This window comes from Ruegeria sp. AF8 (genome assembly GCF_056541825.1).
On record NZ_JBQFYW010000009.1, the window covers coordinates 1 to 55,983 of the forward strand.

The following is a 55,983-nucleotide window of genomic DNA, read 5'->3' on the forward strand; positions in this document are numbered from 1 at the left end:
AATAAACCAAACCTATACACCAAACAGAGAAAAACAAATGGGATACAGCCAACTCAAAGCATTCCACAACGTCGCCAACCTCAAAAGCTTTTCCCGGGCGGCTGAAGCGATGCTCCTGACCCAGCCGGCCGTATCGGAACAAGTCAGAAAACTGGAACAGCACCATGACGTTCTTCTGTTCCACCGCGAAAAGAAAAAGGTCTGGCTGACCGATGCCGGGGAAAAACTTTATCGCATGACCAAGCAGTTTTTCGAGATCGAGCGGGAGATCGAAGATTTCCTGTCTGAATCCAGTCAGGCCGTGACAGGAGAATTGCGCATTATCGCGGATTCGGCACACCACGTCACCGCGATCCTGGGCCGATTTCAGAAGCGCCATCCGGACATCACGATCTCGCTTCGGGTCGGAAATTCCGAAGAGATATTGGAAGAACTACGCAGCTATGACGCAGAGATCGGCATTATCGGCAATCCGTCCCCGGGACGGGACGTCAAAAGCCTGAAGCTTTCGACGACAGAGATCGTCGCCTTTGCGGCCTGCAGCCTGTTGCCAGATGAGAAAACCACTCTGACAATCGAAGAGCTTGCCGAATTCCCCCTGATCTATCGAGAGCAAGGTTCAAAGACGCGTCAGAAGCTGGAAGAAGCAGCTGTCGCACGGGGCGTGATCCTGCACCCCTCGATCGTCGCCGAGGGCCGCGAGGCGGTGCGCGAGGTTGTCGCCTCGGGAGCGGGCATCGGGTTTGTATCGCTTGCCGAGTTCGGGAACGACGAACGGGTTCGCCCTTTGCGCCTGGAAGGGGCCGACATCGAGATGAGTGAATCTCTGGTCTGCCTCAAACAGCGGCAGGACGTCAAAATCATCCGGGCCTTCATGGCCGTCGCCCATGAAGTCATAAAAGAAATGGAGCCCCCCACCAAAGCCTGACCTCGGCACCGGGCACACAGATCTATCGGCTACGCCAAGCCTGAGTTCGCCGCAATACACCTTTGGATGCAACAAGGTGGAGAATCCGGGCCATGGCATTGGTATAAAAGATCATCATTCCCATTGCGGCGGCAGGTGCGATGTCGCCCGCATCATCCATGTTCAGCACGGCAATCGACGCGAGCGAGGTTTTCGGCGAGTAGAGAAATACAACCGCCGACACCGTCGTCATCGCATTGACGAAAAGATAGATCGAGATATCCAGCACCGCCGGCAGGCAGACCGGAACGGTCACCCGCGCAAAAAGCTTCATCGTTGGCTGTTTCAGCGATGCGGAAACGGATTCGAACTCGCGGTCCATCTGCTTCAGGGCGGTAACGGCGGTCAGGTGCGAAACGGTGTAAAAGTGCGTCACCGAGCAAATCACCAGGATCGCCATCGTCCCGTAGATCGCATTCAGAGGATTCGAAGGATTGTTGAAAAAGAAGATATAGGACAGACCCAGAACCATGCCCGGGATCGCCATGGGCAGCATGGCGAACATCTGGAACAAAGACCGCCCCACTCTGAAACCGTTCGACTTTTCAACCAGATAGGCACCGAAAAACACGATTACCGTACCAAAGAATGCGGTCAGCAGCGCCATTTTGATGGAATTGAAATAGGACGCCCAACCGCCACCATCCATCCTGTCGAACTGATAGTTGTTCAGGCTCAGGCTCAGATCGTAAGGCCAGAACTTGATCAGCGCAGCAAACTGGCACACCGCCAGCAAGCCCACGATGAACAGTCCGACCAGGCTGCAATAGACCAGCAGGAGACGATCCGTTTTGCGATTTGGCGAAGGTTGAAACGGCACCGATCTGGCCGAAAGCAGTGCAACCTGTTTGGATTGCACCATCCGGTCGATCGCAAAGGCCAGAATGGCCGGAATCACAAGGACAACCGATACCACGGCACCCATCTCAAAGTTCTGCTGTCCGATCACCTGTTTATAGATATCGACCGCCAGAACATTGAACTGACCGCCGATGACTTTGGGCAGGCCGAAATCGGTAATCACCAGATTGAAAACCACGAACGTCGCCGAAATCAGCCCATAACGCGCACCTGGAATGGTAACGGTCCAGAAGGTGCGCCACGGGCTCGCCCGCAGGCTGACCGCCGCTTCGTAAAGGCGCGCATCCGAGATGGCCAGTGCTGTGGAAATTATGAGAAACGCGTGCGGAAAGGTGAAGAACACCGATCCGATAACGATACCGATCGGCCCATAGATACTGGCACCGAACAGCAACTCCTTGATCATACCCTGATTACCGAAAAGGTAAACCAGCGCGATCCCCGGCAACAGGGAGGGAACGAGGATCGGCGCCATCGCAATCAGGCGGAATACACCTTTGAACGGCATGCAGCTGCGGTTCAGTGCATAGGCGAACCAAAAGGCCAGCGACACGGTCACGACCGTGCTGACGACGGAAATCCACAAGGAATTCTTAATCGAGTTGAACAATGCCGGCGTTGAGAAATAGTTGACGAAGTTGTCCAGACCCGTCGATTTGACAGGGCGGAGCTGAACCCGCCGGAACGTGTTGGAATCGAGCGTGATCCAGTCCGTGCCGTCCTGTAGCGTCGATCCGACAAGGAATCGTCCGGTATCGGATGTATTTCGGACCTGATACATGACCGGGCTTCGGAAACTGAAGTCGGGAAAGAACTTTGTCACGCCCAGACGCCCATCCGACCCTGTAGTCAGATCGGCATCCTGATAGACGCCAAGTTGGGCGTTCAGATCGGCGGCGTTCAAAATCGTTCCGTCAAATGTACCGTCTTCATCGCTGACCTGAAATTCGTACTGCGACAGGTCGAACCGATAGGTCGAGAATGACTTGGACAGCATCGCGTACAGTGGAAATGCCAATGTCACGACAAGATAAAGTGCGATGACCATCATGCTGGCACGCATGATGATGTCGTCCCGGCTGAGCTTTCCTTTTACACGGGGCCCGGACGGCAATGCCTGTGGCTCGGGTGTCGAAAGGGCCATCAATCAGCCTCCGAAACATCAAAGGCCATCAACCGGCTTTCCGGCAATTCGATCACCATGGACTTCCCCTCGCCCAATTCGAGGCGGCGCACGGCGTTGATCGAAAAATCTGCGATGAGTTCGGCGTCGCCGAGCCGCTCATTGTTGACACGGCAGCGCCAGAAGGACCCCAGAAACTCCATCTCGGTCAGTGTCACGTCGATACAATTCCTGTTGGCGCCGGTCTCCAGATACCCGGCTTCGCGCGGAATGATGTCTTCTGGGCGGACCGCGGCGATCGCTGCGGTACCATCCGCGAAGCTGTGCGTTACGCAGGCAAAAGTCTTTTCACCGATGCTGAGCCGGCCGCCATCACTGACAGAAGACCGGATCTGGTTCATTTCCCCGATAAAATCGGCCACGAACAAATTGGCCGGTTCTCGATAAACCTCAGTCGGAGAACCGACCTGTTCAATAACACCATGGTTCATGACGACGATACGATCCGCCATGGCCAATGCCTCTTCCTGATCGTGAGTCACCATGACGGTGGTCACACCAAGTTTGCGCTGCAACTCTTTGATTTCATGTCGTAAATGAACCCTGACCTTTGCATCCAAAGCCGACAGAGGCTCGTCCAGTAGCAACAGGCCCGGATTGGTGGCGATCGCCCGTGCCAGAGCGATACGCTGCTGCTGGCCGCCTGACAGCTGCGCCGGGTATTTTTTCCCTTGGTCCGGCAGACCGACCAGTAAAAGCAGTTCTTTGACTCTGACGGCAATTTCAGACTTGCTGCGCCCGGTATTTTCCAATCCGAAGGCGATATTTTTCTCGATGGTCAGGTTTGGAAACAGTGCGTAGGATTGAAACACTATGCCGAAATCCCGCTCGGATGGCGGCAAGTTGGAAATGTCCTGCCCTGCCTGCGTGACTGTCCCCTTGGTCTGCAGATCCAGCCCGGCAATCGCGCGCAGCAACGTGGTTTTTCCGCATCCCGAAGGGCCGAGGAAACAGATGAATTCGCCCTCGTGAATTTCCAGCGAGATGTCCTTGAGCGCAAGAAACTCTCCGAAGGCTTTCCACAGATTTAGGATACTCAGATACGACTGGCGTGAAGGGGCAGAAGATTGGTCCTTGGGCACGTAATTGATCCTTGCAGCATGGAACCGAGTGCCAGAAAACCCAAACGGGCGGCACGGGTCACAGTCGTCACGTTTTGGCGGATGTGATGGAACGGAGGGACGGCAGCGCCCCTCCGTACAAGCGCATCATTTCGGCTCGGACTTACCGTCATAGCGGGCTTGCCATTCTTTCAGAATTGCAGCCCTGTTGTTTGCGGCAAACTCGAAATCGTTTTGGATCATCGCATCCAGCAGACCTTCCGGGAAGAACTCGACCGGCTTTGCGACACCCGGATAGGCCACCACGGCATAACCCGTGTTGTACATGACGTTGGCATCCTTGGTGACCGAGAAATCCACAAGCTTCTGCGCGGCTTCCAGATCGTCGGTTCCCGCCACGATAGCGGTGGCTTCCATATCCCAGCCGACACCTTCGGACGGCACGATGATTTCCAAGGGCGCACCGGCCGCCTTGGATTTGGCGCCGCGGAAGGCAAAGGAAATCCCGATCGGAATCTCGCCGGCCGCCGCCAGTTTGCACGGTTTGGAACCGGAATGCGTATAGCGTGCGATATTTTCGTGCAGCGCATCCATATACTCCCACCCGCCTTCTTCACCGAAGATCTGCAGCCAGCTGGAAACGTCAAGGAACCCCGTGCCTGATGAGTTCGGGTTGGGCATGATCACCTGCCCCTTGTATTTCGGATCGGTCAGATCCTTCCACGATGTCGGAGGTGTAAGACCCGCCTTTTCGGCCTCGACAGTATTGTAGCAGATCGACGCAACCCAGGCGTCCATACCCACCCAGGCCGGAGGATTGTCGCCGTCGACAAATTTCGTGTCCAGATTTTCAACGCCCGCAGGAGCGTAAGGCTCCAGCATCCCTTCGGATTTCAGCAATAGCAGCGAAGTGGCCGCCAGCCCCCAAATCACATCCGCCTGCGGATTGTCGCGCTCGGCAAGCAGTTTGGCCGTGATAATTCCTGTCGAGTCGCGCACCCAATTGACCTTGATGTCGGGATAGACCTTGTTGAACTCCTCGGCGTACCGGGCAAGGTCTTCGGCCTCGACCGCAGTGTAAACGGTCAGTTCCGTTTCCGCCATTGCGGCAGTCGCAGCCACCATAGTGGCGGCTAATGCGGCAAACGCTTGCGATTTCAATTCCATTTTTTTCTCCTCCGTTGGTCAATTTTTTTCACCCGTTGGTTTTTCGCCTTCTGCGAGGCCGGGCTTTTTTTGAATTATTCACAGTTTCGCGAGTTTTCTCCCCAAGAACAATTGATAATTTCTTCTACATCATAATTTCATCTTATGAATTGTGAGTCATGTTGCTTGGGTTCGAATTTGCAATTAGTAGCCTGCAAAGATCTTTGGCGCTTTGATGCGGCCAGATCGTTCGGTCTCTTTGACCACGGCTTTCAATTGACCTCCGGCTGCAAGGTTTGAGGGCACTCTTGTGTTTGCGCCTAGCCTACCCTGCCAACGTGTGCGCCAATAATTCTCTGGTGCCTGGCATTGTATGGCTATCTGCATAGACTAGACCCGAAAAACGGACACCCGGTGTTCTTTGATGAAATTGGCGGCGACGAATTCAAAATGCGGGAAATCTTGCCGAGGCATTCGAGGCAGGCTTTTAATGGCGTTGAGCGCAGGTTAATATTCGGCAGCAGCGGCAATGACGCCTATGGGCAACGACCGGAAAACCGGCAAACAGGACGCAAAAGCGACCGAAGATCAGGCAAGGGACGACAGGATGAATCGAGCAACAGCGAGACAAAAAACGTCATTTCGGCTGGTAATGCTGGCCTTGGTATTTGGCGCGCTGGCCGGATGCGAAGAAGGCGCGAGTTTTGCCCCGTTCAAGCCGAACGACGGGGCCGGCTCCGAAACGGAACAGACCGGTCGCAAGGGCGAGGTCATAGAACGAGACGTCGAGGCGCCGGAGATTTTTCAGTCCGTGGAAAAAGGGCTCTGGGATGGCCGTCCATCCTTGGGTGGGATCTGGGTCGCGCATCCCAATGTCGAAAAAGCGCAAAGGGTACGCATCACGAATGGCGACAACAACAAGACGGTCGAAGGCGCCTTGTTCCGGCGCGAGCGTGAATTGCCAGGGCCGCGCCTGCAGGTGTCGTCCGACGCCGCCACCGAGCTCGGTATGCTTGCGGGCTCACCTGTCGAATTGAGCGTGGTGGCTCTCAAGCGCGAAGTGATCGAACCCGAGCCTGAACCCGAGATTGTCGAAGCCGCAGAGACCGACGAAAACGTCGACACGGGCTCGGAGATCACGTCAGCCAAGCTTGATCCGATTGCCGGCGCTGCGGCCGCTATTGAAGCTGCGGACGCCGCCGTAGATACGGCTGAGCCAGAAGACGCCAAACCTGAACCCGCTTCTCCGCCGTTGTCGCGCCCCTTTATTCAGATCGGGATTTTCACCGTTGAAGTTAACGCCCAGAAATCTGCCGAAGAGCTGCGCAAGGCGGGTCTGAATGCGGAAATCAAGGAAGGGTCGAAGGACGACAAACCCTTTTGGCGCGTCCTTGCTGGCCCTGCGGCAACAAAGGCCGAACGCAAGGATTTGATGAAACAGGTTCGCGACCTGGGTTATTCCGACGCCTATATCGTGAAGAAATAAGGAGATAGCCGGATGCTGACGTTTCTTCGCCCGACCGTTCTGTCGCTTGGATTTGCCATTCTGGCGCTTCCTGCGATGGCTTTTGATACATCGGCAAAGGCGGCCTATGTTCTGGATCAAACGACCGGCACAGTGCTGTTGTCGAAGGAGGCGAACCAACCCTTGCCGCCCGCTTCGATGTCGAAACTGATGACCCTCTATGTTTCGTTTGAGGCGCTCAGGGACGGGCGTCTGACGTTGGATGAGAAACTGCCGGTTTCGGAACATGCCATGAGTTATGGCGGTTCGACCATGTTCCTCAACACACAGGATCGCGTCCGGGTCGAGGACCTGCTGCGCGGGATCATCGTGTTGTCCGGTAACGACGCGTGTGTTGTGCTCGCCGAAGCGCTGAGCCCGGATGGAACCGAGGCAGGTTTCGCGCGTTATATGACTCAGCGCGCCAAGCAGTTGGGGATGGACAACTCGACCTTCGCAAACTCGAATGGCTGGCCTGCCGCCGGACACATGATGTCGGTGAAGGATCTGGCCGTTCTGTCCGATCGTCTGATTTCGGACTTTCCGGAATATTACCCGTTGTTTTCCGAAGAGGTTTTTGAGTTCGATGGGCGCGCACCTTCGAATATACGTAACCGCAACCCGTTGCTCAAACTCGATATCGGCGCGGATGGCCTCAAAACCGGGCATACCTCCGAGGCCGGGTATGGATTGGTCGGATCAGCCAAGCAGGGTGATCGGCGGGTAATATTCGTTTTGACGGGTCTCGACAGCCAGGCCCGCCGCGCCGAAGAGGCGGAGGCCATCGTAAACTGGTCCTTTCGTCACTTTGTCGAAAAAACCGTCGCCAACGCCGATACTCCGATCGCAGAAGCGAAAATCTGGATGGGAGCGAAACGATCGGTAGGTTTGGTGCCGCAAGGGGATCTGAACCTGCTGCTGCCAATTCTCGGTGACAAGAACGTTGAAGCCGAGGTGGTGTACCAAGGCCCGGTCAATGCCCCGGTAGCGCAGGGTCAGCAGCTGGCCGAACTCGTGATCAAACCCGAAGGATTGCCGGAAATCCGACGCCCGCTGGTGGCGGCCGAAGCCGTCCCGCAGGGCGGGTTCGTTGTTCGAATAAAAACCGTGGCAGGCATCCTGATGAAGGAATTCGTCAATGGTCCCATGGAGGCCATGTGACGGATCGGGGTCTGTTTCTGACCTTCGAGGGTATCGACGGATCAGGCAAATCAACGCAGGCGCGAATGCTTGCTGAATTCTTGCGCACTCAGGGGCGCGAGGTTGTTTTGACGCGTGAACCCGGTGGGTCTGCGGGTGCCGAGGAAATTCGGCGTCTGGTTCTCGAAGGTGATCCCGACCGCTGGTCGGCGGAAACCGAGATTTTGCTGTTCACCGCCGCCCGCCGGGATCATCTGGAACGCACGATCTGTCCGGCCCTGGATGAAGGCAAATTCGTGATATGTGACCGCTTCGCCGACAGTACCCGCATGTATCAGGGACTGTCGCGAGGTGATTTGCGGGGGCTGGTGGATACCTTGCACGACCTCATGATCCGGCGCGAACCCGATCTGACCGTGCTGATCGACATGGACCCGGACACCGGCCTGTCCCGTGCCAAAGGCCGGCAAGGCACCGAGGAACGGTTCGAGGATTTCGGCCCCGAACTGCAGCGACGGATGCGTGCCGGATTTCTGTCATTGGCCAACGAGTTTCCAGAACGTTTCCGCATTATTGACGGCGACCGGGACATGGACACGGTTGCCGCCGATGTGTCAGACGTCGTGATGCAGGCATTGCGATAGGCACGTATGACCGACGAAACGCCCATCCCCGATCAGGCGCCCGGCGCCCCTCACCCACGTGAAACAGCGCGGCTGATCGGGCAATCCGAAGCTGAGCGGGCCTTTCTGAGCGCGTTCAATTCCGACAGGATGCATCACGGCTGGCTGCTGACCGGCCCGCGCGGGATCGGCAAGGCCACATTGGCCTGGCGGATCGCGCGTTTCTTGCTGGCGACGCCGGCCTCGGATGACGGCCTGTTTGGGGCACCCCCGCCCCCGGAATCGCTCGAAATCGACCCCGACCATCCGGTGTGCCACCGAATTCACGCCGGGGCAGAGCCAGGATTGGTGTCAGTTACCCGTTCGCTGAACGATCAGGGTAAGCTGCGAAACGAAATCGTCGTCGATGACATTCGAAAGCTGGGGCGGTTCTTTGGCCTGTCCTCGACGGATGGCGGGCGGCGGGTCGTGATCGTGGACAGCGCCGATGAGATGAACGTCAATGCGGCAAACGCGTTGTTGAAGATGCTCGAAGAACCGCCGGCACGAACGACGCTGTTGCTTGTATCGCACCAGCCTTCGCGCCTGCTGCCGACCATCCGGTCTCGCTGCCGGACATTGCGGCTGTCCCCGTTGGACACCGACGACATGCAGGCTGCGCTTGCGCAATGTGGCGCCGAACTCCCTTCGTTGCCGGAAAACCTCGCTGCGCTGTCTTGTGGCTCCGTCGGTGAAGCGGTCCGATTGCTTAACCTGGGCGGGCTGGAGATCTATGCCGAATTGGTTGCGATCCTGAACACACTTCCCCGCCTCGACCGTCAGCGCGCTCTGGCTTTGGCCGAGGCATCGGCCCAACGCGGCGCGGCGGAGCGGTTTGACCTGCTGCTGTCCCTCATCGACATGGCAATGGCTCGATTGTCGCGAACCGGAGCGACCGGTCAGCCACCACTGCCCGAAGCGGCCCCCGGAGAGGCCGGCCTGTTGCAACGCCTGGCGGCATCACCGCAATTGGGGCGGTTGTGGGCCGAGACGGCGGCCACGATCACGGCGCGAACCCGACATGGTCGGGCGGTGAACCTTGACCCCGCCGCTCTGGTCCTAGATACGATGTTCAAAATACAGGAAACCGCCGGTCAGAGCAGATGAGCGACAGCATGCCCCCCCCTGTCATCACCGACAGTCATTGCCATTTGGACTTTCCCGACTTTGAAGGGCAATTGGACCAAATCATCGACCGCGCCGCCGAAGCCGGCGTGACCCGGATGGTGACCATTTGCACCCGCCTGCGCAATGAGCCCGCGGTGCGTGCAATCGCCGAGGCGCATGCGCCGGTATTCTATGCCGCCGGAACCCACCCGATGAGCGCCGCCCAGGAACCGATGGTTACAGTGGACGAATTGGTAAACCTGTCTGCGCATCCGAAATTCGTGGGCATCGGTGAAACCGGGCTGGATTACCACTACACCGGCGAAAGCGCGCAGGTTCAGAAGGACTCGCTGCGCATCCATATCGAAGCCGCTCAACGCACGGGTCTGCCGCTGATCATTCATGCCCGCGCAGCAGATGAGGACATGGCCCGAATTCTGACAGACGAATACCACAACGCAGCCTATAGCTGTGTCATGCACTGCTTTTCCTCTTCGGCGGAACTGGCACGCGCCGCGTTGAAACTGGGCTTCTATCTGTCCATGTCCGGAATTGCGGCCTTTCCCAAAAGCCAGGAAGTGCGCGACATCTTTGCCGCGGCGCCGGTCGACCGTATTCTTGTTGAAACAGACGCCCCCTATCTCGCTCCACCGCCCCATCGCGGTAAACGCAACGAACCGGCCTATACCGCGCATACTGCCCGTAAGGGGGCCGAGATTTTCGGCATGGACTACCCTGATTTCGCAAAACAGACGCAGGACAATTTCGATCGCCTCTTCGCCAAGGCCGCGACATTCAAGGCCGCCGCATGAAAGACGAGTTGCGCTTTACCATTCTCGGCTGCGGCTCGTCCGGCGGGGTGCCGCGTCTGGGCGGGCATTGGGGCGATTGCGATCCGACCAACCCCAGGAATGTGCGCCGCCGTTGTTCCCTGCTGGTTGAACGTGTCGGCCCCGAAGGAACCACGACCGTGCTGATCGACACGCCTCCGGACATGCGCAGCCAGCTTTTGGATGCCGGAACCGGACGGTTGGATGCCGTGATCTATACGCATTCTCACGCCGATCACGTGCACGGCATCGATGACCTGCGCATGATCGTCTACAACATGCGCGCGCGCGTGCCGGTCTGGGCCGACGGCGATACACAAAATGCCCTGCTCGGTCGGTTCGGATATGCCTTCATCCAGCCCGAGGGCTCGCCTTACCCTCCTATCCTGGACCTAAAGACCATCAGCGGAACATTTGAAATTGATGGTCCCGGCGGGCCGATCCCTTTCAAACCTTTCACCGTGGGACATGGCGCCATCGACTCGCTGGGCTTTCGCATTGGCGGGGTCGCTTATCTGCCCGATGTCGCGGAAATCTATGACGAAGCCTGGAACGCACTGAAAGATCTCGATTGCTGGATCCTGGATGCGTTGCGCCGCAATCCACACCCGACACACGCGCATCTGGAGCGGTCGCTGGAGTGGATCGAATTGGCAAAGCCCAAACGGGCGATCCTGACCAACATGCATATCGATCTTGATTATGAGACCGTGGATGCGGAAACTCCGGACTATGTAACCCCTGCCTATGACGGCATGGTGATCCGGTATCCTTTTTAGGCGGTTTCGCTGAACCTCTGGCGCCGAACGCCAGAAGGGGACAGCCACGGCCAACCAGACAAGAGCTTGGCCATGTTTCAAAGCCTGATTGACGTCATCCTGCCTGTTTTTCTGGTGATCGGTGCGGGATATGCCGCCACTCGGACAGGCTATTTCAGGTCCGAACACGTCGATGGCCTGATGAAATTCACGCAAGGCTTTGCAATTCCGTGCCTGCTGTTCAAGGCCGTTGCGACGCTGGACCTGCAGGCCAGTTTCGATCCGCGGTTGCTGGCTAGTTTCTTCAGCGGCGCCGGATTGTGTTTCGTCGTTGGCATGGTTGGCGCACACTACATCTTCAAACGCGACTGGGAGGACAGCGTCGCAATCGGGTTCTGCTGCCTGTTCTCGAATTCGGTACTGCTTGGCCTGCCCATCACCGAACGCGCCTATGGGCCGGACAACCTGACCGGAAACTACGCGATCATCGCTTTCCACTCACCCTTTTGCTACGGTGTCGGCATCACCGTGATGGAAATCGTGCGCAATCGTGGCGGCGGTGGCCGCCGGATGATGGGTTCAGTCCTCAACGCCATGTTCCGCAATGTTTTGATCCTGGGAATTGCGCTTGGTTTTGTCGTGAACCTGACCGGGTTACCAATTCCCGCGGTCGCCAACAACGCTTTGGATCTGATCACCCTCGCCGCCCTGCCGGGCGGCCTCTTTGCGCTTGGCGGCATTCTGGTTCAATACCGGCCCGAAGGGGATCTGCGCACCATCTTTTTCGTGTGTTGCGTTTCGCTGATGCTGCACCCGTCCCTTGTGTGGCTGTTCGGCAAAACGCTTTCCCTGCCGCAGGATTTGTTCCGTTCCGCTGTGCTGAACGCTTCGATGGCACCGGGCTTCAACGCGTATATCTTTGCGAACATGTATGGGCGTGCCAAAAGGGTCGCGGCGTCCTCGGTGCTGATCGCGACGGGGGCTTCGATTCTGACGGTCTGGGTCTGGCTGACCGTGCTGGGATAAACGCAGACATGGCACGATTGACATTTCACGATTTGGCTACAATTTTTCCGGAACGACGAAGGAGCCGAAATTGCCGCATGCCCTGATTGTCGCCCATGGCCAACCATCCAACCCGGTGCCGGCAGAAGATGCCTTGCGCGGATTTGCCGATCGTGTTCAGGAGACGGTTCCCGACATTGTCGTTCATTCTGCCACTCTGGCCGCCCCCGGCCAGTTTGAAACGGTGATCGCGGAATTGCCGGACAATACCGTGATCTATCCGCTGTTCATGGCTCGAGGCTGGTTTGTAGACAAAGTCTTGCCCAAACGACTGGGGAAAAGATCGCTACAAATTCTAGGCCCGCTAGGAACCGATCCCGACTTGCCCAAAGTGGCGGCAATGGCCCTGTCCGAAGAGTTGGCAAAATTGGGTTGGCAATCTGAAAATACCGACCTGATACTGGCCGCCCACGGCTCGGGTCGCAGCCAAAATCCGGCGCGCGTAGCGGCAAGATTTGCCAAAGACCTTTCAAGAAACGTGAACTTCAGATCCACCCGCATCGGTTTCGTTGAAGAAACGCCCAGCATTACCGAGGCAGCGCTTGGGGCTTCGGCGCAATCAGTGTGCCTGCCCTTCTTCGCCTGTGCCGGTGGACATGCGCTTGAAGACGTACCGCAAGCCCTGAAAGAGGCAGGGTTCAGGGGGGCTAAGCTGCCAGTGCTGGGGGAACTGCCGTCGATCCCTGCACATATCGGGCATCGGCTAACCGCGCATTTCCATGAATGAAAAGTTGCGCTGAAAATGCGCAAGGCAGGGCAAACCGGCCCCGCCTTGGCGCTTCAGTTTCGCAAATCAATCGCTCGTCGTAGTCGAAAAGATCGGCAAGGTCGAAGATGTCGCACCACCGCCGCCAGTTGCCTCAGAAAGAACCGCCAAACGCTGTGGGGTTTGTCCAAGGACCGGAGAACCGGACTCCGCCGCACTCAGCGCCATTTGCATCCATTCCTGTGGCTGGGCCCCGGTCGCCTTGGCAACACCGATCCCCTCGCGCAGCTGATGGCTGACGATTTCAGCATAGCCCTTTTGCCCTGCGGCAACGAGCAGCACCGCCGACGACAATGCCATTTCAGCGTCATCTGTACGATAGCCGACGCCCAAACAGACTTTGCCGCCGGAGACGAGCTGATCGATAGAGTTCCCCGATTGTGTCAGCACCGCCGAGGTGTTTGCAACCACCTGATCAGGCGTCTGGGTGTCGATACCAGTGATTTTTGGGGCAATCGCATCGGTCAATTGCTGACACTGCGCCTCAATTTGCGGCGCGGTCATGTTGGGAATGTTCTCTTCCAGTTTTGATGCATCGGCTATGGCATTAATACGCGCCTGGCAGAATTGTTCATTTAGGGCAAGATCCACATTGCTGACCCCGCCGGGCTGGGTTGCACCACCATTTGAAGCCGTCAGAAGGCTGGTATCATTGCACAACTCGTTTGCGGATTTCCCCGCAGGCGCAAAGCCGAATGACGGTAGTTGACCACCCGTATCGGCCCGCGCCGCCACAGTTTCCCCGCCCAGAACCGGTGCCGTAATCGGTTGCGGAGCCTGCGTTTGCGGCGCTGTGGCCAGCTGCGGCTGAGTGGCCGTCTGAGGCGTCGCTATGCCAAGCTGTTCGTTTCGATAACTGCGCAACAGACCCGCCGTTCCTTGGCTGGCCACGATCTGATTGTAGGGGGCCACATGTGCGCTGGACAGCGCCCGATTGTACGATGTCAGCAGAAAGTTCCGCTCATAATCATCCAGATAACCGTCAATATTATAGCCCATATCAGCCTGATACTGGGAAATCCCGGCCCGACTGCGGCGGCCAAGCTGGCCATCGACGGTGCCGACATTATAGCCGAAGTAATTCAGCGCTGTCTGAACCTCACGATTTTGCTGACGTTGTGCGGAAGAAACCCCTGAAGAGGAATATGTCGAGCGACTTGATTGCTGCTGTTTCCGCTGTTTGCTCTTGTGGACTTCATTGACCACCAAGCCGCCAATTAGTGCTCCGCCCAAAAACGCCGCCGCTTCGTCGGACTGGGCCTGACGCGCAGGAACAAAAGCGACACTGGCAGCCATCGCCGTGGCGCATAGATACTTTGCAAACATAACCATAACCTCACTTTCCAACAGGGCACCAAAAGGGTTGCGCGCCCGGTTTCGTTGAATCTCTCATAGTATAGCACAAGCCGAACATTCCCCCTATTGCTTGTCAAGCAACATGCTCCCTCAAACGCATTGCTGCGCAAGAAGATGCACACGTTTCAGCCGATTGGAAGGGTCGCGAAACTTGCCGGTCAGCACCCCGAATACCCCGTGAGCGGTTCCGCCAGATCGGTCGAATAAAACCGGTGATGCGCCCGCCCCCCGCGTTTGGCCGCATAGAGCGCCAGATCAGCTGCATGAAGAAGAATTTCTGGATCAGGTCTTTCAAATTGCGGGGAAATCACCGTACCGATGCTCGCGGAAATCCGGCACAGACGGCCTCCGAATGGCAGCGGCTCTTCCAGCCGCGCGATCAGCCTTTTGGCAATCAGTTCGAGCCGGTCCCGATCCACAAGGTCCTTGAAAATCAGAACGAATTCGTCGCCTCCGATCCTGACGACGGTATCGTCGGCACGGGTTTCTTCGACCATGATCCTCGCAACATTTTGAAGAACGTGGTCCCCGGCAGCATGTCCCAACGTGTCATTCACCGACTTGAAGTAGTCCAGGTCGAGATGCATCAAGGCAAATGGGGCTGCCGTTTTTTGATATCGTTTGAGGATATGGGCCATGGCCCTACGGTTCTTCAGCCCTGTCAACGTGTCCGTGTAAGCCTGCTCCTCGGCCGCGATTCTGGCGCCCTGAAGGCGGAGATTGAGTGTTCTGGACGCTTCCATCGCCGCCGATTTCGCTTCGACCAGATACAAAAGCTCGATGGCCATATCCGTACCGGAGAAATCAGAACTGGTCAGGTCATAGTCGCGTACTGCATCCAGGATGGAGATTCCAAAGGACAGGTTGACGACAGACAGTCCGGTCTGCGGCATTGGAACGATCAAACCCTTGAAAGCAGTTCTAGGAGCATCGCAGAAACGAAGGTGCAGCTTGCCCCCCGCAACCGCCAGCAGCTTGGGCATGGACGTCACTGACCGCGGTCTGACCAATTCGAAACAGTCAAGAAAAGACCGCCCCTTCAGCACCTTGTCGGGCCGCAATTTTTGCAGCGTCAAACCGGCCTGCACTATTCGGCCGTCCTGATCCAAAAGGACGAACATCGGGCAAAGCCTGTCCAGCAGCGCGATCAGTTCCTTTTGACAAATCACGATGCCCGTGCCCCCAGGAAAAAACGCCGTCCCCTGGAAAAGGCTGTTTCGATCAGTTTTATGGAAATGACCTCGCCTTTTTCGTGTTCGCCCATATGCTGGAAGATCGCCAATACGCCATAGTCATCCGCCATGGCGCGCAATACACCGATCATCACATAGGCGTACCCCGGAAGGCCGCGATGACAGGTCAGGGTATAGTCTGTCGGATCGTTTTCCCACAATTCCAAAGCCGGAAGTTCAAGATCAAATACAGCCAGCCGAACCCAATCCGCGAGATCGTCCAACGAATGCAGGAACTCGACATAATCGACGCCCCCGAAACGCAACAGGCGGCGCAACGCTTCGGTGTTGGGGTTAGACACAAGGAAAGTGCCCAAATCCTCGAGAATTTCGTTTTGAGGGCGCCTCAGTTCCCTGCACATGGCGGCAAGCACACGATGGGTCGTGTCATCAGGGTAGACCAGCATGGCTTCGAAATCGACAAAGCCCAGATTTGCCGCCTCGGTCACCTCGATCCATCGATTCGTACCAAAAGTATGGATAAAAAATGACTGCAGCGCTTTATTGATTAGCCCATGCATCTACTGCCCCGAAATATCACAGAGGCAGCCTGTGCTCGAAAAGATTAACAAATCACCAAAAAAACGCCTGCCCTCAGGTCAGGCAATTGGCCCTAAATGCCCCTAAATGGCCCGAACCGCCCCGGTATCGCGTCCTGCATTCTCCAATCGGCACTCGCTTTGACGGCCGACGGGTCAGAAATCTGTCGGAGCGCCGCCCTGCGATTTCCTGCGGGCGACGAAATCCGCCAATTCCTCGCGAATTGCGATGTCCATCGGCGGTTCCTCAAAGCTTGCGATGATTTCCTTGAACAGATGGTGAGCGCGTTCGGGGGTCCAGATACCGCCAGCGGCTTCCCACCCTTCGAAATTTTTCCAGTCGCTGAGGAAGGGCTGATAAAAAGCGGTCGCATAGCGATCCTGAGTGTGTTGGATACCAAAGAAATGCCCGTCATTCCCGACAGCCTTGATCGCGTCCAATGCGATTTCATCAGGCCCGGTCGCCGTGATTTCAGGCTGCATATAGCGTTGAATTTGTTGTAATATCTCGCAATCCATGATGAATTTTTCGGGCGAAGCGATCAGCCCGCCCTCCAGCCAGCCCGCGGCGTGATAAACCATGTTCGTGCCCGATTGCACAGCCGCCCAAAGCGAATTCGAGGTCTCCCACATCGCCTGCCCGTCCGGCACATTGGCCGCGCAAACACCCGAAGAGCGCATCGGCAACCTATAGAAACGGGCCATTTGCCCTGTCATCTGGGTCGAACGCATATATTCAGGTGTACCAAAGGCCGGAGCGCCCGATTTCATGTCGACATTCGACGTGAACGTGCCGATGGCGCAGGGAATTCCGGGGCACACATATTGAAACAGTGCAATGGCACACAGGGCTTCGGCCAGGGATTGCGCGACGGCACCCGCCATCGTTACCGGGGCCATAGCACCCGCCAGGGTAAACGGCGTGACCACGATGGCCTGCCCCCGACGTGCAAGCCGCAGGCATCCGTCGATCATCGGATGGTCGTGCTTGAGCGGCGATGTGGAGTTGATGTTGGTATACATGCGCGGCGAGGCTTCGAACTCCTCATGGGACAGGCCGCCAGCGATACGGACCATCTCCATGACATCCTCGACCCGCTCCTTTCCCAGTGAATAGGCATGCATTGCCTTGTCGCAGATCGTCAGCTTGTCAAAGAGAACATCGAGGTGACGGACACTTGCATGGATGTCCACAGGCTCGACCGGATATCCGCCCGCGAAGTGAATGCAGTTGAAATATTGCGTCAGCTTCAAAAGATTTCGGCACATTTCGCGATTGCCGGGAACCTTCTTGCCGATTTCCATGTCCCAATAGTTGGGCGGCGACGAGACGTTGCCGAACAGCATCGTCCGACCGCCTATTTCGATTGTTCGGTCCGGGTTGCGGGGAGATATGGTGAAACGCTCCGGGGCTTTTCCGACCATTTCCATTACGAACTCGCGGCCCATCCGCACTACATCGCCATCGACGATGCAGCCGGCCTCGCGCAGGATGCCCTTCGCTTCTTCGTTATAAAACGCTATCCCGATTTCTTCGAGGATGCGCATCGCCCCTTCGTGGATCGCCTCGATCCCTTCCGGGTCCAGCGGTTCGACTGGCCGGTCAATGTTGATCGGCGGGTTCCATGGCATTTGCTCGATAGCAGAAGTGCCCCGACGTGCTGCGGCACCAGCGCGACCGCCCCCTCGACGTTTCCGGCTTGATGTGTCGGACATGGCTTTCTCTTTCACTTGACCTGCCTCCACAAAGGCACCAAGCAACAAGGGATAGCCGCTCTGTCCGCGACAACCGATGTCGCTTTCGGCGAACCTTTCGCAAATTAGAAGTGCGTGACCGTTAATGTCCCAACCATGCGGGGATATGTCCGATATTCGGAAAAATGAAATCCGCAAGGTCGGCAAGTTCTTCGGCGACCGCTATTCCTGTCAACACACCGACGGTCGTCATTCCCGCCGCGCGTCCGGCCTCAAGGTCATGCCGGCTGTCTCCAACCATGGCGATCCTGGACGGATCTATTCCAATATGCCCGGAAAAAGCCAACAGTTGTCCCGGTCCGGGTTTGCAGCCATGTCCGCTGTCGAACCCCGCGATAAAGTCAAAATGCTGGTGCACCCCGACCGAATTCAGATGCGCCATCGCGGGTTCCTGCGCATCGTTCGTCGCAACCCCGAGTTTCAGCCCTTTTTTCCTGAGCTCTTCAAGAAACGGGCTCAACGGCACAGCCTGATGCTGTGGCGCCTTGGAGGCCTCTTCGTTGATCACCGACACAAGTTCAAAATGGCTCATGCCGGGCATTTCCGGCAACAGGGCCTCGGCAATCTCATCCGGCGTCGCGGCAATCACGACGCTGTCCGGGCGGAAATGCATCTGCTCATAATCGAAACCGATCACTTGACCGAGGTACGACGCCCGTGCTTCGTCGCCGGCCGCGATTCGGGCCAGGAAGGTCTGCGCAAATGTCCCCCAAGTCGCGGCAAAATCGAAAAGCGTTCCGTCCTTGTCGAACAGCAGGGCTTCAATCGGCATCCGGGTTCTCCGCAATTGGATGTTCAGGCGTCAGGTCCAGTGCATGCTCGACGTACCCAATAGCGCCATATGTGCTTGGGCCGGGCGATCATAGGGCACCGTTTGCGCGTCACAAAACGCCACAATCCAGGCGTCGTCAAGCATCAGAAAATCCAGGACGGACGCCAAAAAATCGACATCCAGGGCACGAGTGCGCAAATCTGCCTCTGAAACCCCGGTCGAGCCCAGAAACACCGGCAACAGTTCTTCGTTTCCGACCAGCCAAGCCAGCGCACTCAGAGCCACAGTTTCGGCGGTCTCGGCGGATATCGGCTTCATTCGTTCTCACCAAAAGTAAATGAAAGGGTTTGTTAACCAGTATTTCCGAAACTTCTTTATCGCGAGACAGCAACGGGGGAAAGGTCATGTCCGTACAGGGAACTGTTCTGATACTGGACGGCGTATCGACCAACCGGATCATGCTGAATGTTCAACTTTCGTCAGCTTGCTATCAGGTCATGCAACGGGACCGCGTGGAAGGCCTGGAGGCGATTTTGCACCACACCCGCCCGGATCTCATTTTGATGGCCGAAAGCTTGCCTGATGGAAACGTATCGTCGGTCAAGGAGTTGCTGAACAAGCGCAGGAATCTGTCAAATACACCGGTGGTCGCAATCACTCCGCAAAATGACAGGAAGGCCCGAAAACGCGCGCTTCTGTCCGGCGCGGACGACGTTCTGGTGCAACCTTACAACGACAACCTTTTGCTCGCGCGTGTCCGCAGCTTTATGCGGCTGCGTTCCGAGATCGATGATCTCGATTGGAGCGGCGAAAGCACCGAGTTCGGATTTGGCGAAGCGGCCAGCCCGTTCCAACCCCAGATTCAGTCCGCATCAGTTGCTATTGTTACAGCAACCAAGGAAATCCGCCGAGACTGGCTCCGTCGGTTGCAGCCGCATACACCGTATTCCCTCGGCAGCTTCACACTCGGTCAGGCATTCATGCTTTTCAGAAAACCCGCGCCCGACATCTTCGTTCTGCAGGTATCGAAGGATGGCGAGGGCTTGAATCTGCTCACTGAACTGCGCGCAAGGCTTGCCACGCGGCACTCGGCCGTGGTCGCGGTGGTCGAAGATGACAATGTCGCCCGCGCGGTCGAAGCATACGACCGGGGCGCGGATGTGGTGTTCACCGGGCCGTTCTGCGCAGAGGAACTTGCCCTGCACCTGAAAACGCAAGCAGAGCGCAAATCCAGAAGGGACAGACGTCGGGCATCGGTTCAGGAAGATCTGAAAGCCGCGAATTTCGATCATCTGACCGGCCTGCGCAATTCCCGTTACGCGCAATCCGCGCTCAGAAACATGGTTCGAAGCGCATGCAAGAAGCGCCGGAACCTGTCGGTGATCATAGTCGACCTGGATCACTTCAAGACCGTTAACGACCGATTTGGCCATCTGGCGGGAGATCGCGTCCTTTCCGAAACTGCCCGCCGCATCCGGCAGGAATTGCGGCCCGAAGATCTGGTGGCCCGCCTGGGCGGAGAAGAGTTTCTGGTCGCACTTCCCGACACCGGCCCGGACAAGGCCATGGAGGTCGCAAAGAATTTGCGACGGCGGATCAGTGATACCCCCTATCATTTGCCGATGAGCATCGAAGCTGTAACCGTTACGGCCAGCTTCGGCTTGCACACGTCTGAGACTGCAACATGTTCCGATGGTTTAGAAGGCGATGAGATATCGGCATTGATCGACACCGCGGACCGGGCGCTTTACACGGCAAAGAATGCGGGGCGAAATCGCGTATTCAGGCTTTGAGTTGCGTGCAAACACAACTCAGTCGCGCCTGCGATGCCGCCCCTTTCCATGTCTGACATATTTGTCCAGACGATCGGCGTAGCTGGATCGTTCGGCATCGGTCATCTTTGCGACCACGTCCAACCATGCGTCGCTTAGTGTCTGTTGCGCGAGTACGCGCAGGGCGGTCTGTTCCTCGACAATGGCCGTCAGGGCGTTGGCGTCGAACGGAACAGTTCGCAACGCCGCTGTCAGAACCCTGAACCCTTCCTGACGCGACTGCCGGTCGCCGGGTCCTGCAAGGTGCATCTGCTCTCGCAGGTCCTTGCGATCCGCGTCCGGTAAAGCCCGGTACAAAGCCGGTCCAAAACTCGGAGGCGGCCGGTCACCCCTGCCGTGAAACCGCAGGGCCGCCCCTGCAACCAGACCCAGAACCAAAAGATTGAGGGCCAGGGAAACCCCAAGAAGCACCGATACCCACTTACGCCTGGGTTTGGGATCATCTTGATGCATTTATTCCTCCTCCGTGGCCAGATCGGACAACCCGAATTCGGCCATCAGGTCCGCCTCGCCGCCAACCACAAACAGCTCCACCGGGTCCGGCAAGAATACCGGGGGCGCCAGACCTATCCAGACGCCAGCCGCGCAGGCTGTCGCCAAACCTCCGATGCCGGGCCACCCGCCAAGCGCTTCGGCTATCAAGATCAGTATTGGCTGTTTTCGCCTGCCTTCGCGCGCGGACCGTTTCCGTTGAATCTCCAGCGCGTCGGAAACTATCCGCTTGGTCAGGTCGACGGGCAGATCGTCCCGATCTTGCCGGGCGGACCGAAACAGTTCGTCCAATTTCTTGTCGTCTTCAACCATCCTGATACCCCAGTTCTTCTCGTCTGCCGGACAACGCCCTGGCCAGCGCCCGTTTTCCCCGCGCCGTCAGGCTTTCTACCGCCTCGACGGAAATTTCCATGATCCGCCCGATCTCGGGATTGGGCAATTCCTCGATATGACGCAAAACCACGGCTTCGCGCTGGCGATCCGGCAATGTCATCAAAGCCGCCTGCAAGGCATCGACCCGAGCGGTATTTTGCATTTGCTCCGTCACCGACAATGCGCCGTCTTCCGGTTCTGGCACGGCGTCCAGCGATTCGGCCTTTTTCTTCCGCCTTCTGTCCAGACAGAGATTCAGCGTAACGCGATAGAGCCACGTCGTTACCTTCGCCTGCCCCGGTCGCCAGTCCGGCGCCATCTGCCAAAGCCGGAGCATTGCGTCCTGTGCGACATCTTCGGCCTCCGCCCTGTTGCCCAAAACCCGCAACGCCACGGAATACGTGCGCGGCCCAAGGCGAGCCGTCAGTTCCCGCGCTGCTTGTTCATCGCCGTTTGCGAACAACCTAAGTAGCGCGTCGTCACTTGTGGTACCCGCAGCGGCGGTGCCGCCGCGGGTTATTCCGGACATGGAATTCACGTCCTCCATCCTGTGTCAGTCGTCAAACCTGTGACCACGACCGTGTTTCTTTCCGTACCTGCCCATGCGGTCTTTCATGTTGGCAAATTCCTGTTCCGAGATCGAGCCGTTGCCATCGGCGTCAAACCGGTCGAAGAAAAAGAGCCTGCCTTTCTTGCGCGATTTTGGCATTTCGTCGTCGGTCAGAAAACCATCCTTGTTGGCATCCTGACGTTCGAACATCAGCTTGGACCGCTCTTTTGCCCGCTCTACTGCGGTCACCTGAATCTCTTCCAAGCTCAGCTTGCCATCTCCGTCGGTGTCCGCTTTGTTAAAAATTGTGGTCCGATACGCCTCCAGCTCGGCTTTGGTCACCTCGCCGTTGCTGTCCGCATCAAGTTCCTGAAACGTCGCCTGCTGCCCGACCCCAGGCCCCATGGCCAGAGCAGCGGATCCCGTCACGGTGAGTGCCGCCAGTACGATACCCGAGAAAATGCCTGCATGTTTCATATCGGTTTTTCCTTGTTTCGCGACAACACCATGTTGCCGTCCATATCATTGAAACGGGGCGCGCGTGCTTTTCCGTCGAAGCTGTGCAAAAATCTTTCTGGCAAGCGTACTTTTAATTTGATTCCCAAATTCCTATTTTCGCGACATCCCGACGCAACGACGCCAACGGCAATTTCGAATAGGACCGGATCAGTCTGCGGTTTGCGGACAAGAGCATGGGCGGATAAAATGACAGATCAGACCGTTGACACACCTGTTCAGCAAGAACGCCCGACATGGCCGGCGGTTCGCAAGGGTTTGCTCGGCAAATGCCCAAATTGCGGTAAGGGTAAACTGCTGCACAGCTATCTCAAGGTCAACGATGCCTGTTCGCACTGTGGTCAGGAACTGTTTCATCATCGCGCTGACGATGGCCCAGCCTATCTGACCATTCTAATCGTCGGACATCTGATGGCACCCGCCTTGCATGTTTCCTATGTGCAATGGCGCCCCGAACCATTGACCCTGTTTCTGATCTTTGCCCTTGGTTGTCTGGCTTTGTCGCTCTACCTTCTGCCCAGATTGAAAGGGCTGGTCATCGCCTATCAATGGGCGCGCCGGATGCATGGCTTCGACACGGCCGGCTGAGTCCTTCGGAACGGGGCGGAGGGGCAATGAGCACGGACAAGACTGCAATTAGAAACGCTGCTACGGTGATTGTCCTGCGCGATCGCATGGAAACTCCGTCGATCCTGATGGGTCAACGCGGCGCCAAGGCGGCATTCATGCCCAACAAGTTCGTGTTTCCAGGCGGCGCGGTCGATCCGGCGGATGCCTCTGTTCCACTGGCATCTCCTCTGCCGCCTGTCTGCGCAGATCGCCTGACCGAGAACGCACCGGCAGGGTTGCAACATGCTTTGGCCGTCGCAGCAATCCGGGAGCTTTGGGAAGAAACCGGGTTGATTCTCGGAAAGCCCGGCACCTGGTCCGGCACTGTCCCCGAAGATTGGCTGCACTTCGCGTCCACGGGCCATCTCCCTGCCGCCGATGCCTTGCAGTTCGTGTTCCGCGCGCTGACTCCGCCGGGCCGCCCCCGTCGCTTCGACGCGAGGTTTTTCCTGGTGGATGCCGGCGAGGTTCAGGGAGATCTGGATGATTTCACCCATGCCTCGGACGAGTTGTCGCATCTGCAGTGGATCCCGCTGAACGAGGTTCGAAAATTCGACCTGCCTTTCATCACCGAAGTCGTTCTGGCCGAGGTCGCGGCCCGCGCCGCCGACCCGACCCCGCCGGATTCGGTCCCCTATTTCCACAACAATGACGAAGCGAGCCTGTTCCTGCGCCTGCGCGGCTATCCGATGCCGGAGACGCATTGAAGCAAAAGCGCTAGCGCATCCGACTGACGACGACGGTAACTTCGGGCTTTTTTCCGATCTCGTTCTGAGAGGTCTGCCGCACGATGCGGCGCAGCGCCTCTTCCAGTTTGTCATCGTCACCCAATGTCTTGGCCTCGGCCCGCATCAGGAACTGGTTGAGATCTTCTTCCAGCACCTCAATCAGCCCCGCCTTCGAACTGCCGATCTCGGGGAGGCCCATCGTATCGCACCACGGCTCCCCCAAGGGTTCGTCCTCTTCGTCCAGAATTACGGTCACCGTGACGTGGCCGTTCAACGCCATCCGGATGCGGTCGCGCACCACGCCATCAAGCGCTCCAATCTTGACCATACCGTCCAGATAGGTGCGACCGGTCTCGATATATTCCGCGACCGATGGAGTGTCACCGGTCAGGTCAAGCTTCATGCCGTTGACCGCAACGATGCTTGACCGTCCACCTGCCTCGGCCAGCCTCGCATGTTCGCGCAAATGCCGGTGTTCTCCGTGCATGGGAATGACCATCTGCGGGTCGATCAGGGCGTGAATGCGCTCGAGATCCGGGCGGTTTGCGTGGCCGGAAACGTGATACAGACCGTTGCTGTCATCCACAACATCCACGCCTTTTTCGCTTAACTGGTTGATGACATGGATAACGCCGCGCTCATTGCCGGGGATCGTCTTGGATGAGAACAGGAACAGATCACCTTCGGCCAGTTCCAGACCGCGATACTTGCCGCGTGCCAGCTGCGCGCTGGCTGCCCGGCGCTCGCCCTGGCTTCCGGTCACGATCAACATCAGGTTCTGGCGTGGCATATCCGCCGCTTCTTCGGGGCTTGTCACGCGCGGGAAATCCGTCACGATCCCGGTTTCCGTCGCAGCCTCGATCATGCGGCGCATGGCGCGGCCAAGCAACACGACCGAGCGCCCTGCCCTCTCACCGGCCTCGGCCAGCGTTTTGACCCGCGCCACGTTCGAGGCAAACGTCGTGGCCACCACCATACCCGTGGCGTTGGAAACGAGCCTGGTGATCTCTGGCCCCAACTCGGATTCTGAGCGTCCGGGATGGTTCGAAAACACATTGGTGCTGTCGCACACCAACGCCTTGACGCCTTCCGAAGCGACGCTGGCCCAAAGCTCGGGATCGAACGGCTCTCCGACGACTGGTTCGGGATCGAGCTTGAAATCGCCGGAATGCACAATACGCCCGGCCGGTGTGTCGATCACCAGCCCCGCGCTTTCGGGAATCGAGTGCGACACAGGCAGAAAGCCCACGGTAAAAGGACCGGCCTTCACCCGCTCCGGCCACGCGGACACGGTTTGCACGACCTCGGGCGAATGACCCTGATCTTCCATCTTGCGCCGGGCGATATTGGCGGTAAAGGCCCGCGCATAAACCGGTGCGCCCAATGCCTGGTAACAATGCGCGACAGCGCCGACGTGATCTTCGTGCGCGTGGGTGATAAAGATCGCCTCAAGCCGGTCGGCGCGTTCCTTCAGCCAGGTTATGTCGGCAAAGATAAGGTCAACCCCGGGAGTGGTATCCATATCGGGAAAGGCCACGCCCAGATCGACCAGGATCAGCCGTTCCTCGCCCGGTTTTCCATAGCCATAAACATAGGCGTTCATGCCAATCTCGCCCGCTCCGCCGAGGGGCAGGTAAATCAATCGTTCATTGCTCATTCTGAGCCATTTTCCTTGTTATAAAGATGTATCACGGTCAGCCCGTGCATCGTCAGATCGTCTTCGAATGCGTCGAACAGGTCAGCGGTCTGCTGAAACAGCGGCGCCAGCCCGCCCGTCGAAATCACTTTCATCGGCACCCCGGCTTCGACCTTGATGCGCTCGCAAATCTCGCGCACCAGGCCGACATAGCCCCAGAACACGCCCGACTGCATACATTCGACCGTATTGGTGCCGATCACCTTTTGCGGTTTTGAGATGTCCACATGCGGCAGCGCGGCAGCGGCCAGATGCAGTGCCTCAAGGCTCAAGTTCACCCCCGGCGCGATCACCCCGCCCACATAGGCACCATCATGGGCGACCACATCAAAGGTGGTGGCAGTGCCGAAATCCACCACGATCAGGTCACCACCATGGCGATCGAAGGCACCGGTCGAGTTGACCAGCCGATCAGGCCCCACCTGCGTCCCTTCGTCCACGCGGGGTTTGAATGGCAAAAGCGTCTCGGGCTTGCCTACAACCAACGGGCGGCATCCAAAGAAGCGGTCAGCGAAGACGCGCAGGTTGAACACCACGCGCGGCACCGTGGACGAGATGATAACATCGGTAATGTCCGCCTCGATCCCATAGTGCTTCACCAGAGTCGAATACCAGGTAAAATAGGCATCCGCCGTGCGCGCGTGGTGGGTCGAGGTGCGCAGGGTGCACAGGAATTTTTCACCGTCCCAGATCGAGAACACGGTGTTGGTATTGCCGCAATCGATGGCCAGAAGCATCCGCGCCCCCTCAGAAATACACTTCCGCCGCGGGAATTCCGACGCGACCTTTGGCGGTGTTTAGGACAAGGTTGCCATCCGCGTCCACCGTTTCGAAGGTCCCGACGGATTGCGACGCTGCGGTACGGGCAGTGATCACCTCACCCAATCGCGCCGCGCGGGCCAGCCAGGCGATGCGGATCGGCTCAAACCCATAGGTTGTGAACTGGGTCTCGTAGCGGGCATAGGACGCGGCAAGTTCGGTCAGGAAATCCTCGGGGCTCACCTGTGCGCCCGTCTCGGACAACAGAGAAACCGGGCGTACGGCGCCGGCTTCGACCATGTTGTGCGGTGGCGCTTCCGCCAGATTGACGCCTATGCCGATCGCCAGATGCGAAATTCCCCGACCCTGCCCGGTACTCTCCAGCAAAATACCGGCCAGCTTGCCGCCGTTCAGCAGAACGTCGTTTGGCCATTTCAAGGCCAGCCCGTCGGCTCGTCCGGTGACGGCCACGCAGGCATCGAACAACGCCAACGCCGCGACGAAACTGCGCAGCGCGGCCCGCTCTGGCGCGCCCTCCGGGCGTATGACCAACGTCGCGGCAAGATTACCGCGCGGATGAACCCATGCCCTGCCCCGACGCCCGCGCGCCGCTGTCTGATGGTGTGCCAAGATCCAGACCGGGCCTTGCAAAGCCGGCGCAATCCGGGCGGCTTCGTTCAGGGTGCTATCCACTTCGTCCAGAATGTGGAGCCCGTAACCTTGCGGCCAATCGCTCATGTCAAAAAGGCCCGGTCCAACGGCCGAGCCCCCCTTTTTCTTTGCATCACCGGATCAGTTGACAAGTGTTGCCGCCGCCGCAGCCGCAGCTCCTTCGACACCGAACTGATAGAAAACACCAATCAGCATCAGCGCAGCCGACCCCATCAGTGCAGCCCAAAGAACCGGCGACGAATGGGTGTCGATCGGATCTTCGTTTTCTTCACCGAAGTACATATAGAACACGATCCGCAGGTAATAAAATGCACCGATCACCGAGGCAATGGCCGAAGCGATCACCAAACCTGTCAAGCCCGCGTCGATACCAGCCTGCCAGACGCCGAATTTGGCGAAGAAACCAAGCATAGGCGGAACTCCGGCAAGGCTGAACATCAGGATCAGAACCGCCAGCGCCTTGCCTGGGTCACGGCGCGCGTACTGGCGCAGCGCGTCGATATCGGTCACGGGTTTGCCATCGCGCTCCATCATCAGGATGAAAGCAAAGGTGCCGACATTCATAGTAACGTAGATCGCCAGATACATCAGCATCGCCTTGATGCCCATCTGAGTGCCCGCAGCCAGGCCGATCAGCGCATAGCCCATATGCGCAATCGACGAATAGGCCATCAGCCGTTTGATGTCACGCTGCCCAATCGCGGCGAACGCGCCAAGGAACATCGACAGCACCGAAAGCAGCACGATCACCTGCTGCCAATCCGCCACGGCGCCGCCAAAGGCGTCATGCATGACCCGGGCGAACAGCGACATCGCCGCCACCTTCGGCGCGGTCGCGAAAAAGGCGGTGATCGGTGTGGGCGAGCCCTCGTAAACGTCCGGCGTCCACATATGGAACGGAACCGCCGACACTTTGAAGGCCAGACCCGAAATCAGCAGGATCAGACCGATCAGAAGACCAATCGACACTTCGCCATGCTGCGCCGTCGTGATGATGCCCGAAAACAGCGTTGTTCCGGAATAGCCATAGATCAGCGATGCGCCATAGAGCAAAAGGCCCGAGCTGAGAGCACCCAGCACGAAATATTTCAAACCCGCCTCGGTCGATTTTGCGCTGTCCCGGCGCAGGGCGGCCACCACGTAAAGCGACAGCGACTGCAATTCGAGACCCATATAAAGCGACATCAGATCGCCCGCACTGACCATCATCATCATCCCGACGGCTGCGAGTGCCACCAGCAAAGGATATTCGAACCGCAGCAGACCGCGACGCGCCATGTAGTCCTGGCTCATCACCAGCACGGATGCGGCGGCCAGCAGAATCGCGACCTTGGAGAACCGGGCAAAGCCGTCGTCAATGAACATGCCATTGAACGCCACCCGCGTAGTGCCGCCATTGGTGGCAATCCAGAACGACAGGACGACCATCAGGCCCGCAGTCGTCCAGACGAGAACCGGCGCCAGCGCGTCCTTTCTGGTATAGACAGCCCCGAGCAACGCCGCCATCGCATAGATCGCAAGAATGATTTCCGGCAGGATTACAGTCAGATCAGCCTGGATCATGTCTCCACAGCTCCCTTAGTGCGAAGCGGCGACCTGGGTCGCGGCCTCGGCCGCGGCCAGAGCCGTGTCATAGTTCGAAATCAGCGCGGCGGTCGAATTGCCGATCACATCCGTGACCAGCGACGGGTAGACGCCCAGCAGGATGGTCATCACGATCAGAGGCGCAAAAACCAGCCGCTCGCGCGCGCTCATGTCGGTGATCGATTTGAGGCTTTCCTTGATCAGATCGCCAAAGACCACCCTGCGGTAGAGCCACAATGCGTAGCCCGCCGAGAAGATCACACCCGAAGCGGCCACAGCCGTAACCCAGGTGTTGACCGGGAAAGTGCCCATCAGGGTCAGGAATTCGCCAATAAATCCGCTGGTGCCCGGCAGGCCGACATTGGCCATCGTGAACAACATGAAGACCAGCGCATATGCAGGCATCCGGATCACCAGGCCGCCATAGGCCTCGATATCGCGGGTGTGCATCCGGTCATAGATCACACCGACGCAAAGGAAGAGCGCGGCCGAGATAAAGCCGTGGCTGAGCATCTGAAAGATTGCTCCGTCCACACCCTGTTGGGTGGCGGCGAATATGCCCATTGTGACAAAGCCCATATGCGCAACCGAGGAATAGGCGATCAGCTTTTTCATGTCCTCCTGCACCAGCGCCACCAGCGAGGTATAGACGACCGCAATGGCAGACATCCACAGCACCACATCGGTCATGACCGCCGCTCCCACCGGGAACATCGGCAGGCTGAAACGCAGGAAACCATAACCACCCATTTTCAGCAGGATCGCGGCCAGAACAACAGACCCGGCGGTCGGCGCCTGAACGTGCGCGTCGGGCAACCAGGTGTGCACCGGCCACATCGGCATCTTGACTGCGAAGCTGGCGAAAAAGGCCAGGAACATCAGCGTCTGCGCACCGCCCACGACGTAAACGCCCAAAACGCTGAAGCTTTCGGACGAGAACTGATGGTTCATCAGCGCCTCGATGTCCGTGGTCCCTGCATCAGCATACATATAGACCATCGCAACCAGCATCAGCACCGAGCCAAGGAAGGTATAGAGAAAGAACTTGAAGCTGGCATAGATGCGGTCTTTTCCGCCCCAGATGCCAATGATCAGGAACATCGGAATCAGGCCGGCCTCGAAGAACAGGTAAAACAGCACCAGATCCAATGCCATGAAGACACCCAGCATCAGGGTCTCCAGCAGCAGGAAGGCGATCATGTACTCCTTGACCCGGTCCGTCACGTGCCAACTGGCCAGAATGGTCAGAGGCATGATGAAGGTGGTCAGCAGAATGAACAGAACGCTGATGCCGTCGACGCCCATCTTGTATTTCAGGCCCATCAGCCACTCGCCTTCTTCCACCATCTGGAAGCCGGTGTTCGAGGGATCAAAGCCCGAATAGATGCCGATCGAAACCAGGAAAGTCACGGTTGTCGCGAACAGTGCCACCCATTTGGCATTGCGTTGCGCTGCCGCATCGTCCCCCCGCAGGAACAGTCCCAGGATCAGCGCCGCGACGGCCGGGAAAAAGGTAACAATGGAGAGAATATTGTCCATCAGTTTGCCCCTCCCCCGATCGACATCCAGGTAACCAGAGCGGCAAGACCCAGGACCATCCAGAAGGCGTAAGTGAAGATGTATCCCGACTGCGCCTTGCCTGCGAGGCGGGTGAAATAGGGAACAATGCCCATTGCTACTCCGTTCAGGAAGCCGTCGATCGTATTGCCGTCACCGCGCTTCCACAAAAGCCGGCCCAGAGCCAATGCGGGTTTGACAAAGATCGCGTCATAGATTTCGTCGAAGTACCACTTGTTCTTGAGGAATAGGTACAGCGGACGCTGGTTTTCGGCCAGACGCACCGGCAGCGACGGGTTCACGATGTAGAAAAGATAGGCCAGTGCAAACCCAAGCACCATCGCAACGAAGGGAGAGAACTTGACCCATTTCGGTGCGGCGTGCGCATCGTCCAGCACGGTGTTGTCGGGGCCCATGTAGATGCCGCCCTCGCCCGGCTTGCCGGCAAACACATAGTGATGTTCGCCCTCGGCCATGGCTTCACCGTGGCTGTCATCGGCCGTTGCCTCACCATGCCCGCCATCGGCGGTTGCGGCGGTGGCGTCCTCGCCATGCGCGCCGTCCTGTGCCTCGTCATGATGCTCGGCGGCGGTGCCGTCGGCCACATGTTCGGCATGCGTTTCGGCATCATGCCCTTCGGCATGGACCGAAGCTTCGGCGACCGGGATGCCATAGAACTTGCCCACCTTGTCGGTGTGGCCGAAGAACTGGCCGTACCAGATCATACCCGCAAAGATCGCGCCCAGCGACAGCACGCCCAACGGAACCAGCATTGACATCGGGCTTTCATGCGCGTGCTCATGCGTGTGCTTGTCGCCGCGCGGTTCGCCGTAGAACGTCAGGAAGATCAGCCGCCAGCTGTAGAACGAAGTCATCGCGGCCGCGATCACGAGCAGCCAGAAACCATAGGCCGAACCGCCCGCATAAGCGCTTTCGATGATGGCGTCCTTGGACAGGAACCCGGCAAAACCGATGGTGGTCAGCGGAATACCAACTCCGGTGATGGCCAGCGTGCCGACCATCATCGCCCAGAAAGTATAGGGGATCTTTTTGCGCAACCCGCCGTATTCGGTCATCTCCTGCTCGTGATGCATGGCGTGGATCACCGACCCGGCGCCAAGAAACAGCAGCGCTTTGAAGAACGCGTGCGTGAACAGGTGGAACATCGCCGCCGAATACATGCCCACACCAGCGGCCACGAACATGTAACCCAACTGCGAACAGGTCGAATAAGCGATGACGCGTTTGATGTCGGTCTGAACCAGCCCCACTGTCGCGGCAAAAAACGCGGTCGAGGCCCCCAGTACGGTAATGAAGCCAGCCGCGCCCGGCGCGAACTCCATCAGCGGCGACATGCGGCAGACAAGGAACACACCCGCCGTCACCATGGTCGCGGCGTGGATCAGCGCCGACACCGGTGTCGGACCCTCCATCGCGTCCGGCAGCCAGGTGTGCAGGATCAGCTGCGCCGATTTACCCATGGCCCCGATGAACAGCAGCACACAGATCACCTCGATCGAGGTCCACTCCCCCCACAGGAAGGTCAATTGGCTTTCCGCCAAAGCCGGTGCCGAGGCGAAGACGTCGGAAAAATTGATGCTGTCGGTCAGGAAGAACAGCCCGAAAATCCCTAGCGCAAAACCAAAGTCGCCCACACGGTTGACGATGAACGCCTTGATTGCGGCTGCGTTGGCCGTGGGCTTGCGGTAGTAAAATCCGATCAGCAAGTAGGATGCGACGCCCACGCCTTCCCAGCCAAAGAACATCTGCACCAGATTGTCAGAGGTCACCAGAGCGAGCATCGCAAAGGTGAAGAAGCTGAGATAGGCAAAGAACCGCGGCTTATAGCTTTCGCCCTCACGCCATTGCGGATCGTGATCCATGTAGCCAAAGCTGTAGAGGTGCACCAGCGCCGAAACGGTAGTCACCACGATCAGCATGATCGCGGTCAGCCGGTCCAGACGGATCGCCCAGCTTGTCGACAGCGAACCGCTTTCGATCCAGCGCAGGATCTCGATCTGCTGGGTGTGCCCGTCAAAGGTGAAGAACACGATCCAGCTGAGAATACAGGCCAGAAACAAAAGGCCCGTCGCAGTCCACAAGGCAGCCTTTTCGCCAATGAACTTCCAGCCGAACCCGCACAGGATGGCGCCCACGAGCGGGGCAAAGAGGATGGTGGTTTCCATTGTCCCTTACCCCTTCATCATATTGACGTCTTCAACCGCGATGGTGCCGCGGTTGCGGAAGAAGCAGACCAGAATGGCCAGTCCGATCGCCGCTTCGGCCGCCGCCACGGTCAGCACGAACAGCGTAAACACCTGCCCGACCAGATCGCCGAGGAAGCTGGAAAACGCCACGAGGTTGATATTCACCGCCAGCAGCATCAGTTCGATGCTCATCAGAAGGATGATGACGTTCTTGCGGTTCAGAAAGAGACCGAAGATGCCGATGACGAACAGCGTCGCCGCGACAGTTAGATAGTGTTCAAGTCCGATCATCGTCTCAAAGTCCCTGCCCCGGTTTCACGTCCTTCAGCTCCATCGCCTTTGCCGGGTCGCGCATCATCTGGCCGACGATATCCTGACGCTTGATGTCCTTGCGGTGGCGCAGCGTCAAAACAATGGCGCCGATCATGGCCACCAGCAGGATCAGGCCCGCCAGCTGGAACAGAAGGAAGTATTGATCATAAAGGATGAGGCCCAGAGCCTCGGTGTTATGGCGGTCTGCCGGCACCGGCTGGGCCAGATTGGCAGCAGCACCCTGCGCACTGTCCCAGGCCCCAAAGGCCATGACGAACTGCATCAGGATGACCAGACCGATCAGCAGGGCCAGCGGCATATAACGCGCCATCTCGGCCTTGAGCTCGGCGAAATCCACGTCCAGCATCATCACCACGAAAAGGAACAGAACCGCGACCGCGCCGACATAGACGATGATCAGCAGCATCGCCACGAACTCGGCCCCCAGCAACACGAACAGTCCCGCCGAGGACAGAAACGCCAGGATCAGCCACAGCACCGAGTGCACCGGCTGGCGGCTGATCACCGTGAACAGCCCGCCGATGATGACGCAGATGGCAAACAGGTAGAAGGCAAAGACGGTCATTGATCCTCATCCTCGTTGTCGCCCATGACCTCTTGCGCCAGATTCAGCGCGCGGGTCATGGCCGGGATGCCGGCAAAGACCGACATCTGACCGATCGTTTCCACGATCTCTTGTTTCTTGGCACCCGCCTCAAGCGCGTGGCGCACGGTCTGGCGCACCGCCGAGTCCGCCTGAGCGCCCTGGCAGGTCAGTCCGGCCAGCGTCAGCAGCAGGCGGGTCTTGGCGTCCAGCCCGTCTTTGTTGACCGTATTGCCGAACATCATCTCCATGACCTCTTTGGGCATGGTCGGCCACAGCGCCTCGAACCCTTTGGGCGAGAAATTCTCCATCGCCGGGTTCATCGCCTTGGCCATGTCCTGAGCCTGCTTCATCATCAGCTCGAACGGATTTGTCGGGCTGTCACTCATCTGTACGGCGCGTCCATTTCCAGATTGCGGGCGATTTCGGCCTCCCAGCGTTCGCCATTCGACAGGAGTTTTTCCTTGTCATAGAACAGCTCTTCACGGGTTTCGGTGGCGAATTCAAAGTTTGGGCCTTCGACGATGGCATCGACCGGGCAGGCCTCCTGGCAGAAGCCGCAATAGATGCACTTGGTCATGTCGATGTCATACCGCGTGGTGCGACGGCTGCCGTCCTCGCGCGGTTCGGCGTCGATGGTAATGGCCTGGGCCGGGCAAACCGCCTCGCACAGCTTACAGGCGATGCAGCGTTCTTCGCCGTTCGGATAACGACGCAGGGCGTGCTCACCGCGGAAACGCGGCGACAGAGGGCCCTTTTCGTGTGGATAGTTGATGGTGGCCTTGGGGGCGAAGAAATACTTCATTCCTAGTTTGAAGCCGACCCAGAAGTCCTGCAGAAGAAAGTACTTGGCGGCGCGGGTATAGTCGATTTGCGTCATGGTCAGCCTCCTACGCTCCACCGGGCGAAGATGCCCCAGAACCATTCGAATTTCGCTGCAAAGGCCACGAACACTACCCAGGCCAGCGAGAACGGCAGGAACACTTTCCAACCCAGCCGCATCAACTGGTCATAGCGGTAGCGGGGCGTGATTGCCTTGACCATCGAGAAGATGAAGAAGAAGAACGCCATCTTGCCCACCATCCACAGAACACCGTCGGGCAGACCCGGGATCGGCGACAGCCAGCCGCCGAAGAACAACAGCGTGGTCAGCGCACACATCAGGAAGATCGCGATGTATTCACCGGCCATGAACAGCAGGAACATCGTGGCCGAATATTCCACCTGATACCCGGCCACCAGTTCCGATTCCGCCTCGGGCAGGTCGAAAGGCGGGCGGTTGGTTTCGGCGAGTGCCGAGATGAAAAACAAGAAGACCATCGGGAAATGCGGTAGCCAGTACCAGCCAAAGAAGCCATAGCCGGTATCCTGCGCGCCCACGATGGAGCCAAAATTCATTGATCCGGTCGAGATGATCACACCAATGATGATCAAGCCAATGGACACTTCGTATGAGATCATCTGCGCCGCAGACCGCAGTGACCCAAGGAACGGGTACTTTGAGTTCGACGCCCAACCGCCCATAATCACGCCATAAACCTCAAGCGAGGACACGGCAAAAACATACAGAACCGCCACGTTCAGGTCTGACAGAACCCAGCCATCGTTGAACGGGATCACCGCCCAGGCGATCAGCGACAGAACAAAGCTGGTCATCGGGGCCAGAATAAAAACGGCGCGATCGGCCCCGGCGGGGATCACGACCTCTTTCACGACGTATTTCAACGCGTCGGCTACCGATTGCAAAATGCCATAGACGCCAACCACGTTGGGTCCGCGACGCATCTGAACTGCCGCCCAGATCTTGCGGTCGCCATAGACAAGGAACAACAGCGAGATCATCACAAACGCAACGACAGCAAGAACTTGCGCCAGAATGATGATGGCTATTCCGCCTGGGGTGTTAAAGAAATCAGCCATTGGTCCTCACACCGTGGGTATTCCGTTTTCCGCGCGCGTTGCAAAGGCCATGGGCCTGCACAAACTGCGGCTGGGTCGGCGCGTTGGTGTAAACAGCATCTGCCGCCTTTGCGCCACCCTTAATCTTCGGTTTCACACGCAAATCAGGCGCGGCCATCTGCCACCCGGCAGCGCCCGCGTACATCTGCGTTATGAAACGGGTCTGGTTCATTCCGCCGCGATCTTTTCCGATCTACGGGCCTGCACCTGCGCCGATAGCTCGGCCATCAATTGCGAGGCGCGCGCGATCGGATTGGTAAGATAAAAATCCTTGATCGCGTTGCGGAAGGTCGCTTTGCCCAGAGACCCTGCGTCAAGTGCCTGAACCTCGTTCTGGGTCACTTCGTCGATGCGGGCCAGATGCGGAACCGCCTCGACCAGCGCGTTGCGCAACTGTGCCAGCGAGTCAAAGGGCAAAGCAGCACCCAACTCAGCCGACAGGGCCCGCAGGATGGCCCAGTTTTCCTTGGCCTCGCCCGGCGCAAATCCGGCGCGCATCGCCAGTTGCGGGCGACCTTCGGTGTTTACGAACAGACCATTTTCCTCGGTATAGGCGGCACTCGGCAGGATCACGTCGGCGCGGTGTGCGCCCCGGTCTCCATGGCTGCCCTGATAGATCACAAAGGCACCTTCGCCGATCTCGACCTCATCCGCACCGAGGTTATAGATCACATCCGCCGCGCTGACCGCATCCATGCCGCCTTCGTTGGTGGCATCGACATCCATCGCACCTACGCGCGAGGCGGCGGTATGCAGGACGATCAGACCACTTTCGGTATTCGCGGCAACGGCTTGCGCGGCGGCCAGAACCGCAGCACCGTCCGCCTCTTGCAGCGCGCCTTGACCCACAATGACCAGTGAGCGTTTGCCCCGGATCTCATCATCGCCGCCCATCTCGACGACCTGTTGCAGCGCCGAGCGGTCATTACCCACGTGGTGGTAGTCATAGGTCAGATCGACCGCAGGGCCGACCAGGGCTATCTCGGCCCCATGCGCCCAGGCCTTGCGGATGCGCGCGTTCAGCACCGGCGCCTCATCCCGTGGATTGGTGCCGATCAGCAGAATGCGCTCCGCACTGTCAATGTCTTCAATCGAAGCGGTACCCGCGTAAGCCCCGCGGTTACCTGCCGGCAGCTTGGCCCCGTCGGTGCGGCATTCAACGACACCACCCTGCCCTTCGATCATCTGTTTCAGTGCAAATACAGCCTCGACCGGAGCCAGATCACCCACAATCCCCGCTGATTTCTCTGCCCCCTTCAGGGCCACGGCCGCTTTGGTCAGCGCCTCGGGCCAGGTGGCCGGGCGCAGCTTGCCGTTTTCACGCACGTAGGGCTTGTCCAGCCGCTGGCGGCGCAGACCATCCCAGACGAAACGGGTTTTGTCGCTGATCCATTCTTCGTTCACACCGTCATGGTTGCGCGGCAGGATGCGCATCACTTCGCGCCCCTTGGTGTCCACACGAATGTTCGAGCCAAGCGCGTCCATCACGTCGATGCTTTCGGTCTTGGTCAGTTCCCATGGCCGCGCGGTGAAGGCATAAGGCTTGGAGGTCAGCGCCCCGACCGGGCACAGGTCGATGATGTTGCCCTGCAGGTTCGAATCCAGCGTCTGGTTCAGATACGAGGTGATCTCGGCATCCTCGCCGCGTCCGGTCTGCCCCATTTGGGCGATCCCGGCCACCTCGGTGGTAAAGCGCACGCAGCGGGTGCAGGAAATACAGCGGGTCATTGCCGTCGACACGAGCGGGCCGAGGTTCAGGTCATCGACCGCACGCTTGGCTTCTTTGAAGCGGGTGCCCGACAGGCCATAGGCCATCGCCTGATCCTGAAGGTCGCATTCGCCACCCTGATCGCAGATCGGGCAATCCAGCGGGTGGTTGATCAGCATGAACTCCATCACGCCTTCGCGGGCCTTCTTGACCATGGGCGAGTTGGTTTTGACAACCGGCGGCTGGCCCTCGGGTCCCGGACGCAGGTCGCGCACCTGCATCGCGCACGAGGCGGCGGGTTTCGGCGGGCCGCCCACGACCTCGACCAGGCACATCCGGCAGTTCCCGGCGATCGAAAGACGTTCGTGATAGCAAAAGCGCGGCACCTCGACCCCGGCTTGCTCACAAGCCTGGATCAGGGTCATCGCACCTTCGACTTCGATTTCCTGTCCGTCGATATTGATCTTGCGGAGGTCAGACATAATCTAATTCGCCCTCAGTAGCGCGCCAATTGCGCTTTTGTTCTTGATTTCCAACTGGCCAAGCCGGCACAGGTCGCCCGGTTTGTCATAGTTCAAACCCAATCCGGCCATGTATTTTCGGCCACGCGCCCTCATCCGTTCTTTTTCAGCATCGGAATCGAGTACCGCGCGGATCTCGGTGTCAGTGTATCCCAGAGCGTTCGCCTCGGCCCGCAAACGCCTGATTTCACCTATTCCTTTGAAGAGACGCCCGTTGATATCGTCGCAGTTCTTGCGGATTTCGTTGGCGACCACGATGGTAAAAATGCCATCTGCGATCTGAGGCACCTCACGCAACGGCGGCTTGGCACTGGCCAGTGCCGGAAGCGACAAAGTTGCGGCAACAAGTACGAAAATGAGATTAGGCACGAGATATCCTTTCGATTGGAGTATCCCCAATCGAAGTCGGGCCCGGCTGCTATTCAATAGCACCGTCGCCCAAGAGCAAGGATATGCCGAACGCTTGCTCATGGTCTCTGGCAGGTTCCCGCGAAAGTCAGTTCGTTGTCCACGATGCGAAGTTGCTGCGGTTCGGTATCCGGTCCGACTTTCCAGTCGATTTCGGACGACCCGTAGTTTTCGATGCAATAGCGCGTTCCGGCAAAACGACCCGCTTCGCGCGCCCCGTCCAGAGACATCGACGCATCGGATATGACCACCGTGAAATCGGCAAGCGAAGCCTTCGCGTCCACGGCCTGAGTTTTGGTCGGAAAATAATGCCCGTCAAAAAGCACTCGGTTTGCCTTTTGCTCTCTCGCGCATCCCGCCGTCATGGCGGCAATTGCCAAAACTCCGGCAATGGCAAAGCGTGACGCGGTATGCACGTAGTCCGGCATCGCGAAACGCCATGGCCCGGCGTGGCCCGCAGCAGAACGATATCCGAACAGCCCGATCAAAACAGGGCCACCAATGCCACAACTGCCAGCACGGCCATACAGGCCCAGCCAGCCACATAGAAAACCGACCGAATACCGGCGTGCGGTTTGCCGACGCCGCGCAGATGAACCACCAACATGACAATCCGCGCGACCAGCACCAATGAGGCAAGCAGGTTAACCCAGAACGGGCTTGCTCCTGCCAGAATGGCGGCTACCGTAACGGCCAGAAAGGCGGGAAGCGTCTCGGTTCCGTTCAGATAGGCCCGGTTCAGACGATAAGCCTTGTCCGCATAGTCCTGCTCCGGTGTGGCTCCGGGAGCCAACCCCTTGCCCTGTTTCGCCAGTGCCGAAAACGGCGACAATGCCAAAACGATCAGGGTGAAGATCACCAATGAGGCGATCGCATGGGAATATTCGGCATAGGCTTCCATAAGGTTTACTCCGCCGCCATCGCACCCATCCGGCCCGATTTCTGGGCCTTGATGCGATCTTCGATCTCTTCTCGGAAGTTACGGATCAGGCCCTGGATCGGCCAGGCGGCCGCGTCGCCAAGCGCGCAGATCGTATGACCTTCGACCTGTTTGGTCACGTCGAACAGCATATCGATCTCGTCCAGTTCGGCCTCGCCGCGCACCAAACGATCCATAACTCGCATCATCCATCCCGTGCCTTCGCGGCACGGTGTGCACTGGCCGCAGCTTTCGTGCTTGTAGAATTTCGACAGACGCCAGATCGCCTTGATGATGTCGGTGGACTGATCCATCACGATCACCGCTGCCGTCCCCAGCCCCGAACCCAGTTCGCCCCGCAGATAGTCGAAATCCATGATCGCGTCGCGCATGTTCTCACCGCGCACGCACGGCACGGACGAGCCACCGGGGATCACCGCCAGCAGGTTGTCCCAGCCACCGCGGATGCCACCGCAATGGGTCTCGATCAGTTCTTCGAAGGAAATCGACATCGCCTCTTCAACGACGCAGGGGTTGTTGACGTGACCCGAGATGGCAAACAGCTTGGTGCCCGAGTTGTTGGGGCGGCCAAAGCCCGCGAACCAGTCTGCGCCACGACGCAGGATGGTGGGCACAACGGCAATCGATTCAACGTTGTTCACCGTGGTCGGGCAACCATAAAGCCCCGCGCCCGCCGGGAACGGAGGCTTCATCCGCGGCATGCCCTTCTTGCCTTCAAGGCTTTCGATCAGCGCGGTTTCCTCGCCACAGATATAGGCCCCCGCACCGTGATGCAGGAACAGATCGAAATCCCAGCCCGAACCGGCCGCGTTCTTGCCCAGAAGACCTGCGTCATAAGCTTCGTCAATCGCGGCCTGCAGTGCCTCACGCTCGCGGATGTACTCGCCGCGCAGGTAGATGTAGCAGGTATGCGCATTCATCGCGAAAGACGCGATCAGGCAGCCTTCAATCAGCGTATGCGGATCATGGCGCATGATCTCGCGGTCCTTGCAGGTGCCGGGTTCGGATTCGTCGGCGTTCACCACCAGATAGGAGGGGCGACCGTCGCTTTCCTTGGGCATGAAGGACCATTTCAGACCGGTCGGAAAACCCGCGCCACCACGTCCCCGCAGCCCCGAATCCTTCATCGTCTGGATGATCCAGTCACGGCCCTTCTCGATCAGGCCAGCAGTGCCGTCCCAATGCCCGCGGGCCTGCGCGCCCTTCAGCGAGCGCTCATGCATCCCGTAGATGTTGGTAAAGATCCGGTCCTGATCCTTCAGCATCGCGTGTTACCTTCAGCTGTCCTGACGCATACGCCAGAGTTGAAATATGTTGACGCCCGCATAAATGAATCCCGCCAGTGCAGCGAAATCAAACAGCAGCGCATAGCGCCCCGGCAATTCCAGCGCGGGGCCGATGAACAGCGTCATTGCAAGCCAAAGCAGCATGGTCACAGCGATGACCACCCCGATATGACGGCCCTTGCGGGCTATGGCCTGTTCCTTGTCCTTGTCCATCTCATCCAGATGCCCCGGATGGGCACCACAACTTAGTCTTCGTATGTGCCATCTTCCTTGGCACGTTTGGCAAACTCGGTTTCTTCTCCAGCCGCCAGTTTACCGGCTTGTTCGATCCAGCCGTCGCGTTCGATCCGGCCCTTGAATTTCAGCCGGGCATCAACCCAGGCCACCTGTTCCGGTGTCCAGGCCGCGATCTGGTCATAGTGATAGAAACCCAGCTCGTTCAGCGTTTCTTCCAGCTTGGGTCCGACGCCCTTCAGCATCTTCAGATCATCCGCCTTGCCACCCCGCGGGCCGGTCAGCGTTTCGGGCTGATCTTCCTTGACAGCCTTGGCCTCTTCCGCCTGCTTCACAGCAGGTTTGGCCGGAGCCGGCGCTTTCGGAGGCTTCGGGGCCGCATTGGTGGCCGCCGCCTTGCCATCCTTGCCCAGCCACGGGGTCAGGATCGGAACCTCGGTCCCGTCGATGCGCTTGACGGTGTCGCCCAGATCACTCGCCAGTTGTACACTGGCGTTGTACTGGGTCTTGCCGCTTTCATACTCGGTCAGGCTGGTCAGCCCCTTCAGAGGCTCCGACCCGTACCGGCCATTCTGCGGACCCGGCACCGGAACCTTGCCCGCGACCAGATCGTCGACGATCCTGCCAAAGCTTTCGGCGGTCAGATCCTCATAATAATCTTTGCCGATTTGCGCCATCGGCGCGTTGGTGCAGGAGCCGAGGCATTCCACCTCTTCCCAGCTCAGCTTGCCATCGGCGGACAGTTCATGCGGCTTGGCGGCGATCTTTTCCTTGCAGACCGCAATCAGATCCTCGGCCCCGCAGATCATGCATGACGTCGTGCCGCAGACCTGAATATGCGCCACCGAGCCAACCGGCTGCAGTTGGAACATGAAGTAGAAGGACGCAACCTCAAGCACGCGGATATAGGCCATGCCCAGCATGTCGGCCACGGATTCAATCGCCGGACGGCTCAGCCAGCCCTCCTGCTCCTGCGCGCGCCACAGCAGCGGGATAACCGCGCTGGCCTGACGCCCCTCGGGGTATTTGGTGATCTGCGCTTCGGCCCATTGCTGGTTGGCAGCAGAAAAGGCAAAGCTTTCGGGTTGTTCGGGATGCAGACGGCGGAGCATTAGCGGTCAATCTCTCCAAATACGACGTCCATGGTGCCGATGATGGCGGCGACGTCGGCCAGTTGGTGGCCTTTGGCGACGTGGTCCATGGCTTGCAGGTGCAGAAAGCCAGGCGCGCGCAGCTTGGCGCGGTAGGGTTTGTTGGTGCCGTCGGCGACCAGATAGACGCCGAACTCGCCCTTGGGGGCTTCGACGGCGGCGTAGACCTCACCAGCGGGGACGTGGAAACCTTCGGTATACAGCTTGAAGTGATGGATCAGGCCTTCCATCGAGGTCTTCATGTCCGAGCGTTTCGGCGGAGTGATCTTGCCGCGCGCCAGAACATCACCTGGGCATTCGCGGATCTTGGCGATGGCCTGACGGATGATCAGCAGCGACTGGCGCATCTCTTCCATGCGGACGAGGTAACGGTCATAGCAGTCGCCGTTCTTGCCGACGGGAATCTGGAATTCGAACTCGTCATAGCATTCATAGGGCTGCGCACGGCGCAGGTCCCAAGCCAGACCCGATCCGCGCACCATCACGCCCGAGAAGCCGTATTTCTGGATGTCATCCTCGGTCACCACGCCGATATCGGCGTTGCGCTGTTTGAAGATGCGGTTTTCGGTCAGCAGACCGTCAATGTCATCCAGAACCTTCGGGAATTCGTGGCTCCAAGCCTCGATATCATCCAGCAGTTCCGGCGGCAGGTCCTGATGCACACCGCCGGGGCGGAAATAGGCGGCGTGTAGGCGAGCACCGCAGGCACGCTCATAAAACACCATGAGCTTTTCGCGCTCTTCGAAACCCCAAAGCGGCGGGGTCAGCGCGCCGACGTCCATCGCCTGCGTCGTCACGTTCAGCAGGTGGTTCAGGATGCGCCCGATCTCGGAATAGAGAACCCGGATCAGCGAGCCGCGACGCGGCACTTCAACCCCGGTCAGCTTTTCAATAGCCAGACACCAGGCATGTTCCTGGTTCATCGGTGCCACGTAATCGAGACGGTCGAAATACGGCAGGTTCTGCAGATAGGTCCGGCTTTCCATCAGCTTTTCGGTGCCACGGTGCAGCAAGCCGATATGCGGGTCGCAGCGTTCGACGATCTCGCCGTCGAGTTCCAGCACAAGGCGCAAAACTCCGTGCGCCGCAGGGTGTTGCGGGCCAAAGTTGATGTTGAAGTTGCGGATCTTCTGTTCTCCGCTCAGCGCGTCCGTGCTGCCGTCATCGTATCTTGAACCGTCCATCAACGCCCCCGTTTGTTCTTTTTCGCATCAGCCCGAACCCGGACCTTTTCCGCCTCGGCAGCCTTGGCTGCGGCCCCTGCCAGCAAGACCCCCAGCGCACCCAGTGCGATCAGTTCCCCCAACAGCATCAGCATCTCAGCGGCGCTCCAACTCTTGCAGTTTCAGCCCTACCCACCACAGCAACGCGATCGTGCCAAAGGGAACCAGACAGAGCAGGCACCAGTATTTGTTGATCCCGAAAAACGGCAAAATCTTCACCATCGGAATGATGGTCAGTGCGGACAGGATCAGCCACCAGATGCCACCCATTACTCGGTCTCCTGTTTCTCATCCCCCGGCAGAATGTAATCCGCACCTTCCCAAGGGGACATGAAATCGAACTGCCGGTATTCCTGCACAAGGCTGACAGGTTCGTAGACCACGCGCTTTTGCGCTTCGTCATAACGGACCTCGGTATAGCCGGTGGTCGGGAAATCCTTGCGCAGCGGATAGCCGCGGAAACCATAGTCGGTCAGAATGCGCCGCAGATCCGGGTGACCCGAGAACAGGATGCCGAACATATCGAACACCTCACGCTCGAACCAGTTGGCCGAGGGGTGGATGTCAACGATCGAAGGCACCATGTCATCCTCACGGATCGAGACCCGCAGGCGGATGCGCTGGTTCTGGTACATCGACAGGAAGTGGTAAACCACATCGAACCGCTTGGCCCGTTCAGGATAGTCGACGCCGGTGATGTCCACCAGGGTCGAGAATTTGCAATTCGGATCAGACTTCAGGTAATCGACGAAATCGACCAGGTTGGACGGGGCGACATCCACATTCAGCTCACCAAAGCTGAAATCCCACCCCAGCACACAATCGGGGCGCTTCAACTCAATATGAGTCCCCAGTTCGTTCAGTGCTTCGCTCATCTTACAATCGTCCCCGTACGGCGGATCTTGCGTTGCAGTTGAAGCAGGCCGTAAAGCAGTGCCTCGGCGGTCGGCGGGCAGCCGGGGACATAGATGTCGACCGGCACCACGCGGTCACAGCCCCGCACCACCGAGTAGGAGTAGTGATAATAACCGCCACCATTTGCGCAGGAACCCATCGAGACCACATAACGCGGCTCGGGCATCTGGTCATAGACCTTGCGCAGCGCCGGGGCCATCTTGTTGGTGAGCGTTCCGGCCACGATCATTACATCGGACTGACGCGGGGAGGCGCGCGGCGCGATGCCGAATCGTTCAGCGTCATATCGCGGCATCGAGGTATGCATCATCTCGACTGCGCAGCAGGCCAGACCGAATGTCATCCAGTGCAGCGATCCGGTGCGCGCCCAGTTGATGATGTCCTCGGTCGAGGTCAGCAGGAAACCCTTGTCCTGCAATTCGGCATTCAGGGCCTGGGTGGCGACTTCCTTGTCGATCCCGGCGGTGTTTGCCCCCGTCATCACTCCCATTCCAAGGCCCCCTTCTTCCATTCATAGGCAAAGCCGATGGTCAGAACCGCCAGGAACACCATCATGGACCAGAACCCGACATCGCTGATATCCTTGAAGCCAACGGCCCATGGGAACAGCATCGCGATTTCCAGATCGAAGATGATGAAAAGGATCGACACCAGATAGAACCGGACATCGAATTTCATCCGTGCATCGTCGAATGCGTTGAACCCGCATTCATAGGCACTTACCTTTTCGGGGTCGGGGTTGCGGACTGCCAGAACGACGGCCGCGAGAATCAGGACGATTCCAAGGCCGACAGCGACGGCCAGAAAAACCAGGATCGGGAGATATTCCCGCAACAGCTCTTCCACGAGTGGCTCCTTTCCTGCACGCCCGGCTTTGGACGTGCCGTCAATTGGCGAGTTGACTGGACATTCTCTAACCGTGCCGGGTCAGAGGGTCAACCAAGCGCGAACGCCTCAAGCCGGTTAAATCGCCGCGCTATGTTCGCGGTTTCATGAATGTTTTCGCAAACGCCCGATTTGGTTTGGCACCCGCGAAACCTAACTTATCCATGCAGGTTTTCTTTTCCCGAAAAAGGCGGCGATTCCCTCTTTCGCTTCTTCGGTTTCCCAACGATCCACCAGAGCATGAATTGTCCGGTCTATGACAGCCTCGTCAATCCGTGGTCCTAGATCGCGCACCAGTTGCTTGGCCGACGCCACCGCTCCGGGCGCGCATGACAGATATGGAATCACTTCGGCATCGATTGCGTCAGCCAGTTGATCGGCCGGAACGGCTTTTGCCAGCAGGCCCAGTTCCACTGCTTCGGACGCATCAAACAGGCGCGCCGACATAAACACGCGCCGCGCCCGCGCCGCACCCATACGGGCGATCACATAAGGTCCGATCGTCGCTGGTATCAGACCCAGCCGTGTCTCGGTCAGCCCCATCTTCAGGCTGTCGACCCCGATAGCGATGTCACAGACCGAAGCCAGTCCAACCCCACCACCGAACGCATTGCCCTGCAAAGCTCCGATTACAGGTTTTGACAGCGAATTTATGGCCTGCAGCATTTCGGCCAGCTTGCGCGCCTCGACAAACCGGGTCTGCGGGTCCGCCGCCATCTGGTCCTGCATCCAGCCCAGATCGCCGCCTGCGCAAAAGGTCTTGCCCGCAGCGCTCAATACGACGACACGCACGGTTTCGTCTTCGGCCAGTTGCCTTGCCGCGACCGTCAACTCGGCCAGCATCTTTGCTGACATGGCATTATGCTTGTCCGCACGGTCGAGCATCAGCGTGGCAACTCCGCGCGCATCCGTTTCCAACGAAATCGTTTCAAACATTGTTCAATCCCTGCTCGGAGCGCATTGCGCGGGCCATCTCTGCCGCCTGATTCAATACTGCCGCGTCCAGCCCGGTATCGTATCCAAGCCGTTTCAGGTGCGCATCCACGGCCTCGGTCGCAACGTTCCCCGCCGCACCCGGCGCATAAGGGCAGCCCCCCAAACCACCGACAGCGGCATCAAATACCCGCACTCCCAACGACAAGGACGCGTCGATATTGTCGATCGCCCGCCCTGCGGTGTCGTGAAAATGACCCGCGATACGAGTAACCGGCACTCTTTCGCGCACCGCCAGCAGCATTCTTGCGATCTTGTCAGGGGTGGCCTGACCGATCGTATCGCCCAGGGAAATCTCGTAGCACCCTCGTGAAAACAGAATGTCCGCCACTTCCGCCACTTTTCCAGGCTCCGTCGGACCATCATAGGGACAATCGGTCACGCATGACACGTACCCGCGCACCGGTAGGTCGATATGGCGTGCGGCGTCCAGGATAGGTGCGAACCGCGCTATGCTTTCTTCGATCGTGGCGTTTATATTGGCCTTGGAAAACCCTTCGGAGGCCGACGCGAACACCGCGATCTCATCCGCCCGGGCGGCCAACGCATCTTCGTAGCCGCGCATATTCGGCGTCAGTGCCGCATAGCGAATGCCGTCGCGCCGTGCGATACCTGCCAGCACTTCGGAACTGCCTGCCATCTGCGGCACCCATTTGGGCGATACAAAGCTGGCTACCTCGATCCGGCTGAACCCCGCCCGGCTCAGGCAATCGACCAACGCAACTTTTTCCGCCACCGGAATTTCGCGCTTTTCGTTCTGAAGCCCGTCCCGCGGCCCCACTTCAAAGATTTCGACCCGTTCGCCCATTGTCGCGTTTTACCCCGCCTCTTGTCGTTTCAATTCCGGATGGCACGACGGTGCCATGAAGCGCTCCGGCAGAACAGGCTATTCTTCCTGCAACCGAACCAGCGCCGCTCCGGCCTCGACCTGCGCGCCAACCCCGGCCAGAACCTCGGCGACCACCCCGTCGCGCGCGGCCAACAGCGAATGTTCCATCTTCATCGCTTCGAGAATCGCCAGCCGGTCGCCTTCCTTCACGGCCTGTCCGGCCTCGGCGAACACCGCCTTCACCAGCCCCGGCATCGGCGCTTCGATCACGTTGGTGTCACCGCCGGCCGAGGCATCCCGGTCCAGCGGGTCGATCACGTCAAATGCCAGCCCATAACCGTCGAATACTGTGGCCACCGAGTCCGCCACGGACACGTCCGGCATCACCTGACCGGCGATCCGCCAGCTGCCGTCGCGACGCTCGGCAAGCACCTGATCCTCGCCCACCTGCCAGAGTTGGCGGTCAGGCCCCGCAACCTGCACATCCATCGGCAGAACCTCGCCCTGCCAGGCCAGTTCCACCGCCCGGTGCAACGGCGCCCACAGCGAGAAGCCGGTCTCCTCACAGGTCTCGACCAGCCCCAGTGCCATCATCGCCGCCGCCACCTTGTGCCGAGGCTCAGGCGCGGGATCCTGCACCAAAGTCTCCAGATCGCGCCCGATCAGGCCGGTATCCACATCGCCAGCCGCAAATCCTGCATGACGGGTCAGCGCACCAAGAAACGCCAGATTGGTTACAGTGCCCCCCACCTGCGTGCCACTCAGCGCCCGGTCCAGTTTCGCCAGCGCCACCGCGCGTGTGGCGCCATGCACGATGACCTTCGAGATCATCGGGTCGTACCATGGGCTGATCGTGTCGCCCGCGCGCACGCCGCTGTCAGCCCGGCATTCGGGCGGGAATTGCAGATGGGTCAGCGTGCCGGTGGCGGGCAGAAAGCCCTTGGGTACGTCCTCGGCATAGAGCCGCGCCTCGAAGGCGTGACCGGTGATGGTCAACTCGCCCTGCCGTTTCGGCAGGCTCTCTCCGGCGGCTACGCGCAGTTGCCATTCCACCAGATCGACGCCGGTGATGGCCTCGGTCACCGGATGCTCCACCTGCAGGCGGGTATTCATCTCCATGAACCAGAACCGGTCAGGCCGCAGCCCGTCCGAAGCATCCACGATGAACTCGACCGTGCCCGCGCCTTTGTAACCGATGGCCTCGGCGGCGCGCACGCCCGCCTGCCCCATCGCCTCGCGCATCTCGACCGTCATGCCGGGCGCGGGGGCCTCCTCGATCACCTTCTGGTGCCGCCGCTGGAGCGAGCAGTCGCGTTCGAAGAGATGCACCGCATGGGTGCCGTCGCCAAAGACCTGAACCTCGATATGGCGCGGCTTGGCGACGTATTTCTCGACCAGCACCGCGTCGTTGCCGAAGGCGGTCCGCGCCTCGCCCCGGGCGCTATCCAGCGCCGCCGCAAAGTCCTGCGGGCGCTCAACCAGCCGCATCCCCTTGCCGCCACCACCCGCGACGGCCTTGATCAGCACCGGATAACCGATGGCGTCCGCCGCGCCCGACAGATGCTCGGGGTCCTGATTGTCGCCGTGATAACCCGGCACCACCGGCACGCCCGCCCGCTCCATCAGCACCTTGGCCGCATCCTTGAGCCCCATCTTGCGGATCGCATCCGCCGAGGGGCCGATGAAGGTCAGCCCCGCCGCCTCGACGGCATCGACGAATTCGGGGTTTTCCGAAAGGAAGCCATAGCCAGGATGAATCGCCTGCGCGCCGCTATCGCGCGCGGCCTGAATGATCACATCGCCCCTGAGGTAACTCTCCGCCGGGGCCGCGCCACCAATATGGACGGCCTCATCGGCCATCTGCACATGCTTGGCCGAAACATCGGCGTCCGAATAGACCGCGACACAGGCGACGCCCATGGATTGAGCCGTTTCCATGACGCGGCAGGCGATCTCGCCCCGGTTGGCAATCAGGATCTTGTCAAACATTATCGCTGCCTTTCTTCAAATTGGCCAAACGCATTCAAGATGAAAAAAGTTCCCGCTCTGAGGGAACGGCAGGGATCGTCTGGGAGTGAAACGTTGCAAAGTTGCCCGTAGTTTTGATCTATTTTGACAAAGGTATTGGCGGAACAACCAATTGCGAATTGCGCGCTTACTTCACCGCTCAGACGCAAACTGTAGCGGGAATAGGCTCCTGCACCACATACTCCTCGCGCGCTTGGAACCTTCGATCCAATTCGTATGACCTCCACAACCGGGCCCGGACTCAGATCACAGAAAAAAACAGGAACTTCCGCTTTTGGGTTATCCCAGCCATCGGCCATGGGAACGTAGAACCCATCGCGGCTCACTGGCAGTGGTTCATTTGCGTCAAAATACACTGGGTAGATGGCCAAATGCCGTGCGTCTTCATCACAACTCCAGCCAAGCGCAGGCCACCATAGATCGGCATAGGCTGCTTGCCCCGAAAAATGCATCGCAATGCAAGCACCAATCACTCGAGCGGTCCGGAAAAGCGAACTGAAATTTGCTATCATCTTTGCACCCCTCACATGCGGAACACGCCGAAACGTGTCTCCTCAATCGGGGCATTCAGAGCCGCACTCAATGACAAGGCCAGAACGTCCCGGCTTTTGCGCGGGTCGATCACCCCATCATCCCAAAGCCGCGCCGAAGCATAAAGCGGGTGCGACTGTTCCTCGAACATCTCCAGCGTGGGGCGTTTGAATTCGGCCTCTTCCTCGGCCGACCAGGTGCCGCCTGCCCGCTCGATCCCGTCGCGCTTGACGGTGGCCAACACACCCGCCGCCTGCTCGCCGCCCATGACGGATATGCGGGAATTGGGCCAGGTCCACAAGAATCGCGGCTGGTAGGCACGGCCCGCCATACCGTAGTTGCCGGCCCCGAAAGAGCCACCGACCAGCATGGTGATTTTGGGCACGTTTGTGGAGGCAACGGCGGTCACCATCTTGGCGCCGTGCCGGGCGATGCCTTCGTTCTCGTATTTGCGGCCCACCATGAAGCCGGTGATGTTCTGCAAAAACAACAGCGGGATTTTCCGCTGCGAACAAAGCTCCACGAAATGCGCGCCCTTCTGCGCGGATTCCGAGAACAACACGCCATTGTTGGCTATGATTCCGATGGGGCAGCCCTTGAGATGGGCAAACCCGGTCACCAGCGTCTCACCAAACCGGGGTTTGAACTCATCAAAGCGCGAGCCATCAACCAGCCGCGCAATCACTTCGCGGATATCATAGGGCGTGCGCGGATCTGCGGGTACGACGCCCAGAATTTCTTCGGGATCATAGGCCGGATCCTCCGGGCTGGCCCAATCCACCGTTCGCGGCTTGTGCCGGTTCAGCGATCTGACCGCGCGGCGGGCCAGGGCCAGCGCATGCGCGTCATCCTCGGCCAGATAATCGGCCACGCCCGACAGGCGGGTATGCACGTCGCCGCCACCCAGATCCTCGGCGCTGACGACCTCTCCGGTCGCGGCCTTGACCAGAGGCGGCCCGGCCAGAAAGATCGTGCCCTGCTCTTTCACGATAATCGCCACATCCGACATCGCGGGCACATAGGCACCGCCCGCCGTACACGATCCCATCACCACCGCGATCTGCGGGATACCCTTCGCACTCATCCGCGCCTGATTATAGAAGATGCGGCCAAAGTGATCCCGATCCGGAAAGACCTCGTCCTGATTGGGCAGGTTCGCCCCGCCGCTGTCGACCAGATAGATGCACGGCAGATGGTTTTCCTCGGCGATCTCCTGCGCGCGCAGATGCTTTTTGACGGTCATGGGATAATAAGTGCCGCCCTTCACGGTGGCGTCGTTGCAGACCACCATGACCTCTTGCCCGTGCACCCGGCCAATACCCGCGACAACCCCGGCACTAGGGGCCGCCCCGCCGTACATCCCATGCGCCGCCGTCGCGCCGATTTCGAGGAAAGGAGACCCCGGGTCCAGCAAGTTCGCCACCCGACGACGCGGCAGCATCTTGCCACGCGATTCATGCCGCGCGCGGGATTTCTCGCCCCCGCCCATGCGGGCCGCTTCGGCAGCGGCGGAGATTTGTCCCAGCGTGTCCAGATGCGCTGCGCGGTTTGCCTTGAAGCCCTCGGAGGCGGGCATGGCTTTGGATGTGAGTTTCATGCCTCAGTACCTTTCCACGAAATAGTCAAGAGAGTACCCCCTGAGAAACACAGCTCTGTCAGATGTCATTTTCAGTTTGCAGTTGGCTAAGGCAGAGGAGAAGAAACTGCCGTTGGCATATCGGTCCGCTAACGTGCGACAATGCGCATCGCGGAAATCCTCCCAAATTTCTTGCGACTGCGCTAGGCGCTCACCTGCATTTGGATCGTTTGTTACTTGCACGGCTTCTTCAAGCGCTTGTGACGTTATGAATTGAAACGCCTCAGTTTCTCTCACCACACAACGACGCCACGACGGATCATCTTTGTATTCTGCCGCTTGGAAGCAAGCATTCGAAACCAAATGCTCGCATTCGCCATACTTCATCATTGGCGGGTTGCTCGGATCGGGTTCTATCCCGTTCAAACATTCCTCAATGATTCGAGCATCTTCAATGACACGCTCAGAAACAGCGTTACTGACTTGAGATTCTGCGGGCATTGCAGAGAAGACGAACGGCAAGAATATGCAAAGTCGGGCTCTGGTCGGTAAAATCATTGAGACAGACACTCCCCCGCCGCAAGCGCCTTCAATTCCTTGCGGATGACCTTCCCCGTCACCGTCATCGGCAATTCCTCCAGAAACGCCACCTCGCGCGGATAGGAATACTGCGCCAGACGGTCCTTGACCCAATCCTGCAATTCCCGGCCTGAGGCCTCGGTCCCCGGTTTCAGCACCACATAGGCCTTCACGATCTCGGTCCGCAGCGGATCGGGCTTACCGACCACGCCGACCGTCGCTACCGCAGGGTGGGTCAGCAGGCAATCCTCAATCTCAGCCGGGCCGATGCGGTACCCGGCCGAGGTAATCACGTCATCATCACGACCGACAAAACGCAGATAGTCACCCTCCCACACGCCGCGGTCGCCGGTGATCAGCCAGTCGCCCCGGAACTTCTCGGCCGTGGCCTCAGGCCGGTTCCAGTATTCCAGCAACATCGAGGCCGAGCCCAGCCGTATGGCCACATCGCCCTCTTCATCCGTCGGCTGGCCGTTTTCGTCGATCACCGCCACCTCGTGCCCCGGCACCGGCTTGCCGATACAGCCCGGGCGCACCGGGAAATCCTCGGAACAGGAGGACACCACCATGTTGCACTCGGTCTGGCCGTAGAACTCGTTGATTTCCAGGCCGAACGCCTGCTCGCCCCAAGCCAGCATCTCGGCCCCTAGCGGCTCACCGCCCGAGGCAACAGACCGCAGGCCCAGGATCGCCTGATCTGCGGCCTTGAGCATCCGCAGCGCGGTCGGTGGGAAAAACACGTTGCGCACCCCACCGCGCGCGATCACATCGGCGCAGGCTTCGGGGGAAAACTTGTCGAGTCGCGAAGCGACAACCGGAATGCCCAGCGCCAGCCCCGGCATCAGCACGTCGAACAGCCCGCCGATCCAGGCCCAGTCGGCCGGGGTCCACAAACAGTCACCGTCGCGCAGGTGATTGTGGCTGATCGAAACGCCCGGCAGGTGACCGGTCAGAACCCGATGACCATGCAGCGCGCCCTTTGGGCTGCCGGTGGTGCCGGAGGTATAGATCAGCACCGCCGGATCGTCGGGTCCGGTATCGGCATAGCGTACCGGCCCGCCCTCTTCTTCGCATTCCGCCACGATAAGCGGTTGCGCCAGATCACCAAGCAGTGCCGCTCCCTCGGGATCGGTCAGCACGATGCGTGTCCCGGCATCGCCTATTCGCGACCGCAGTGCATCCTGCTTGAACAGCTTGAACAACGGCACCGAGATTGCACCGATTTTCCAGACCGCGAGATGCGCCGCGGCGCACCACGGGGACTGACTGAGCAATACACCGACGCGGTCTCCCGGTGCGACCTTGCGCATCAGGTGGCGCGCAATCGCGTCCACCTTCCGTCGCAGTTCTTCGAATGTCACGTCAATCCGATCATCCGATGTCAGATCGATGATCGCGACCGCATCATCCGCTCCTGCAAGGCATTGGCGCGCCAGGTTGAGCCGGGACGGAATGTCCCAGCCCCCCGCAGGATGCATACCCGGTATGCGCATCACGAAACCACGCCCCGACTGCAGCCTGAAACGTCCTTGTTTTCAAGGGACATCCAATAGGTGAACACTTTAGGAGTGCGCCGGAAGTACCTCCAACGCAAAAGAATTTGATCCAAATCAGAGAGCCTGGAGAAACATATGCGAAAAGCGGCAATAACGCGCAAAGACATGGAAGAATAACAGGAGTCACCATGAAACGCACAACCGCCGCAATGGCATTGACCACAGCACTGACCGCCCTTGCCGCCCCCGTTTTCGCCCAGTCGCAAGGCGACTGGGCGGTCGGTGTCGGTGTTGGCTATCTGGACCCCAAATCCGACAATGGAACGCTCGCGGGTTTCAGCGCCTCGATCGACGATGACACTCGCCCGATCTTTACCGTCGAATATTTCATCCGCGACAATCTGGGTATCGAATTGCTGGCGGCCACACCGTTCGAACACAACATCACCCTCGCCGGAAGCGTCGACGCAGGCAGCGTCAAGCACCTGCCGCCCACCCTGTCGCTGAACTATCACTTCCCGACCAACAGCGTCTGGAAACCCTATGTCGGCGCGGGCCTGAACTATACCGTGTTCTTCGACGAAGAGTCCCCGCTTGGCGATCTCAAGGTCGACGACTCCTTTGGCCTGTCGCTGCAGGCCGGGCTGGACTATCAGATCAGCGATTCCGGTGCCGTTCGCCTGAACGTGCGCTGGTTCGACATCGACTCGGACGTCACGCTGGATGGCGCGGATATCGGAACCGCCGAAATCGATCCCTGGCTGATCGGCTTGACCTACGTCCATCGCTTCTGATCCTTTCAACCCAATGCTCCGCTGCCATGGCGGCGGAGCAAATTCCTGTTCAGAGCACGGTATTCATCAGTTCCCGCCCGATCAGCATCCGGCGGATTTCGCTGGTCCCCGCGCCGATCTCCATCAGCTTGGCGTCGCGGAAGATGCGGCTGACGGCGGCATCCGACAGAAATCCGGCCCCGCCCATCGCCTGCACCGCCTGATGAGCCTGCACCATGCCCTGTTCCGAGGCATAAAGACAGCAGGCCGCCGCATCCTGACGGGTCACATCACCCCGGTCACAGGCCTTGGCGACCTCATAGACATAGGCGCGTGACGAATTCATCGCCGTGTACATGTCGGCGATTTTGCCCTGCATCAACTGGAAGGTGCCGATGGGTTTTCCGAACTGCTTGCGCTCGGCCATGTAAGGCATGACCTCGTCCAGACAGGCGGCCATGATGCCCAGCCCGATACCGGCCAGAACGACACGTTCATAGTCAAGCCCCGACATCAGAACAGCGACGCCCTTGCCCTCTTCGCCCAGCACATTCTCGAACGGAACCTCGACGTCTTCAAAGACCAGCTCTGCAGTGTTTGAGCCGCGCATTCCCAGCTTGTCGAAATGGTTCGAGGTCGAAAATCCCTTCATCTCTTTTTCGATCAGAAATGCGGTGATCCCTTTCGACCCCGCGTCGGGATCGGTCTTGGCATAGACCACCAGCGTATCCGCGTCCGGCCCGTTGGTGATCCAGTATTTGTTGCCGTTCAACCGATAATGATCGTTCCGTTTTTCGGCACGCAGTTTCATCGACACCACGTCTGAGCCTGCCGAGGGTTCGGACATAGCCAGTGCACCCACATGCTCGCCCGAGATCAGGCGCGGCAGGTATTTGCGCTTTTGTTCTTCGTTGCCATTCAGCTTGATCTGGTTCACGCAAAGGTTCGAATGGGCACCGTAGGACAGCGAAACCGAGGCGGACGCACGCGCGACTTCTTCGACTGCTACGGTGTGCGCCAGATAAGACATTCCCGCCCCGCCATATTCTTCGGGGACGGTAATGCCCAACAGCCCAAGTTCGCCCATCTCTTTCCAAAGATCGTTGGGAAACGCGTTGGACCGGTCGATTTCGGCAGCCATCGGCTTGACCTTATCCTGGGCCCAGCGGTGCACCATATCACGCAGGGCGTTCACATCCTCACCCAAATCGAATTGCATGGTCGCGGTGAACATCTGCGCTCTCCTCTCGCAATTATTGAACACTCGTTCAATAATGAGATAGCAGCGATTCCCCGCCCGGTCAACGATTGCATTGCTCGGCGTTGGGGCGCCCGCTTGACGCAAACGAAAACGGCGCCCCCTGCCGGGGCGCCGTTTCACCGCGCAGCGCGTTGCATTGTTGAATTCAGGATTGAAAAACCGCGCCGACTTCGGCCCTGATGATACGTGCGATCAGGCGGCAATCTTCCAACGAAAAGGTCAGCGGTACGCGCATGTCGACAATCCCAGCCAGAACACGGTCACTCTTCGGCATGGGCTCGGATTCGGCATATCGCCAGCTGTCATAGCGCGAGGTGAAGCCGCTGGGCTCGGCACCCCCGAACCATTTCAGTTCGACCCCGTGTTCGGCGCAGCGGCGGATCACCTCGTCGACCCGCTCGGCGGACCAGTCCAGCAAGAGGAACTGAATGGACGATCCGACATAAGTTTCCGCATCGGGCCGTTCTACAACCGTGAGACCCGGCGTATCCCGCAAGCCGGCCTCAATCACTTGATACCGGTCGTTCCAGCGCGTCACCTGTGTCTCCAGATCGCGTAATTGCGGGCGCAGGATCGCCGCGCGCAGATTGTCCATTCGCCCCGAAATATTCGGCGTGTGATATTTGATGCGCTCGAACACTCCCGGTCCCGGCGCGGCCAGATGCCTTTCGTACAGCATGTATGAACCCGACATCATCACTGCCCGCGCCGCCAGGTCTTCGTCATCGGTAATCAGCAGGCCGCCCTCACCGGAATTCACATGCTTGTACGTCTGGCACGAGTAACACCCGATGGCCCCCTGCCGTCCGGACAGCGTACCGTTCCAACGCGCGCCCATCGTATGAGCGCAATCCTCGATCACCGTGACTCCGGCGGCATCGCAAATCTGCATCAACCGGTCCATGTCGCACAAATGTCCGCGCATGTGGCTGAGCATCAGAACCTTCGACCTCCCCACCTTGGCCGCGAGATCGTCGAGATCAATCGTCAGATCTTCGGTAACCCCCACGAATACCGGCCTGGCCCCGACCGAAGCGATCGCCCCAGGAACCGGTGCCAGGGTAAAGGCATTGGTCAGAACGGGATCACCCGGCCCGACCCCAACGGCCCGCAAAGCAGTCGCGAGCGCATAGCCCCCCGAGGCGACGGCAAGGCAGTATTTTGCCCCCATCTGGGCCGCGAATTCCTGCTCCAGCAGAGCGGTTTCGCTCAATTCTCCGGGCGCCACATTATAGCGATGCAAGCGCCCGTGACGCATCACCGCAATTGCGGCTTCGATCGCGTCGTCCGGGATCGGTTCCTGCTGGGTAAAACTGCCTGAAAACGTCTCGGTCATGTTTTTTCGTCGTCCCAAAAGGAAAGTTCAAGATATGGAGCGATGGCAAATCAGAACACTGGTTCAGGTTGCCCGATCAGGTCCGCTACCAGAGCGGGCAAGTGATCGAAATGGTGCAGCAAGGCGTCAGGATCCAGCGCCGCCATGTCGTCGCCAG

Annotated in this window: 60 protein-coding genes (1 of these 60 only partly in view); 13 read left to right on the forward strand and 47 right to left on the reverse strand. The window is 58.9% G+C overall.

Going from position 1 to position 55,983, the window contains the following annotated elements; all coding sequences use genetic code 11:
* The coding region (locus ACR0AO_RS14990; RefSeq protein ID WP_480604957.1) for a LysR substrate-binding domain-containing protein at window positions 1-928 on the forward strand (928 nt) is incomplete at its 5' end.
* A gap of 22 nt (window positions 929-950) precedes the next feature.
* On the opposite strand, the gene ACR0AO_RS14995 is transcribed toward ACR0AO_RS14990, so the two are convergent.
* The 3 genes from ACR0AO_RS14995 to ACR0AO_RS15005 form a co-directional block, all read right to left on the reverse strand.
* On the reverse strand, window positions 951-2,972 hold the full coding sequence (locus tag ACR0AO_RS14995) for a putative 2-aminoethylphosphonate ABC transporter permease subunit (protein ID WP_480604959.1): 2,022 nt from the start codon (window positions 2,970-2,972) through the stop codon (window positions 951-953).
* Complete coding sequence (locus tag ACR0AO_RS15000) at window positions 2,972-4,093, reverse strand: putative 2-aminoethylphosphonate ABC transporter ATP-binding protein (RefSeq protein WP_480604961.1); 1,122 nt, start codon at window positions 4,091-4,093, stop codon at window positions 2,972-2,974. The genes ACR0AO_RS14995 and ACR0AO_RS15000 overlap by 1 nt, the downstream gene beginning before the upstream one ends.
* A 126-nt stretch (window positions 4,094-4,219) precedes the next feature.
* Window positions 4,220-5,239: a putative 2-aminoethylphosphonate ABC transporter substrate-binding protein gene (locus ACR0AO_RS15005; RefSeq protein ID WP_480604963.1), complete on the reverse strand. Its 1,020-nt coding sequence runs from the start codon at window positions 5,237-5,239 to the stop codon at window positions 4,220-4,222.
* 508 nt (window positions 5,240-5,747) lie between these two features.
* On the opposite strand from ACR0AO_RS15005, the gene ACR0AO_RS15010 reads away from it, so the two are divergent.
* From ACR0AO_RS15010 to ACR0AO_RS15045, 8 genes are all read left to right on the forward strand, one after another.
* Entirely contained in the window at window positions 5,748-6,704 is a 957-nt protein-coding gene (locus ACR0AO_RS15010; protein WP_480604965.1) for an SPOR domain-containing protein, read from the forward strand.
* Window positions 6,705-6,716: 12 nt separating this feature from the next.
* Entirely contained in the window at window positions 6,717-7,883 is a 1,167-nt protein-coding gene (locus tag ACR0AO_RS15015) for a D-alanyl-D-alanine carboxypeptidase family protein (RefSeq protein ID WP_480604967.1), read from the forward strand.
* On the forward strand, window positions 7,880-8,506 hold the full coding sequence (gene tmk / locus ACR0AO_RS15020; protein WP_480604969.1) for a dTMP kinase: 627 nt from the start codon (window positions 7,880-7,882) through the stop codon (window positions 8,504-8,506). Before ACR0AO_RS15015 ends, tmk begins: the two co-directional genes overlap by 4 nt.
* A 6-nt stretch (window positions 8,507-8,512) precedes the next feature.
* Window positions 8,513-9,631 carry a DNA polymerase III subunit delta' gene (locus tag ACR0AO_RS15025; protein WP_480604971.1) on the forward strand — a complete coding sequence of 373 codons (1,119 nt, stop codon included), beginning with the start codon at window positions 8,513-8,515 and terminating at the stop codon, window positions 9,629-9,631.
* Between the two features lie 8 nt (window positions 9,632-9,639).
* Entirely contained in the window at window positions 9,640-10,443 is an 804-nt protein-coding gene (locus ACR0AO_RS15030; RefSeq protein WP_480604973.1) for a TatD family hydrolase, read from the forward strand.
* On the forward strand, window positions 10,440-11,240 hold the full coding sequence (locus tag ACR0AO_RS15035; RefSeq protein ID WP_480604975.1) for an MBL fold metallo-hydrolase: 801 nt from the start codon (window positions 10,440-10,442) through the stop codon (window positions 11,238-11,240). Before ACR0AO_RS15030 ends, ACR0AO_RS15035 begins: the two co-directional genes overlap by 4 nt.
* 72 nt (window positions 11,241-11,312) lie before the next feature.
* Window positions 11,313-12,245 carry an AEC family transporter gene (locus ACR0AO_RS15040; RefSeq protein ID WP_480604977.1) on the forward strand — a complete coding sequence of 311 codons (933 nt, stop codon included), beginning with the start codon at window positions 11,313-11,315 and terminating at the stop codon, window positions 12,243-12,245.
* Window positions 12,246-12,315: 70 nt separating this feature from the next.
* Complete coding sequence (locus ACR0AO_RS15045) at window positions 12,316-13,011, forward strand: CbiX/SirB N-terminal domain-containing protein (protein ID WP_480604979.1); 696 nt, start codon at window positions 12,316-12,318, stop codon at window positions 13,009-13,011.
* 66 nt (window positions 13,012-13,077) lie between these two features.
* On the opposite strand, the gene ACR0AO_RS15050 is transcribed toward ACR0AO_RS15045, so the two are convergent.
* The 6 genes from ACR0AO_RS15050 to ACR0AO_RS15075 all read right to left on the reverse strand — a co-directional run bounded on the left by ACR0AO_RS15050 (window position 13,078) and on the right by ACR0AO_RS15075 (window position 19,022).
* On the reverse strand, window positions 13,078-14,376 hold the full coding sequence (locus tag ACR0AO_RS15050; protein ID WP_480604981.1) for a peptidoglycan-binding domain-containing protein: 1,299 nt from the start codon (window positions 14,374-14,376) through the stop codon (window positions 13,078-13,080).
* A gap of 188 nt (window positions 14,377-14,564) precedes the next feature.
* Complete coding sequence (locus ACR0AO_RS15055) at window positions 14,565-15,575, reverse strand: diguanylate cyclase domain-containing protein (RefSeq protein ID WP_480604983.1); 1,011 nt, start codon at window positions 15,573-15,575, stop codon at window positions 14,565-14,567.
* Entirely contained in the window at window positions 15,572-16,159 is a 588-nt protein-coding gene (locus ACR0AO_RS15060) for a heme NO-binding domain-containing protein (RefSeq protein WP_480604985.1), read from the reverse strand. The genes ACR0AO_RS15055 and ACR0AO_RS15060 overlap by 4 nt, the downstream gene beginning before the upstream one ends.
* 174 nt (window positions 16,160-16,333) lie before the next feature.
* Window positions 16,334-17,893, reverse strand: coding sequence for a trimethylamine methyltransferase family protein (locus tag ACR0AO_RS15065; RefSeq protein WP_480604987.1), 1,560 nt, complete (start codon window positions 17,891-17,893; stop codon window positions 16,334-16,336).
* Between the two features lie 121 nt (window positions 17,894-18,014).
* Entirely contained in the window at window positions 18,015-18,704 is a 690-nt protein-coding gene (locus ACR0AO_RS15070) for an HAD family hydrolase (RefSeq protein ID WP_480604989.1), read from the reverse strand.
* Between the two features lie 30 nt (window positions 18,705-18,734).
* Window positions 18,735-19,022: a DUF3572 domain-containing protein gene (locus tag ACR0AO_RS15075; RefSeq protein WP_480604991.1), complete on the reverse strand. Its 288-nt coding sequence runs from the start codon at window positions 19,020-19,022 to the stop codon at window positions 18,735-18,737.
* Between the two features lie 86 nt (window positions 19,023-19,108).
* Here ACR0AO_RS15075 and ACR0AO_RS15080 point away from each other — a divergent pair, with 86 nt between their 5' ends.
* On the forward strand, window positions 19,109-20,497 hold the full coding sequence (locus ACR0AO_RS15080; RefSeq protein WP_480604993.1) for a diguanylate cyclase: 1,389 nt from the start codon (window positions 19,109-19,111) through the stop codon (window positions 20,495-20,497).
* Window positions 20,498-20,515: 18 nt separating this feature from the next.
* Here ACR0AO_RS15080 and ACR0AO_RS15085 read toward each other — a convergent pair whose 3' ends face one another.
* The 4 genes from ACR0AO_RS15085 to ACR0AO_RS15100 are packed head-to-tail and all read right to left on the reverse strand — an operon-like array spanning window position 20,516 to window position 22,427.
* Complete coding sequence (locus tag ACR0AO_RS15085) at window positions 20,516-20,989, reverse strand: periplasmic heavy metal sensor (RefSeq protein ID WP_480604994.1); 474 nt, start codon at window positions 20,987-20,989, stop codon at window positions 20,516-20,518.
* A complete protein-coding gene (locus ACR0AO_RS15090; protein ID WP_480604996.1) occupies window positions 20,990-21,340 on the reverse strand; it encodes a hypothetical protein in 351 nt (116 codons plus the stop codon).
* Window positions 21,333-21,929, reverse strand: a complete 597-nt coding sequence (locus tag ACR0AO_RS15095) for an RNA polymerase sigma factor (protein WP_480604998.1) — start codon at window positions 21,927-21,929, stop codon at window positions 21,333-21,335. The genes ACR0AO_RS15090 and ACR0AO_RS15095 overlap by 8 nt, the downstream gene beginning before the upstream one ends.
* A gap of 24 nt (window positions 21,930-21,953) precedes the next feature.
* Window positions 21,954-22,427: an EF-hand domain-containing protein gene (locus ACR0AO_RS15100; protein WP_480605001.1), complete on the reverse strand. Its 474-nt coding sequence runs from the start codon at window positions 22,425-22,427 to the stop codon at window positions 21,954-21,956.
* 228 nt (window positions 22,428-22,655) lie between these two features.
* On the opposite strand from ACR0AO_RS15100, the gene ACR0AO_RS15105 reads away from it, so the two are divergent.
* Together ACR0AO_RS15105 and ACR0AO_RS15110 are read left to right on the forward strand one after the other, a co-directional pair.
* On the forward strand, window positions 22,656-23,054 hold the full coding sequence (locus ACR0AO_RS15105) for a DUF983 domain-containing protein (RefSeq protein WP_480605224.1): 399 nt from the start codon (window positions 22,656-22,658) through the stop codon (window positions 23,052-23,054).
* Between the two features lie 26 nt (window positions 23,055-23,080).
* On the forward strand, window positions 23,081-23,782 hold the full coding sequence (locus ACR0AO_RS15110) for an NUDIX hydrolase (RefSeq protein ID WP_480605002.1): 702 nt from the start codon (window positions 23,081-23,083) through the stop codon (window positions 23,780-23,782).
* 10 nt (window positions 23,783-23,792) lie between these two features.
* On the opposite strand, the gene ACR0AO_RS15115 is transcribed toward ACR0AO_RS15110, so the two are convergent.
* From ACR0AO_RS15115 to ACR0AO_RS15265, 31 genes are all read right to left on the reverse strand, one after another.
* Window positions 23,793-25,460, reverse strand: a complete 1,668-nt coding sequence (locus ACR0AO_RS15115) for a ribonuclease J (protein WP_480605004.1) — start codon at window positions 25,458-25,460, stop codon at window positions 23,793-23,795.
* Window positions 25,457-26,236, reverse strand: coding sequence for a type III pantothenate kinase (locus ACR0AO_RS15120; RefSeq protein ID WP_480605006.1), 780 nt, complete (start codon window positions 26,234-26,236; stop codon window positions 25,457-25,459). Before ACR0AO_RS15120 ends, ACR0AO_RS15115 begins: the two co-directional genes overlap by 4 nt.
* Before the next feature lie 10 nt (window positions 26,237-26,246).
* Complete coding sequence (locus ACR0AO_RS15125) at window positions 26,247-26,996, reverse strand: biotin--[acetyl-CoA-carboxylase] ligase (RefSeq protein ID WP_480605008.1); 750 nt, start codon at window positions 26,994-26,996, stop codon at window positions 26,247-26,249.
* 54 nt (window positions 26,997-27,050) lie between these two features.
* The gene (gene nuoN / locus ACR0AO_RS15130) at window positions 27,051-28,493 is read right to left on the reverse strand and encodes an NADH-quinone oxidoreductase subunit NuoN (RefSeq protein ID WP_480605009.1); all 1,443 of its coding nucleotides are present in this window, start codon (window positions 28,491-28,493) and stop codon (window positions 27,051-27,053) included.
* 15 nt (window positions 28,494-28,508) lie between these two features.
* Window positions 28,509-30,053, reverse strand: coding sequence for an NADH-quinone oxidoreductase subunit M (locus ACR0AO_RS15135; protein ID WP_480605012.1), 1,545 nt, complete (start codon window positions 30,051-30,053; stop codon window positions 28,509-28,511).
* Window positions 30,053-32,257 (reverse strand): NADH-quinone oxidoreductase subunit L, encoded by a 2,205-nt coding sequence (gene nuoL, locus ACR0AO_RS15140; RefSeq protein WP_480605014.1) that lies wholly within the window; start codon window positions 32,255-32,257, stop codon window positions 30,053-30,055. The genes ACR0AO_RS15135 and nuoL overlap by 1 nt, the downstream gene beginning before the upstream one ends.
* Before the next feature lie 6 nt (window positions 32,258-32,263).
* A complete protein-coding gene (nuoK, locus tag ACR0AO_RS15145; protein ID WP_005984024.1) occupies window positions 32,264-32,569 on the reverse strand; it encodes an NADH-quinone oxidoreductase subunit NuoK in 306 nt (101 codons plus the stop codon).
* A gap of 4 nt (window positions 32,570-32,573) precedes the next feature.
* Entirely contained in the window at window positions 32,574-33,176 is a 603-nt protein-coding gene (locus ACR0AO_RS15150; protein ID WP_480605016.1) for an NADH-quinone oxidoreductase subunit J, read from the reverse strand.
* The gene (locus tag ACR0AO_RS15155; RefSeq protein WP_480605017.1) at window positions 33,173-33,583 is read right to left on the reverse strand and encodes a carboxymuconolactone decarboxylase family protein; all 411 of its coding nucleotides are present in this window, start codon (window positions 33,581-33,583) and stop codon (window positions 33,173-33,175) included. The genes ACR0AO_RS15150 and ACR0AO_RS15155 overlap by 4 nt, the downstream gene beginning before the upstream one ends.
* Window positions 33,580-34,074, reverse strand: a complete 495-nt coding sequence (gene nuoI / locus ACR0AO_RS15160; protein WP_480605019.1) for an NADH-quinone oxidoreductase subunit NuoI — start codon at window positions 34,072-34,074, stop codon at window positions 33,580-33,582. Before nuoI ends, ACR0AO_RS15155 begins: the two co-directional genes overlap by 4 nt.
* Before the next feature lie 2 nt (window positions 34,075-34,076).
* On the reverse strand, window positions 34,077-35,114 hold the full coding sequence (gene nuoH, locus ACR0AO_RS15165; protein ID WP_480593132.1) for an NADH-quinone oxidoreductase subunit NuoH: 1,038 nt from the start codon (window positions 35,112-35,114) through the stop codon (window positions 34,077-34,079).
* A 207-nt stretch (window positions 35,115-35,321) separates the two neighbouring features.
* Window positions 35,322-37,343 (reverse strand): NADH-quinone oxidoreductase subunit NuoG, encoded by a 2,022-nt coding sequence (nuoG, locus tag ACR0AO_RS15170; RefSeq protein ID WP_480605021.1) that lies wholly within the window; start codon window positions 37,341-37,343, stop codon window positions 35,322-35,324.
* Window positions 37,344-37,346: 3 nt separating this feature from the next.
* On the reverse strand, window positions 37,347-37,751 hold the full coding sequence (locus ACR0AO_RS15175; protein WP_480605023.1) for a DUF5333 domain-containing protein: 405 nt from the start codon (window positions 37,749-37,751) through the stop codon (window positions 37,347-37,349).
* A 98-nt stretch (window positions 37,752-37,849) separates the two neighbouring features.
* Entirely contained in the window at window positions 37,850-38,218 is a 369-nt protein-coding gene (locus tag ACR0AO_RS15180; protein WP_480605024.1) for a hypothetical protein, read from the reverse strand.
* Window positions 38,219-38,274: 56 nt separating this feature from the next.
* The gene (locus ACR0AO_RS15185; protein ID WP_480605026.1) at window positions 38,275-38,691 is read right to left on the reverse strand and encodes an MAPEG family protein; all 417 of its coding nucleotides are present in this window, start codon (window positions 38,689-38,691) and stop codon (window positions 38,275-38,277) included.
* 5 nt (window positions 38,692-38,696) lie between these two features.
* Window positions 38,697-39,995: an NADH-quinone oxidoreductase subunit NuoF gene (nuoF, locus tag ACR0AO_RS15190; protein ID WP_480605028.1), complete on the reverse strand. Its 1,299-nt coding sequence runs from the start codon at window positions 39,993-39,995 to the stop codon at window positions 38,697-38,699.
* Between the two features lie 12 nt (window positions 39,996-40,007).
* On the reverse strand, window positions 40,008-40,229 hold the full coding sequence (locus ACR0AO_RS15195) for a DUF5337 domain-containing protein (protein WP_480605030.1): 222 nt from the start codon (window positions 40,227-40,229) through the stop codon (window positions 40,008-40,010).
* A 32-nt stretch (window positions 40,230-40,261) separates the two neighbouring features.
* On the reverse strand, window positions 40,262-41,362 hold the full coding sequence (nuoE, locus tag ACR0AO_RS15200) for an NADH-quinone oxidoreductase subunit NuoE (RefSeq protein WP_480605032.1): 1,101 nt from the start codon (window positions 41,360-41,362) through the stop codon (window positions 40,262-40,264).
* The gene (locus ACR0AO_RS15205; RefSeq protein WP_480605034.1) at window positions 41,362-42,585 is read right to left on the reverse strand and encodes an NADH-quinone oxidoreductase subunit D; all 1,224 of its coding nucleotides are present in this window, start codon (window positions 42,583-42,585) and stop codon (window positions 41,362-41,364) included. The genes nuoE and ACR0AO_RS15205 overlap by 1 nt, the downstream gene beginning before the upstream one ends.
* The gene (locus ACR0AO_RS15210; protein WP_302477273.1) at window positions 42,585-42,719 is read right to left on the reverse strand and encodes a hypothetical protein; all 135 of its coding nucleotides are present in this window, start codon (window positions 42,717-42,719) and stop codon (window positions 42,585-42,587) included. The genes ACR0AO_RS15205 and ACR0AO_RS15210 overlap by 1 nt, the downstream gene beginning before the upstream one ends.
* 1 nt (window position 42,720) lies before the next feature.
* Window positions 42,721-42,894 (reverse strand): hypothetical protein, encoded by a 174-nt coding sequence (locus ACR0AO_RS15215; RefSeq protein ID WP_010442775.1) that lies wholly within the window; start codon window positions 42,892-42,894, stop codon window positions 42,721-42,723.
* Window positions 42,894-43,499 (reverse strand): NADH-quinone oxidoreductase subunit C, encoded by a 606-nt coding sequence (locus ACR0AO_RS15220; RefSeq protein WP_480605036.1) that lies wholly within the window; start codon window positions 43,497-43,499, stop codon window positions 42,894-42,896. The genes ACR0AO_RS15215 and ACR0AO_RS15220 overlap by 1 nt, the downstream gene beginning before the upstream one ends.
* Window positions 43,496-44,029 (reverse strand): NuoB/complex I 20 kDa subunit family protein, encoded by a 534-nt coding sequence (locus tag ACR0AO_RS15225; protein WP_480605038.1) that lies wholly within the window; start codon window positions 44,027-44,029, stop codon window positions 43,496-43,498. The genes ACR0AO_RS15220 and ACR0AO_RS15225 overlap by 4 nt, the downstream gene beginning before the upstream one ends.
* Window positions 44,020-44,385 carry an NADH-quinone oxidoreductase subunit A gene (locus tag ACR0AO_RS15230; protein WP_480605040.1) on the reverse strand — a complete coding sequence of 122 codons (366 nt, stop codon included), beginning with the start codon at window positions 44,383-44,385 and terminating at the stop codon, window positions 44,020-44,022. Before ACR0AO_RS15230 ends, ACR0AO_RS15225 begins: the two co-directional genes overlap by 10 nt.
* Before the next feature lie 192 nt (window positions 44,386-44,577).
* A complete protein-coding gene (locus tag ACR0AO_RS15235; protein ID WP_480605042.1) occupies window positions 44,578-45,360 on the reverse strand; it encodes a crotonase/enoyl-CoA hydratase family protein in 783 nt (260 codons plus the stop codon).
* Window positions 45,353-46,225 (reverse strand): hydroxymethylglutaryl-CoA lyase, encoded by an 873-nt coding sequence (locus tag ACR0AO_RS15240; RefSeq protein ID WP_480605044.1) that lies wholly within the window; start codon window positions 46,223-46,225, stop codon window positions 45,353-45,355. The genes ACR0AO_RS15235 and ACR0AO_RS15240 overlap by 8 nt, the downstream gene beginning before the upstream one ends.
* Before the next feature lie 78 nt (window positions 46,226-46,303).
* On the reverse strand, window positions 46,304-48,235 hold the full coding sequence (locus tag ACR0AO_RS15245; RefSeq protein WP_480605046.1) for an acetyl/propionyl/methylcrotonyl-CoA carboxylase subunit alpha: 1,932 nt from the start codon (window positions 48,233-48,235) through the stop codon (window positions 46,304-46,306).
* Window positions 48,235-48,786, reverse strand: a complete 552-nt coding sequence (locus tag ACR0AO_RS15250; protein WP_480605048.1) for a hypothetical protein — start codon at window positions 48,784-48,786, stop codon at window positions 48,235-48,237. Before ACR0AO_RS15250 ends, ACR0AO_RS15245 begins: the two co-directional genes overlap by 1 nt.
* 11 nt (window positions 48,787-48,797) lie before the next feature.
* The gene (locus ACR0AO_RS15255) at window positions 48,798-50,402 is read right to left on the reverse strand and encodes a carboxyl transferase domain-containing protein (RefSeq protein WP_480605050.1); all 1,605 of its coding nucleotides are present in this window, start codon (window positions 50,400-50,402) and stop codon (window positions 48,798-48,800) included.
* Window positions 50,403-50,405: 3 nt separating this feature from the next.
* Window positions 50,406-50,939: a lysozyme inhibitor LprI family protein gene (locus ACR0AO_RS15260; protein WP_480605052.1), complete on the reverse strand. Its 534-nt coding sequence runs from the start codon at window positions 50,937-50,939 to the stop codon at window positions 50,406-50,408.
* Window positions 50,936-52,453, reverse strand: coding sequence for an AMP-binding protein (locus ACR0AO_RS15265; protein WP_480605226.1), 1,518 nt, complete (start codon window positions 52,451-52,453; stop codon window positions 50,936-50,938). The genes ACR0AO_RS15260 and ACR0AO_RS15265 overlap by 4 nt, the downstream gene beginning before the upstream one ends.
* Before the next feature lie 191 nt (window positions 52,454-52,644).
* On the opposite strand from ACR0AO_RS15265, the gene ACR0AO_RS15270 reads away from it, so the two are divergent.
* Window positions 52,645-53,250 carry an OmpW/AlkL family protein gene (locus ACR0AO_RS15270; RefSeq protein WP_480605054.1) on the forward strand — a complete coding sequence of 202 codons (606 nt, stop codon included), beginning with the start codon at window positions 52,645-52,647 and terminating at the stop codon, window positions 53,248-53,250.
* 49 nt (window positions 53,251-53,299) lie between these two features.
* Here the strand turns inward: ACR0AO_RS15270 and ACR0AO_RS15275 are convergent, their stop codons facing one another.
* The 3 genes from ACR0AO_RS15275 to ACR0AO_RS15285 all read right to left on the reverse strand — a co-directional run.
* Window positions 53,300-54,463, reverse strand: a complete 1,164-nt coding sequence (locus tag ACR0AO_RS15275; RefSeq protein WP_480605056.1) for an isovaleryl-CoA dehydrogenase — start codon at window positions 54,461-54,463, stop codon at window positions 53,300-53,302.
* A gap of 172 nt (window positions 54,464-54,635) precedes the next feature.
* On the reverse strand, window positions 54,636-55,826 hold the full coding sequence (locus ACR0AO_RS15280; RefSeq protein ID WP_480605058.1) for a DegT/DnrJ/EryC1/StrS family aminotransferase: 1,191 nt from the start codon (window positions 55,824-55,826) through the stop codon (window positions 54,636-54,638).
* Window positions 55,827-55,876: 50 nt separating this feature from the next.
* A protein-coding gene (locus tag ACR0AO_RS15285) for an HAD-IA family hydrolase (RefSeq protein ID WP_480605060.1) crosses the window boundary here: on the reverse strand, window positions 55,877-55,983 show its 3' end. 574 nt of this gene lie beyond the right edge of the window; only the last 107 of its 681 coding nucleotides appear in the window; the start codon falls outside the window, past its right edge — the gene reads right to left on this strand; the stop codon is at window positions 55,877-55,879.

Bases quoted from the DNA above. Each gene is read 5' to 3' on its own strand.
- ACR0AO_RS14995 (WP_480604959.1), bottom strand. From the start codon at position 2,972: ATGGCCCTTTCGACACCCGAGCCACAGGCATTGCCGTCCGGGCCCCGT.
- ACR0AO_RS15005 (WP_480604963.1), bottom strand. From the start codon at position 5,239: ATGGAATTGAAATCGCAAGCGTTTGCCGCATTAGCCGCCACTATGGTG.
- ACR0AO_RS15010 (WP_480604965.1), top strand. From the start codon at position 5,748: ATGACGCCTATGGGCAACGACCGGAAAACCGGCAAACAGGACGCAAAA.
- ACR0AO_RS15015 (WP_480604967.1), top strand. From the start codon at position 6,717: ATGCTGACGTTTCTTCGCCCGACCGTTCTGTCGCTTGGATTTGCCATT.
- ACR0AO_RS15025 (WP_480604971.1), top strand. From the start codon at position 8,513: ATGACCGACGAAACGCCCATCCCCGATCAGGCGCCCGGCGCCCCTCAC.
- ACR0AO_RS15030 (WP_480604973.1), top strand. From the start codon at position 9,640: ATGCCCCCCCCTGTCATCACCGACAGTCATTGCCATTTGGACTTTCCC.
- ACR0AO_RS15035 (WP_480604975.1), top strand. From the start codon at position 10,440: ATGAAAGACGAGTTGCGCTTTACCATTCTCGGCTGCGGCTCGTCCGGC.
- ACR0AO_RS15040 (WP_480604977.1), top strand. From the start codon at position 11,313: ATGTTTCAAAGCCTGATTGACGTCATCCTGCCTGTTTTTCTGGTGATC.
- ACR0AO_RS15050 (WP_480604981.1), bottom strand. From the start codon at position 14,376: ATGTTTGCAAAGTATCTATGCGCCACGGCGATGGCTGCCAGTGTCGCT.
- ACR0AO_RS15060 (WP_480604985.1), bottom strand. From the start codon at position 16,159: ATGCATGGGCTAATCAATAAAGCGCTGCAGTCATTTTTTATCCATACT.
- ACR0AO_RS15065 (WP_480604987.1), bottom strand. From the start codon at position 17,893: ATGTCCGACACATCAAGCCGGAAACGTCGAGGGGGCGGTCGCGCTGGT.
- ACR0AO_RS15070 (WP_480604989.1), bottom strand. From the start codon at position 18,704: ATGCCGATTGAAGCCCTGCTGTTCGACAAGGACGGAACGCTTTTCGAT.
- ACR0AO_RS15075 (WP_480604991.1), bottom strand. From the start codon at position 19,022: ATGAAGCCGATATCCGCCGAGACCGCCGAAACTGTGGCTCTGAGTGCG.
- ACR0AO_RS15080 (WP_480604993.1), top strand. From the start codon at position 19,109: ATGTCCGTACAGGGAACTGTTCTGATACTGGACGGCGTATCGACCAAC.
- ACR0AO_RS15085 (WP_480604994.1), bottom strand. From the start codon at position 20,989: ATGCATCAAGATGATCCCAAACCCAGGCGTAAGTGGGTATCGGTGCTT.
- ACR0AO_RS15090 (WP_480604996.1), bottom strand. From the start codon at position 21,340: ATGGTTGAAGACGACAAGAAATTGGACGAACTGTTTCGGTCCGCCCGG.
- ACR0AO_RS15095 (WP_480604998.1), bottom strand. From the start codon at position 21,929: ATGTCCGGAATAACCCGCGGCGGCACCGCCGCTGCGGGTACCACAAGT.
- ACR0AO_RS15100 (WP_480605001.1), bottom strand. From the start codon at position 22,427: ATGAAACATGCAGGCATTTTCTCGGGTATCGTACTGGCGGCACTCACC.
- ACR0AO_RS15105 (WP_480605224.1), top strand. From the start codon at position 22,656: ATGACAGATCAGACCGTTGACACACCTGTTCAGCAAGAACGCCCGACA.
- ACR0AO_RS15110 (WP_480605002.1), top strand. From the start codon at position 23,081: ATGAGCACGGACAAGACTGCAATTAGAAACGCTGCTACGGTGATTGTC.
- ACR0AO_RS15115 (WP_480605004.1), bottom strand. From the start codon at position 25,460: ATGAGCAATGAACGATTGATTTACCTGCCCCTCGGCGGAGCGGGCGAG.
- ACR0AO_RS15120 (WP_480605006.1), bottom strand. From the start codon at position 26,236: ATGCTTCTGGCCATCGATTGCGGCAATACCAACACCGTGTTCTCGATC.
- ACR0AO_RS15125 (WP_480605008.1), bottom strand. From the start codon at position 26,996: ATGAGCGATTGGCCGCAAGGTTACGGGCTCCACATTCTGGACGAAGTG.
- nuoN (WP_480605009.1), bottom strand. From the start codon at position 28,493: ATGATCCAGGCTGATCTGACTGTAATCCTGCCGGAAATCATTCTTGCG.
- ACR0AO_RS15135 (WP_480605012.1), bottom strand. From the start codon at position 30,053: ATGGACAATATTCTCTCCATTGTTACCTTTTTCCCGGCCGTCGCGGCG.
- nuoL (WP_480605014.1), bottom strand. From the start codon at position 32,257: ATGGAAACCACCATCCTCTTTGCCCCGCTCGTGGGCGCCATCCTGTGC.
- nuoK (WP_005984024.1), bottom strand. From the start codon at position 32,569: ATGATCGGACTTGAACACTATCTAACTGTCGCGGCGACGCTGTTCGTC.
- ACR0AO_RS15150 (WP_480605016.1), bottom strand. From the start codon at position 33,176: ATGACCGTCTTTGCCTTCTACCTGTTTGCCATCTGCGTCATCATCGGC.
- ACR0AO_RS15155 (WP_480605017.1), bottom strand. From the start codon at position 33,583: ATGAGTGACAGCCCGACAAATCCGTTCGAGCTGATGATGAAGCAGGCT.
- nuoI (WP_480605019.1), bottom strand. From the start codon at position 34,074: ATGACGCAAATCGACTATACCCGCGCCGCCAAGTACTTTCTTCTGCAG.
- nuoH (WP_480593132.1), bottom strand. From the start codon at position 35,114: ATGGCTGATTTCTTTAACACCCCAGGCGGAATAGCCATCATCATTCTG.
- nuoG (WP_480605021.1), bottom strand. From the start codon at position 37,343: ATGTCTGACCTCCGCAAGATCAATATCGACGGACAGGAAATCGAAGTC.
- ACR0AO_RS15180 (WP_480605024.1), bottom strand. From the start codon at position 38,218: ATGCCGGACTACGTGCATACCGCGTCACGCTTTGCCATTGCCGGAGTT.
- ACR0AO_RS15185 (WP_480605026.1), bottom strand. From the start codon at position 38,691: ATGGAAGCCTATGCCGAATATTCCCATGCGATCGCCTCATTGGTGATC.
- nuoF (WP_480605028.1), bottom strand. From the start codon at position 39,995: ATGCTGAAGGATCAGGACCGGATCTTTACCAACATCTACGGGATGCAT.
- ACR0AO_RS15195 (WP_480605030.1), bottom strand. From the start codon at position 40,229: ATGGACAAGGACAAGGAACAGGCCATAGCCCGCAAGGGCCGTCATATC.
- nuoE (WP_480605032.1), bottom strand. From the start codon at position 41,362: ATGCTCCGCCGTCTGCATCCCGAACAACCCGAAAGCTTTGCCTTTTCT.
- ACR0AO_RS15205 (WP_480605034.1), bottom strand. From the start codon at position 42,585: ATGGACGGTTCAAGATACGATGACGGCAGCACGGACGCGCTGAGCGGA.
- ACR0AO_RS15210 (WP_302477273.1), bottom strand. From the start codon at position 42,719: ATGCTGATGCTGTTGGGGGAACTGATCGCACTGGGTGCGCTGGGGGTC.
- ACR0AO_RS15215 (WP_010442775.1), bottom strand. From the start codon at position 42,894: ATGGGTGGCATCTGGTGGCTGATCCTGTCCGCACTGACCATCATTCCG.
- ACR0AO_RS15220 (WP_480605036.1), bottom strand. From the start codon at position 43,499: ATGAGCGAAGCACTGAACGAACTGGGGACTCATATTGAGTTGAAGCGC.
- ACR0AO_RS15225 (WP_480605038.1), bottom strand. From the start codon at position 44,029: ATGGGAGTGATGACGGGGGCAAACACCGCCGGGATCGACAAGGAAGTC.
- ACR0AO_RS15235 (WP_480605042.1), bottom strand. From the start codon at position 45,360: ATGTTTGAAACGATTTCGTTGGAAACGGATGCGCGCGGAGTTGCCACG.
- ACR0AO_RS15240 (WP_480605044.1), bottom strand. From the start codon at position 46,225: ATGGGCGAACGGGTCGAAATCTTTGAAGTGGGGCCGCGGGACGGGCTT.
- ACR0AO_RS15245 (WP_480605046.1), bottom strand. From the start codon at position 48,235: ATGTTTGACAAGATCCTGATTGCCAACCGGGGCGAGATCGCCTGCCGC.
- ACR0AO_RS15250 (WP_480605048.1), bottom strand. From the start codon at position 48,786: ATGATAGCAAATTTCAGTTCGCTTTTCCGGACCGCTCGAGTGATTGGT.
- ACR0AO_RS15255 (WP_480605050.1), bottom strand. From the start codon at position 50,402: ATGAAACTCACATCCAAAGCCATGCCCGCCTCCGAGGGCTTCAAGGCA.
- ACR0AO_RS15260 (WP_480605052.1), bottom strand. From the start codon at position 50,939: ATGATTTTACCGACCAGAGCCCGACTTTGCATATTCTTGCCGTTCGTC.
- ACR0AO_RS15265 (WP_480605226.1), bottom strand. From the start codon at position 52,453: ATGCGCATACCGGGTATGCATCCTGCGGGGGGCTGGGACATTCCGTCC.
- ACR0AO_RS15270 (WP_480605054.1), top strand. From the start codon at position 52,645: ATGAAACGCACAACCGCCGCAATGGCATTGACCACAGCACTGACCGCC.
- ACR0AO_RS15275 (WP_480605056.1), bottom strand. From the start codon at position 54,463: ATGTTCACCGCGACCATGCAATTCGATTTGGGTGAGGATGTGAACGCC.
- ACR0AO_RS15280 (WP_480605058.1), bottom strand. From the start codon at position 55,826: ATGACCGAGACGTTTTCAGGCAGTTTTACCCAGCAGGAACCGATCCCG.